General features: G+C 66.0%; 54 protein-coding genes and 2 pseudogenes (2 of these 56 running past the window's edge). 17 read left to right on the top strand and 39 right to left on the bottom strand.

Annotated elements, in window-relative coordinates; translation table 11 throughout:
• The 5 genes in view from TK49_RS11565 to TK49_RS11545 are tightly spaced (at most 2 nt apart) and all read right to left on the bottom strand, a layout consistent with a single transcriptional unit that may run on beyond the window.
• Positions 1–870 carry the 5' portion of an ABC transporter ATP-binding protein gene (locus TK49_RS11565; protein ID WP_045786828.1) on the bottom strand. The gene continues 192 nt to the left of window position 1, outside the view, so only the first 870 of its 1,062 coding nucleotides appear in the window; the start codon lies at positions 868–870; its stop codon lies off the left edge, out of view.
• Positions 867–1,664 (bottom strand): ABC transporter permease, encoded by a 798-nt coding sequence (locus TK49_RS11560; RefSeq protein ID WP_045786827.1) that lies wholly within the window; start codon positions 1,662–1,664, stop codon positions 867–869. The genes TK49_RS11565 and TK49_RS11560 overlap by 4 nt, the downstream gene beginning before the upstream one ends.
• The gene (locus TK49_RS11555; RefSeq protein WP_045786826.1) at positions 1,661–2,512 is read right to left on the bottom strand and encodes an ABC transporter permease; all 852 of its coding nucleotides are present in this window, start codon (positions 2,510–2,512) and stop codon (positions 1,661–1,663) included. Before TK49_RS11555 ends, TK49_RS11560 begins: the two co-directional genes overlap by 4 nt.
• A gap of 2 nt (positions 2,513–2,514) precedes the next feature.
• On the bottom strand, positions 2,515–3,546 hold the full coding sequence (locus TK49_RS11550) for an ABC transporter substrate-binding protein (RefSeq protein ID WP_045786825.1): 1,032 nt from the start codon (positions 3,544–3,546) through the stop codon (positions 2,515–2,517).
• Entirely contained in the window at positions 3,543–4,613 is a 1,071-nt protein-coding gene (locus TK49_RS11545; RefSeq protein WP_045786824.1) for a LacI family DNA-binding transcriptional regulator, read from the bottom strand. Before TK49_RS11545 ends, TK49_RS11550 begins: the two co-directional genes overlap by 4 nt.
• 239 nt (positions 4,614–4,852) lie before the next feature.
• Between TK49_RS11545 and egtB the strand changes: the two genes are divergently transcribed.
• Positions 4,853–6,163, top strand: a complete 1,311-nt coding sequence (egtB, locus tag TK49_RS11540) for an ergothioneine biosynthesis protein EgtB (protein ID WP_045786823.1) — start codon at positions 4,853–4,855, stop codon at positions 6,161–6,163.
• 27 nt (positions 6,164–6,190) lie between these two features.
• Here egtB and TK49_RS11535 read toward each other — a convergent pair whose 3' ends face one another.
• The 6 genes from TK49_RS11535 to mltG all read right to left on the bottom strand — a co-directional run bounded on the left by TK49_RS11535 (position 6,191) and on the right by mltG (position 11,039).
• Positions 6,191–7,015: an ankyrin repeat domain-containing protein gene (locus tag TK49_RS11535; RefSeq protein ID WP_045787857.1), complete on the bottom strand. Its 825-nt coding sequence runs from the start codon at positions 7,013–7,015 to the stop codon at positions 6,191–6,193.
• Positions 7,016–7,040: 25 nt separating this feature from the next.
• Positions 7,041–7,844 carry a TatD family hydrolase gene (locus TK49_RS11530; protein ID WP_045786822.1) on the bottom strand — a complete coding sequence of 268 codons (804 nt, stop codon included), beginning with the start codon at positions 7,842–7,844 and terminating at the stop codon, positions 7,041–7,043.
• A 52-nt stretch (positions 7,845–7,896) separates the two neighbouring features.
• A complete protein-coding gene (locus TK49_RS11525; protein ID WP_180964251.1) occupies positions 7,897–8,265 on the bottom strand; it encodes a PilZ domain-containing protein in 369 nt (122 codons plus the stop codon).
• 69 nt (positions 8,266–8,334) lie between these two features.
• Entirely contained in the window at positions 8,335–9,345 is a 1,011-nt protein-coding gene (locus tag TK49_RS11520) for a DNA polymerase III subunit delta' (RefSeq protein ID WP_045786820.1), read from the bottom strand.
• Between the two features lie 81 nt (positions 9,346–9,426).
• Positions 9,427–10,044, bottom strand: a complete 618-nt coding sequence (gene tmk, locus TK49_RS11515; RefSeq protein WP_045786819.1) for a dTMP kinase — start codon at positions 10,042–10,044, stop codon at positions 9,427–9,429.
• The gene (gene mltG / locus TK49_RS11510) at positions 10,041–11,039 is read right to left on the bottom strand and encodes an endolytic transglycosylase MltG (protein WP_045786818.1); all 999 of its coding nucleotides are present in this window, start codon (positions 11,037–11,039) and stop codon (positions 10,041–10,043) included. Before mltG ends, tmk begins: the two co-directional genes overlap by 4 nt.
• Before the next feature lie 266 nt (positions 11,040–11,305).
• Here mltG and ygfZ point away from each other — a divergent pair, with 266 nt between their 5' ends.
• From ygfZ to TK49_RS11495, 3 genes are all read left to right on the top strand, one after another.
• Positions 11,306–12,346 carry a CAF17-like 4Fe-4S cluster assembly/insertion protein YgfZ gene (gene ygfZ, locus TK49_RS11505; protein WP_045786817.1) on the top strand — a complete coding sequence of 347 codons (1,041 nt, stop codon included), beginning with the start codon at positions 11,306–11,308 and terminating at the stop codon, positions 12,344–12,346.
• 15 nt (positions 12,347–12,361) lie between these two features.
• Positions 12,362–12,652 carry a DUF4936 family protein gene (locus tag TK49_RS11500; RefSeq protein WP_045786816.1) on the top strand — a complete coding sequence of 97 codons (291 nt, stop codon included), beginning with the start codon at positions 12,362–12,364 and terminating at the stop codon, positions 12,650–12,652.
• Positions 12,653–12,770: 118 nt separating this feature from the next.
• Positions 12,771–13,586: an NRDE family protein gene (locus tag TK49_RS11495; protein WP_045786815.1), complete on the top strand. Its 816-nt coding sequence runs from the start codon at positions 12,771–12,773 to the stop codon at positions 13,584–13,586.
• Positions 13,587–13,589: 3 nt separating this feature from the next.
• Here TK49_RS11495 and TK49_RS11490 read toward each other — a convergent pair whose 3' ends face one another.
• Positions 13,590–14,492: a sterol desaturase family protein gene (locus TK49_RS11490; protein ID WP_045786814.1), complete on the bottom strand. Its 903-nt coding sequence runs from the start codon at positions 14,490–14,492 to the stop codon at positions 13,590–13,592.
• A 106-nt stretch (positions 14,493–14,598) separates the two neighbouring features.
• On the opposite strand from TK49_RS11490, the gene TK49_RS11485 reads away from it, so the two are divergent.
• Positions 14,599–15,504, top strand: coding sequence for a LysR family transcriptional regulator (locus TK49_RS11485; RefSeq protein WP_045786813.1), 906 nt, complete (start codon positions 14,599–14,601; stop codon positions 15,502–15,504).
• Here the strand turns inward: TK49_RS11485 and TK49_RS11480 are convergent.
• Both TK49_RS11480 and TK49_RS11475 read right to left on the bottom strand, forming a co-directional pair.
• Positions 15,494–15,946: a GNAT family N-acetyltransferase gene (locus TK49_RS11480; protein ID WP_045786812.1), complete on the bottom strand. Its 453-nt coding sequence runs from the start codon at positions 15,944–15,946 to the stop codon at positions 15,494–15,496. The genes TK49_RS11485 and TK49_RS11480 overlap by 11 nt on opposite strands.
• A gap of 39 nt (positions 15,947–15,985) precedes the next feature.
• Complete coding sequence (locus tag TK49_RS11475; RefSeq protein ID WP_045786811.1) at positions 15,986–16,972, bottom strand: alpha/beta hydrolase; 987 nt, start codon at positions 16,970–16,972, stop codon at positions 15,986–15,988.
• Positions 16,973–17,073: 101 nt separating this feature from the next.
• Between TK49_RS11475 and TK49_RS11470 the strand changes: the two genes are divergently transcribed.
• Positions 17,074–18,222: an iron-containing alcohol dehydrogenase gene (locus TK49_RS11470; RefSeq protein WP_045786810.1), complete on the top strand. Its 1,149-nt coding sequence runs from the start codon at positions 17,074–17,076 to the stop codon at positions 18,220–18,222.
• A gap of 9 nt (positions 18,223–18,231) precedes the next feature.
• On the opposite strand, the gene TK49_RS11465 is transcribed toward TK49_RS11470, so the two are convergent.
• The 12 genes from TK49_RS11465 to TK49_RS11410 form a co-directional block, all read right to left on the bottom strand.
• Complete coding sequence (locus tag TK49_RS11465) at positions 18,232–19,158, bottom strand: alpha/beta fold hydrolase (RefSeq protein ID WP_045786809.1); 927 nt, start codon at positions 19,156–19,158, stop codon at positions 18,232–18,234.
• A gap of 28 nt (positions 19,159–19,186) precedes the next feature.
• Positions 19,187–20,089 (bottom strand): SDR family oxidoreductase, encoded by a 903-nt coding sequence (locus TK49_RS11460; protein WP_045786808.1) that lies wholly within the window; start codon positions 20,087–20,089, stop codon positions 19,187–19,189.
• 52 nt (positions 20,090–20,141) lie between these two features.
• Positions 20,142–21,098 (bottom strand): glutathione S-transferase family protein, encoded by a 957-nt coding sequence (locus tag TK49_RS11455; RefSeq protein WP_045786807.1) that lies wholly within the window; start codon positions 21,096–21,098, stop codon positions 20,142–20,144.
• Positions 21,099–21,128: 30 nt separating this feature from the next.
• A complete protein-coding gene (locus TK49_RS11450; RefSeq protein ID WP_045786806.1) occupies positions 21,129–21,977 on the bottom strand; it encodes a class II aldolase/adducin family protein in 849 nt (282 codons plus the stop codon).
• A 102-nt stretch (positions 21,978–22,079) separates the two neighbouring features.
• A complete protein-coding gene (locus tag TK49_RS11445) occupies positions 22,080–23,090 on the bottom strand; it encodes an NADP-dependent oxidoreductase (RefSeq protein WP_045786805.1) in 1,011 nt (336 codons plus the stop codon).
• Positions 23,091–23,134: 44 nt separating this feature from the next.
• Positions 23,135–24,526 (bottom strand): serine hydrolase domain-containing protein, encoded by a 1,392-nt coding sequence (locus tag TK49_RS11440; RefSeq protein ID WP_045786804.1) that lies wholly within the window; start codon positions 24,524–24,526, stop codon positions 23,135–23,137.
• Positions 24,527–24,616: 90 nt separating this feature from the next.
• Positions 24,617–25,051: a PaaI family thioesterase gene (locus TK49_RS11435; protein WP_045786803.1), complete on the bottom strand. Its 435-nt coding sequence runs from the start codon at positions 25,049–25,051 to the stop codon at positions 24,617–24,619.
• Positions 25,052–25,083: 32 nt separating this feature from the next.
• Positions 25,084–25,866 (bottom strand): SDR family oxidoreductase, encoded by a 783-nt coding sequence (locus TK49_RS11430; RefSeq protein ID WP_045786802.1) that lies wholly within the window; start codon positions 25,864–25,866, stop codon positions 25,084–25,086.
• Positions 25,867–25,899: 33 nt separating this feature from the next.
• Positions 25,900–27,768 carry an acyl-CoA dehydrogenase gene (locus TK49_RS11425; protein ID WP_045786801.1) on the bottom strand — a complete coding sequence of 623 codons (1,869 nt, stop codon included), beginning with the start codon at positions 27,766–27,768 and terminating at the stop codon, positions 25,900–25,902.
• A gap of 203 nt (positions 27,769–27,971) precedes the next feature.
• Positions 27,972–29,150 (bottom strand): acetyl-CoA C-acyltransferase, encoded by a 1,179-nt coding sequence (locus tag TK49_RS11420; protein WP_045786800.1) that lies wholly within the window; start codon positions 29,148–29,150, stop codon positions 27,972–27,974.
• A gap of 57 nt (positions 29,151–29,207) precedes the next feature.
• Complete coding sequence (gene pncA / locus TK49_RS11415; protein WP_045786799.1) at positions 29,208–29,849, bottom strand: bifunctional nicotinamidase/pyrazinamidase; 642 nt, start codon at positions 29,847–29,849, stop codon at positions 29,208–29,210.
• A 33-nt stretch (positions 29,850–29,882) separates the two neighbouring features.
• Positions 29,883–31,964: a 3-hydroxyacyl-CoA dehydrogenase NAD-binding domain-containing protein gene (locus TK49_RS11410; protein ID WP_045786798.1), complete on the bottom strand. Its 2,082-nt coding sequence runs from the start codon at positions 31,962–31,964 to the stop codon at positions 29,883–29,885.
• A 358-nt stretch (positions 31,965–32,322) separates the two neighbouring features.
• On the opposite strand from TK49_RS11410, the gene TK49_RS11405 reads away from it, so the two are divergent.
• Both TK49_RS11405 and TK49_RS11400 read left to right on the top strand, forming a co-directional pair.
• On the top strand, positions 32,323–33,861 hold the full coding sequence (locus TK49_RS11405; protein WP_045786797.1) for an amino acid permease: 1,539 nt from the start codon (positions 32,323–32,325) through the stop codon (positions 33,859–33,861).
• 74 nt (positions 33,862–33,935) lie between these two features.
• Entirely contained in the window at positions 33,936–35,486 is a 1,551-nt protein-coding gene (locus TK49_RS11400) for an amino acid permease (RefSeq protein ID WP_045786796.1), read from the top strand.
• A gap of 78 nt (positions 35,487–35,564) precedes the next feature.
• On the opposite strand, the gene TK49_RS11395 is transcribed toward TK49_RS11400, so the two are convergent.
• From TK49_RS11395 to TK49_RS11370, 6 genes are all read right to left on the bottom strand, one after another.
• Complete coding sequence (locus tag TK49_RS11395; RefSeq protein ID WP_045786795.1) at positions 35,565–37,187, bottom strand: ABC-F family ATPase; 1,623 nt, start codon at positions 37,185–37,187, stop codon at positions 35,565–35,567.
• A 109-nt stretch (positions 37,188–37,296) separates the two neighbouring features.
• The gene (gene ldcA / locus TK49_RS11390; protein ID WP_045786794.1) at positions 37,297–38,223 is read right to left on the bottom strand and encodes a muramoyltetrapeptide carboxypeptidase; all 927 of its coding nucleotides are present in this window, start codon (positions 38,221–38,223) and stop codon (positions 37,297–37,299) included.
• A complete protein-coding gene (tadA, locus tag TK49_RS11385; RefSeq protein WP_045786793.1) occupies positions 38,220–38,768 on the bottom strand; it encodes a tRNA adenosine(34) deaminase TadA in 549 nt (182 codons plus the stop codon). Before tadA ends, ldcA begins: the two co-directional genes overlap by 4 nt.
• Positions 38,769–38,787: 19 nt before the next feature.
• Entirely contained in the window at positions 38,788–39,264 is a 477-nt protein-coding gene (gene queD / locus TK49_RS11380) for a 6-carboxytetrahydropterin synthase QueD (protein WP_009238193.1), read from the bottom strand.
• Positions 39,265–39,342: 78 nt separating this feature from the next.
• Positions 39,343–39,981 carry a 7-carboxy-7-deazaguanine synthase gene (gene queE / locus TK49_RS11375; RefSeq protein WP_027681500.1) on the bottom strand — a complete coding sequence of 213 codons (639 nt, stop codon included), beginning with the start codon at positions 39,979–39,981 and terminating at the stop codon, positions 39,343–39,345.
• Between the two features lie 246 nt (positions 39,982–40,227).
• Positions 40,228–41,445, bottom strand: a complete 1,218-nt coding sequence (locus tag TK49_RS11370; protein ID WP_045786792.1) for an MFS transporter — start codon at positions 41,443–41,445, stop codon at positions 40,228–40,230.
• A gap of 148 nt (positions 41,446–41,593) precedes the next feature.
• Here TK49_RS11370 and TK49_RS11365 point away from each other — a divergent pair, with 148 nt between their 5' ends.
• The 4 genes and pseudogenes from TK49_RS11365 (at position 41,594) to TK49_RS11355 (ending at position 44,787) form a co-directional block, all read left to right on the top strand.
• Positions 41,594–42,511 (top strand): LysR substrate-binding domain-containing protein, encoded by a 918-nt coding sequence (locus tag TK49_RS11365; RefSeq protein ID WP_045786791.1) that lies wholly within the window; start codon positions 41,594–41,596, stop codon positions 42,509–42,511.
• Positions 42,512–42,520: 9 nt separating this feature from the next.
• Positions 42,521–42,712 (top strand): annotated as a pseudogene (locus TK49_RS24160) (DsbA family protein); the annotation flags it as partial.
• Between the two features lie 3 nt (positions 42,713–42,715).
• Positions 42,716–43,543: an isocitrate lyase/PEP mutase family protein gene (locus TK49_RS11360; protein WP_045786790.1), complete on the top strand. Its 828-nt coding sequence runs from the start codon at positions 42,716–42,718 to the stop codon at positions 43,541–43,543.
• A gap of 77 nt (positions 43,544–43,620) precedes the next feature.
• Positions 43,621–44,787 (top strand): MFS transporter, encoded by a 1,167-nt coding sequence (locus TK49_RS11355; protein ID WP_045787856.1) that lies wholly within the window; start codon positions 43,621–43,623, stop codon positions 44,785–44,787.
• Here TK49_RS11355 and TK49_RS11350 read toward each other — a convergent pair.
• Positions 44,780–45,682, bottom strand: a complete 903-nt coding sequence (locus TK49_RS11350) for a LysR family transcriptional regulator (RefSeq protein ID WP_045786789.1) — start codon at positions 45,680–45,682, stop codon at positions 44,780–44,782. The genes TK49_RS11355 and TK49_RS11350 overlap by 8 nt on opposite strands.
• Before the next feature lie 109 nt (positions 45,683–45,791).
• On the opposite strand from TK49_RS11350, the gene TK49_RS11345 reads away from it, so the two are divergent.
• The gene (locus TK49_RS11345; RefSeq protein WP_045786788.1) at positions 45,792–46,673 is read left to right on the top strand and encodes an MBL fold metallo-hydrolase; all 882 of its coding nucleotides are present in this window, start codon (positions 45,792–45,794) and stop codon (positions 46,671–46,673) included.
• A gap of 25 nt (positions 46,674–46,698) precedes the next feature.
• Positions 46,699–47,394: a DsbA family protein gene (locus TK49_RS11340; protein ID WP_045786787.1), complete on the top strand. Its 696-nt coding sequence runs from the start codon at positions 46,699–46,701 to the stop codon at positions 47,392–47,394.
• A gap of 11 nt (positions 47,395–47,405) precedes the next feature.
• Here TK49_RS11340 and thpR read toward each other — a convergent pair whose 3' ends face one another.
• From thpR to pcaH, 3 genes are read right to left on the bottom strand one after another with little or no spacing between them, the layout of a single operon-like run.
• Positions 47,406–48,074, bottom strand: a complete 669-nt coding sequence (gene thpR / locus TK49_RS11335) for an RNA 2',3'-cyclic phosphodiesterase (RefSeq protein WP_082076310.1) — start codon at positions 48,072–48,074, stop codon at positions 47,406–47,408.
• Positions 48,075–48,134: 60 nt separating this feature from the next.
• The gene (gene pcaG, locus TK49_RS11330; RefSeq protein WP_045786785.1) at positions 48,135–48,830 is read right to left on the bottom strand and encodes a protocatechuate 3,4-dioxygenase subunit alpha; all 696 of its coding nucleotides are present in this window, start codon (positions 48,828–48,830) and stop codon (positions 48,135–48,137) included.
• Complete coding sequence (gene pcaH, locus TK49_RS11325) at positions 48,830–49,579, bottom strand: protocatechuate 3,4-dioxygenase subunit beta (protein WP_045786784.1); 750 nt, start codon at positions 49,577–49,579, stop codon at positions 48,830–48,832. Before pcaH ends, pcaG begins: the two co-directional genes overlap by 1 nt.
• A gap of 93 nt (positions 49,580–49,672) precedes the next feature.
• On the opposite strand from pcaH, the gene pcaQ reads away from it, so the two are divergent.
• Positions 49,673–50,617, top strand: coding sequence for a pca operon transcription factor PcaQ (pcaQ, locus tag TK49_RS11320; RefSeq protein ID WP_045786783.1), 945 nt, complete (start codon positions 49,673–49,675; stop codon positions 50,615–50,617).
• Between the two features lie 62 nt (positions 50,618–50,679).
• Here the strand turns inward: pcaQ and TK49_RS11315 are convergent, their stop codons facing one another.
• Positions 50,680–52,068 (bottom strand): L-cystine transporter, encoded by a 1,389-nt coding sequence (locus TK49_RS11315; RefSeq protein WP_045786782.1) that lies wholly within the window; start codon positions 52,066–52,068, stop codon positions 50,680–50,682.
• A 111-nt stretch (positions 52,069–52,179) separates the two neighbouring features.
• On the opposite strand from TK49_RS11315, the pseudogene TK49_RS25275 reads away from it, so the two are divergent.
• Positions 52,180–52,287: pseudogene (locus TK49_RS25275) on the top strand (altronate hydrolase); the annotation flags it as partial.
• Between the two features lie 328 nt (positions 52,288–52,615).
• Here the strand turns inward: TK49_RS25275 and TK49_RS11310 are convergent.
• Positions 52,616–53,494, bottom strand: coding sequence for an SDR family oxidoreductase (locus TK49_RS11310; protein ID WP_045786781.1), 879 nt, complete (start codon positions 53,492–53,494; stop codon positions 52,616–52,618).
• A gap of 83 nt (positions 53,495–53,577) precedes the next feature.
• Between TK49_RS11310 and TK49_RS11305 the strand changes: the two genes are divergently transcribed.
• Positions 53,578–54,480 carry a helix-turn-helix transcriptional regulator gene (locus tag TK49_RS11305; protein WP_045786780.1) on the top strand — a complete coding sequence of 301 codons (903 nt, stop codon included), beginning with the start codon at positions 53,578–53,580 and terminating at the stop codon, positions 54,478–54,480.
• Between the two features lie 229 nt (positions 54,481–54,709).
• On the opposite strand, the gene guaA is transcribed toward TK49_RS11305, so the two are convergent.
• Positions 54,710–55,295: the 3' end of a glutamine-hydrolyzing GMP synthase gene (guaA, locus tag TK49_RS11300; protein ID WP_045786779.1), read on the bottom strand. It continues 1,034 nt past the right edge of the window; 586 of the gene's 1,620 nt are visible here — the last part of the coding sequence; its start codon lies off the right edge, out of view; the stop codon is at positions 54,710–54,712.

Genomic DNA, 55,295 nt, shown 5'->3' with positions numbered 1-55,295 from the left:
TGCCAGCACGGCATCTTCGGGGCGGAAGAAGATGGCATTGCCGTCGCCGGCCGGCACGGGTACGCGACCGCCCGCGCAGACGAATGCGCCATTCTCGCGCGTGCCGTCAAGCCGGTTCATGATGCCGATGAAGTCCGCCACGTGCCGGTTGGCCGGCTGGAAGTAGATTTCACGCGGCGTGCCGATCTGCGCGATGCGGCCGGCTTCCATGACGACGATGCGATCGGCCAGCGCCATCGCTTCTTCCTGATCGTGCGTCACGTAAATCGTCGTGATGCCGAGACCGCGCAGCAGGCGGTCCATCTCGGCGCGCACGGATTCACGCAGCTTGGCGTCGAGCGCCGTGAGCGGTTCGTCGAGCAGCAGCACGCGCGGTTCGGGCGCCAGCGCGCGCGCCAGGGCCACGCGTTGGCGCTGCCCGCCGGAAAGCTGCGCCACACCGCGATCCGCATAGGGCGTGAGGTGCATCATCTCCAGCAGCGTGTTTGCCCGGGCGCTGATCTGCGTGTCGGACAAGCCGTTCTGCCGGCGCTGGATGCGCAGGCCGTATTCCACATTGCCGCGCACGCTCAGGTTGGGGAACAGCGCGTAGTTCTGGAACACCATGCCGACGCGGCGGCGCTCGATCGGGCGTGCGGTGACGTCTTCGTCGCCAAAGTGCACGGTGCCGCCGGCATCCGGCGCCTCCAGCCCCGCAACGATGCGCAGCGTGGTGGTCTTGCCGCAGCCCGAGGGGCCGAGCAGTACGACGGTCTCGCCGGCGGCGATGTCGAGGTCCATCGACTCCAGCACGCGCTGGCCGCCGAAGTGTTTGCCGCAGCCACGCAGCCGGATCGGCACGGGCGCGAGATGTAGAGGTTCGGTACTCATCGGGAAGCCTTTCCGTTATTCACCCGCAGGCCGCCAAAGCGCTGCATCAGCACCAGCAGCGGCACGATCATGACGAAGAAGATCAGCGTGTAGGCGCTGGCGATTTCCAGGCGCATCGACGCATAGGTATCGGCCAGGCCGACCGGCAGGGTCTTGGTTTCGGGCGTGTGCAGCATCCAGGTGAGGTTGAACTCGCCCACCGAGAGCGTCACCACCGTCAGCGCGCCGGCCAGGATGCCGGGCTGCACGTTGGGCAGCACAATCGTGCGAAAACGCTGCCAGAACGACGCGCCCAGGCTGGCGGCGCCCTCTTCCAGCGTCTTCAGGTTCTGGCCTGCCGCCACGGCTGCGACCGAGCGCACCATGAACGGCAGCGTGAATACCACATGCCCGACGACGATGAACCAGAGGCTCTCGCGAAAGCCGCCAAAGCCGCCGTAGGCCACGATCAACCCCAGCGCCGTCGCCAGGCCCGGCAGCGCCACGGGCAGCGTCAGGAATTCTTCGATCAGGCGGCTTGCACGGCTCTGACGCCGCGCCAGTACATAGCCCGCCGGCACGCCGGCCGCGAGCACGATCACCAGCGTGCACAGCGCCACCAGCAGCGACATCCAGATCGACGCGTGATACATGTCCCACACCTGGGCGACCCAATCCAGAGTCCAGCCGCTCTTGAAACCGCGGATGTAGTTGCGCGTCAGGCCCACGGCCATCGACAGCACAACCGGCACGATCAGGAACAGGCACAGCAGCAGCGTGATACCCCACTGGGCAATAGACAAAGCGCGCTTCATGCTGCCGCCCCCGTCGGGCTACCGCTCGCAGTACGCGCAATTGCCAGCACCAGCCACGTCACCACGCCCAGCACCACCGACAGCGCCGCCGCCATCGCAATGCCGGCGTTAAGGGTGAATTCGGTATAGATCGTCATCGGCAAGACGTCGATATCGGTGGCGAGGGTGAAGGCGGTACCGAATGCGCCCATCGACGTGGCAAAGCAGATCGCGCCCGAGGCGATCAGCGCTGGCGCCAGCCCCGGCACCAGCACATCGCGCGTCACCTGCCACGACGATGCGCCCAGCGAGCGCGCCGCTTCTTCCAGTGAACGATCGAGCTTTTCCGCCGCCGCCATCACCGTCAGCACCACGCGCGGGATCGAGAAATACAGGTAGCCCAGAAACAGCCCGCCGATGGAATAGGCGAAGACCCATTTCTCGCCGACGAGCTTGTGCGTGACGTCGCCGAGCAGGCCCTGGCGCCCGGCCAGCAGGATCACCATGAAGCCGACCACCACCCCGGGAAACGCCAGCGGAAACGTCAGCATGGCGGTAATCATCCGCTTGCCCGGCACGTTGTGCCGCACGAGGAACAGCCCGGCGATGGTCGAGAGGATGAGCGTCGCCAGCGTGACTGCCGCCGACAGCACCACCGTCGAAAACAGGCTGCCCAGATAGCGCGACGTGGTGAGCGCCGCTGTGTAGGTGGCAATCACGCCTTCGCTGCCGCTCACACGCAGCAGCGCCGCCATCGGCAGCAGCCAGAACGCGCAGAACAGCGCGACGGCCGGTGCCAGCAACGCCACCCGCCACCGAGCGGGCAACACCGCGTCGTCGGGCAAGGTGGATCGGGTGACGGTGCTCATGCTCAGCGGACCTCGTTCAGGTAGCGCGTGCCAAACGCCTGCTGGCCGGCTGCCATCTTGTTGAAGTCGACCGTCTTGGCGCGAGCGTATTCGCTGGCCGGGAGGAAGCGCGAGGCGGCCTCCTTGCTCATGGCATTGGCGCGCACGGGGCGCAGGTAGGCGTTGGCCCACAGCGTCTGGCCTTCGTCGGACAGCACGAAATCCAGCACCTTCTTGGCGTTGTCGGCGTGCGGCGCACCGGCGGTCAGGCTCATCACGTACGGCACGGCAATGGTGCCTTCCTGCGGAATCACGAATTCCACATTGGCGTGGTCTTTGTACTTGGCGCGGTAGGCGTTGAAGTCGTAGTCGAGCAGGATCGGGATCTCACCGGCCACGACGCGCGCGTAGGCGGTCTGCTTCGGCACGATCGGCGCGTTCTTCTTCAACTGCTTGAACCATTCGATGGCGGGGCTGAAGTCGTCAAGCGTGCCGCCCAGGGCCTGGTTGACCGCCACGGCGCCCACGTAGCCGACGAAGGCGCTGCTCGGGTCCAGGTAGCCGACCATGCCCTTGTATTCGGGCTTGAGCAGGTCTTTCCAGGAGCGCGGCACGGGCTTGCCTTCCAGCGCGTCCTTGTTGACGAAAAAGCCCAGCGTGCCGGAGTGGATCGAGAAGAACGCACCGTCCGGGTCCTTCATGCCGGCCGGAATGTCTTCCCAATGCTTGGGCTTGTAGTTGGCGACCAAGCCCTTTTCCTTGGCCTGATACGCAGACGTGATGCCCAGGTAGGCCACGTCAGCCACGGGGTGCGACTTCTCGGCCAGCATCTGCGCGATGGCCTGGCCGGAGTTCTTGTTGTCGAACGGCACGGTAATGCCGGTCTTGTCCTTGATGGCCTTGATCTGGCTGGCCCAGTCGGCCCATTCGGGCGGGCAGTTGTAGCAGATGGCGACTTGCTGGCCGGCCGGCTGTGCCTGCACTGGCGCAGCCACGGCGAATGCGCCGGCAGCTACGAGGCCGCACACGCGCAGCCATTGAACGAGACGTTTCATCGAGACGCTCCTTGCGTATCAGACGTGAGGGAAGAAACAACGGAGAGAGACGCTTCCGCCGGCGCATGGGCCAGCGTGCCGCCCGCCAGCAGGCGGTGCGGCAACGTAATCGAGGGCACCACCTCGCCGGCGATGCGGCGGGCCAGCGCCGTGGCCGCGTCGGCGCCGATCCGGCGGTGCGGCTGCGCCACGGTGGCCAGCGTCGGCGAAAGCCACTGCCCCATCGCCAGGCCATCAAAGCCCACCACGCTCACGTCTTCAGGCACGCGCAGGCCCATCTCGCGCAGCGAGCGGATGGTGAGCAAGGCAAGGCGGTCGTTGCTGCAGAAAATGGCGGTCGGGCGCGGCGGCGCCAGCAGGCGGGCCAGCTCGGCCGGCAGCATGGCGTCGGCATTGAAATCAATTTCGACGGGCGGCTGCGGTGCAATGCCGGCTGCTTCCAGCGCTTCGCGGTAGCCGTCGTGGCGCAGGGCCGCACGGTCCGACGCCGCCAGCGTGCCCGTCAGCATGCGGATCTGGCGGTGGCCCTGCGCGAGCAACGCGTGAATGGCGTCGCGTGCGGCGGCGCGGTTGTCGACGGTCACGCAGCAGCGGGCGGGAATGCGCGCCTGGCCGACCGTGTCGTTGTAGACCAGCACGTAGGGCACGCCTTCTGCGTCGAGGCGATCGAGGTGCGCGTTGGCGGCGGCATCGGCCACCGTCAGGATCAGGCCATCGACGCGCTGCTCGAGCATGGTTTCGATGGCGCGCGCTTCGCGTTCGCGGTCGTATGCGGTCGTCATCAGCATGACGCGCTGACCCGTGACGGAGGCGGCCTCCTCGATGCCCTGCATGCATTCGGCAAACACCGGGTTGGCGAGCGACGGCAGCACCACGCCCAGCAGGCCCGTGCGCTCGGCGCGCAACTGCCGGCCCAGGGCATTGGGGCGGTATTGCAGCGCATCCATGGCGGCCTGCACACGCGCGAGCGTCGCGGCGCTCACCCGTTCCGGCGAATTGACCGCGCGCGATACGGTGGCAATCGAAATGCCGGCATGCGTTGCCACGTCCTTGATGCTGCTTCCCACGGTGTTGTCCTGCCGGTGTAAACGTTTACATCCTAGGTGCCAGGCATGACCTTTTCATGACAACCGATGCTGCGCTGCAGTGGCCGCCGCAATGCAGCATCGTCGTTGTTGCGCATGGCAAAGTTGCAAAGCTCGCATATGCTTCTTACGAATTCGGACGGGCTCCCTACACCAGCAGGCGCGTCGCGGCATGGTCCGTTTGCTGCTGTGTCGTGCTCGCCGCCTGCCTTGGAGACACCATGCGTGTATCGCCCGTATTCGACGTACCCGCCCACGCCCTGCCCGAATTGCTGCAGTACTACGGCGTAGTCCGGGCGCAATCGCTTGCGCTGGCTGCGCCGCTGTCCGACGCCGATGCCACCGTCCAGTCGATGGACGATGCCAGCCCCGCCAAATGGCACCTCGCCCATACCACGTGGTTTTTCGAGGAGTTCGTGCTCGGCCCCAACGTGCCCGGCTACCGGTCACCCGATCCGCGCTATCGCTACCTGTTCAACTCGTACTATGAGACGGTGGGCGCGCGGCACCCGCGTCCGCGTCGGGGCATGCTGACGCGCCCGACGCTCGATGAAGTGCGGGGCTATCGCGCGCATGTCGATGCGGCCATGCAGCGGCTGCTGGCCGGAGGGGTCTCCGCCGACGTGGGCCGGCTCGTCACGCTCGGCCTGCATCATGAGCAGCAGCATCAGGAGCTGTTGCTGACGGACGTACTTCACCTCTTCGCGCAGAACCCGCTGTGCCCCGCCTATGCCGATACGCCGGTGCCGCGCGTCCATGCGGCGCCGGTGCAGCCCGGCTGGGTCGCGTTCCGGGGCGGAGCCGTGCAGATCGGCAAGACGGACACGGGCGCGGGGTTCATGTTCGATTGCGAGGGCCCGCGCCACACGGTGTGGCTGGAGCCCTACGCGCTCGCCACGCACCCCGTCACCAACCGGGAGTGGCTTGCCTTCATGCAGGACGGCGGATATCGCCAGCCCACGTTGTGGCTGTCCGACGGCTGGGCGTGGGTGCAGCGTGAGGGCATCGAGGCGCCGCTCTACTGGTGCGCCGGCCGCGACGAAGCCGAAGGCTGGCAGCAGATGTCATTGCACGGCCTGCAGCCGGTCGATCTGGACGCGCCCGTCACGCACATCAGCTTCTACGAGGCGGACGCCTACGCCCGCTGGGCCGGCGCACGCCTGCCGACCGAAGCGGAATGGGAGCATGCAGCCGAAGGCCTGCCGGTGCAGGGCAACTTTGCGGGACGAGGCGCTTCATCGGCGCCATTGAGGCCGCTGCCCGACCACGGCATCACCGAGGCGGGCAGCCTGCGCCAGATGTTCGGCGACGTATGGGAATGGACGGCGAGCCCCTACGGCCCCTACCCCGGCTTCGAGCCCGCCGAAGGCGCCGTGGGCGAATACAACGGCAAGTTCATGTGCAGCCAGATGGTGCTGCGCGGCGGGTCTTGCGCGTCGCCCGAGGGGCATCTGCGGGCGACGTATCGCAACTTCTTCTATCCGCACCAGCGGTGGCAGTTCACCGGGGTGCGGCTCGCGCGGCGGGCGTAGCCGGCGTATCGGGCAACCGGCAGGCGCCTAGCGGTTGCTGTCGAACAGCATGTTGGTCGGGGTGCCGATCGTCTCCTGGCTGCCGGGCGCGGCCGCGGCCGGTTTGGCTGCCGGCATCGGCGCGGGCACGTCTGGCACGGCCGATCTGGCAGGCTGAGCGACGGCCGCCGGTGTTGCCGGTGCCGGCGCATGCGGGGGTTTGCCGGCCTGCTCGGCGAGCTTGCGGCGGCGCGATTCGAGCCCCGCGGCAATCTCGTCCTGGTGATACCGCCGGGCAAAGTCGATCACGTCCATCTTCTGCTGGTTGCGCAGCTCCATGTCGGCGCCTTCGTCCAGCAGCAGCTTGACCGTCGTGATGTGGCCGTTCATGGCCGCCATCATCAGCGGCGTCGTGCCGTTGGGGCTTTCCGCGTCAATGTAGGCAGCGTGCTCGATCAGGTATTTGACGATGTCGTCGTGCCCGTTGGTCGCGGCGTAGTGCAGCGCTGTCCAGCCGGTCTTGTTGACCTCGACGTCGTACGTTTCCACCATCAGCTTCACCAGCGGCAGCAGACCCTGGTAGGCCGCCATCATCAGGGCATTCTCGCCGGCGGCGTTCGTGCGCTCGAAGTCGATGTGCTTGGCGCGGATCAGCGCCTCGGCCACTTCGACGTTCCTGTCCTTGAGCGCATCCACGAGCAGCGGCGTGCCGTCGCGCGTGGTCAGATTCGGGTCCACGCCCTGCGCGACATACTTCTGCACCAGCACCGGCCGGTTGTACTCCACCGCGGTGCGCAGGTCGTCCTGCGGCGTGGCGTATGCGGCGCCCGACAGCGCCATCGCCAAGCCGGCGGCCAGTGTGATTTTTCGCATGTTGTGCTTCACGTGATACCGCAACTTATCGCGGTATTTTGTTGAATAGATTGAAGAAATTCTCGGTGGTGGCGCTAGCGATGCGCTCCAGCGGCTCGCCGCGCAGCGTGGCCAGGAACTCACCGACGTGCCGCACGTAGGCCGGCTCGTTGGTCTTGCCGCGGAACGGCACCGGCGCCAGGTACGGCGAATCGGTCTCGATCAGCATGCGGTCCAGCGGCACCTTCCGGGCGGTTTCCTGCAGATCCACCGCATTCTTGAATGTGACGATGCCCGAGAACGAGATGTAGAAGCCCAGGTCCAGCGCTGCCTTGGCCACGTCCCAGCTTTCGGTGAAGCAATGCATGACGCCGCGCGCGGCCTCGGCGCCCTCTTCACGCATGATGGCCAGCGTCTCGTCAGCGGCGGAACGCGTATGGATCACCAGCGGTTTGCCCGTCTGCCTGGCAGCGCGGATGTGCGTGCGGAACCGATCGCGCTGCCACTCCATGTCGGCCACGGTGCGATCGCCCAGCCGGTAGTAGTCGAGCCCCGTCTCGCCGATGCCGACCACGCGCGGGTGATCGGCCAGGGCGAGCAGGCGCTCCAGCGTGGGCTCTTCGATGCGGGTGCCTTCTTCGACGTCCGCTTCGGCATCGGGATGCACGCCCACGGTCGCGTACACGTTCGGCTCCTGCTCGGCGATCTCGAGCACGCTCGGGAAATCTTCCAGCGTGACGGAGATGCACAGCGCGTGCGTGACGCGGTTCTCGCGCATGCGCGTCAGCAGTTCCGGCAAGCGAGCGCGCAGGTCGGGGAAGTTGATATGGCAGTGGGAGTCGACAAACATCGAATAATCAGCGTGTTACGGCACAAAGTCGATGCGCCGTCTCAGAAGAAGGTCAGAGGGTTTGGGTCGGGCGCTGCGAGCCAAGCTGCTTGCCGAGCAGCTCTTCGATCACGCGCCGCAGGTTACGGCACGGCTCGTCCTCGCCGAAATGCACCCCGATGCCCGGCGTCTTGTTGGGCGTGCCCACGGGCGTGATCCAGGCCACCCGGCCGGCCACCTGGTATTTCTGCGGGCGGTCAAGCAGCGATAGCACGAGAAAGACCTCTTCCCCGATGCGGTACGGGCGCTGCGTCGGCACAAAGATGCCGCCGTTCTTCAGGAACGGCATATAGGCCGCGTGCAGGCCGGCTTCGTCTTTGATGGCCAGCGAGACGATGCCCGGGCGGCTGGGGGCCCCCGTGGCGGTGCCTGGCGTCTGCATGCCGGGCGTGATGGGAGTGGCAGGCGTGCGAAGAGGTGCAGTGCTCACAGGGATTCCAGAGGTTCAGGTTCAGGCAGCGGGAAACAGCTGCCGGTAATCCAGCAAAAGACTCTCGATGACGAGCCGCGCCGCCAGCGGATGCTGCTCGGTGCGGCGGCGCTCCGGCAGCGTACGCGCAAAACGCTCCAGGCGCTCCAGCGGGATCGCCTGTGCGCAGCGCTGCAGCGCTTCACGCTCGGCCGGGAAGTACCGCGGGCGCCCCGCCAGCCTCGCCGCCATCAGGTCAAAGACCCAACGGTGCATGGTACTGAGAACGGCAGGGACCGACAATTTCTGCAGGTGGTCCGCCATGGCCAGCGCATCGAGCTTTGCACCGTGGCCCAGCTGTTCCAGCAGGAATTGCAGCAACGGCCGGTCCTCCGACTCCGCAGCGGCCAGCGCGGCCAGCGGTGCGTTGCCGAATTCCGCCAGCAGATTCTGCGCGTGCGGCACGCCCTGCTGCTCCAGCCACTGGCGCGCTGCCTCGGGCTGCGGCGGCTGCAGCGGAAACTGCCGGCAGCGCGACAGGATGGTCGGCAGGATGCGGTCGATGCGATCCGTCACCAGCAGGAAGACGGTGTTCTGCGGCGGCTCTTCCAGCGTCTTGAGCAGCGCATTGGCACCTTCGGTCTGCAGCGCGTCGAGCGGGTACAGCACCACCACGCGCAACCCCGCGCGGTGCGTGCCGACGCCCACCGCATCGATCAGGTTGCGCACCTGTTCCATGCGGATGATCTTGCTGGGCGCCTTTTTCTTGCCGTCGGCGTCTTTCTCCGTCTCGGGCGCGTCTTCCATGGCCTCCGGGCGTACGAGGTGGAAGTCCGGATGGTTGCCCTGGGCGAACCAGTTGCAGGCGGCGCAGGTGCCGCACGGCTGCCCGTCCGCGGCCGGCGTGTCGCACAGCAGGCCTTGCGCGACATGCATGGCGAAATCGCGCTTGCCGGTGCCGGCCTGGCCATTGAGCAGGATGGCGTGCGGCAGTTTGGCCCGCATCGCCTGCAGGCGGGCCCAGTCAGCGGATTGCCAGGGATAAAGCATCATGAATCAATAAGTTACGTCAGATTGTTGATGCGGATTCGCGCCATGAAACCATTGTTTCGGTATCGGAAATTGCGTGCAAAATCAAAGTGTTGCAAGCAGATTCTCCAGGTCTTTCTGGATATCACTGCGGTCGCGGTTGGCGTCCAGCACGACAAAGCGGCCCGGCTCGGCCGCAGCACGGCGCAGGTACTCGGCCCGCGTCCGCAGGAAGAACTGGGCGGACTCAGCCTCGAACTTGTCAGGTGTGCGGGCATCGGCCAGGCGGGCTGCCGCAATCTCCGGGGCCAGGTCGAAGAGGATGGTCCTGGTCGGCTGCAGACCTTGCTGCACCCACTGCTCCAGCGCTTCGAGGCGCTCGATGGCCAGGCCCCTGCCCCCGCCCTGGTAGGCGAAGGTGGCATCGGTGAAGCGGTCGGAGATGACCCAGTCCCCGGCGTCGAGTGCGGGCTGGATGACCTCGGCGATGTGCTCGCGGCGGCTGGCAAACATCAGCAGGGCCTCGGTTTCGAGGTGCATGCGTTCGTGCAGCAGCACTTCGCGCAGGCGTTCGCCCAGCGGCGTGCCGCCCGGCTCCCGCGTGACGACCACCTTCTTGCCCTGCGGCGCCAGCCTGGCCTGCAGTTGCTGCGCGAACCAGGCGATGTGCGTGCTCTTGCCCGCACCGTCGATGCCTTCGAATGTGATGAACTTGCCGCTCATGGTTGGCCGCGCTGGTATTTGTTGACGGCCCGGTTGTGGTCCGTCAGGTTGGTCGAAAACTGGCTGCTGCCGTCGCCGCGCGCCACGAAGTACAGCGCGTCCGACGGTGCCGGGTTCAGCGCGGCCTGCAGCGACGCCATGCCCGGCAGCGCGATCGGCGTGGGCGGCAGGCCGGTCCGCGTGTACGTGTTGTACGGCGTGTCGGTCTGCAGGTCGCGCTTGCGCAAATTGCCGTCAAAGCCGGGGCCGATGCCGTAGATGACCGTCGGGTCGGTCTGCAGCAACATGTTCTTGCGCAGGCGGTTGACGAACACGGCGGCGATCATCGGGCGCTCGAGCTTTTGGCCCGTCTCCTTTTCGATGATGGACGCCATGGTCAGCGCTTCGTACGGCGTCTTGTACGGCAGGTCGAGGGCGCGCTTGGCCCAGGCGTCGTTCAGGCGCTTCTGCATCGCCTGGTAGGCGTGTCGGTACAGCTCCACATCACTGCTGCCCCGCGCGAAGAGATACGTATCGGGAAAGAACAGCCCTTCCGGGTTCGCCTCGGGCGCGCCGATCTTGCGCATCAGGTCCGCGTCCGACAGGCCGGCAGTGTCGTGCTTGAGCGCGGGCTCGGCATCCACCACCGCCCGCATCTGGCGCATGTTCCACCCTTCGATGATGGTGACCACGTAATGGGAGACCTCGCCGCGCGCCATCTTGTCGAGGATCGACATCGGCGTGGCGCCCGTTTCCAGGGCGTAGCCCCCTGCTTTCAGGCTCTTGGCATTGCCGGTGGCACGTGCCAGCAGCGTGAACAGCTGCGGCTGCACGCCCACGCCGGCATTGGCCAGTTGCCTGCTAACCGAGGCCACGCTCGAGTTCGGCTTGATCACCACTTCCAGCGGCGAGGCCGTCAGGCTCACCGGTTGCTGGGCCCACCACACCACGCCGCTTGCCGCCGCGAGCGCAAGCAGGATCGTCAGCAGGATCAGGCGCTTGAAGAAAGAGAACATCGTGTTTGGATCTGCCGCGCGCAAGCCGCCAGCACCGGCGATATGCGCACGCTTGAAATGGATGGACAGGACGCAAACTGTCGCTGGAGCGTGTCATGCACCTGGCTTGCGAAATCCATCAAAAAGCCGTACGGCTGCGTTGCGGCTCGCCACACCCGGCGTTGCCCTGCGACTGTTTGATGCGCTTCGCACGCCTGTCCAGTTGCACAACGCGCGCCAAGACAGCCCAATATAATACCGGGTCACACTCAGGCAGCCCGCACACCATGAATGATGTCTTTCACGATTTCGTCGATACGCTGAGCTTTCCACCGCTCGACGTGCAGTTCGATGCCGCCACGCGCGGCAGCGTGCTGTGTGCACCGACCGACCTCGCCCGCATCGCCGTCGAAGGTGCCGATGCTGCCGAGTTCCTGCACAACCAGCTGACCAACGCGGTGACGGGCCTCGGCCTGAACCAGGCGCGCCTGGCCGGCTACTGCTCGCCCAAGGGTCGGCTGCTCGCCACGCTGCTGATGTGGCGCCAGGCCGAGACGATCGTGCTGCAGACCGACAAGCGCGTCGCGCCGCCGCTGACCAAGCGCCTGTCGATGTTCGTGCTGCGCGCCAAGGCCAAGCTGCGTCCGATGGACGAATTCATCGCCATCGGCGTCGCCGGGCCCGATGCGGCCGATGCGCTGCGCGAAGCCGGCGCCGTGCTCCCCGAGCCCGACGCGGTGTACTCCGTGGCGCAGCAACCGGCAACGGTCGGCCAGCAGGTCGGCGCCGTCATCCGCCTGCCCGACGCCGAGGGCCGCCCGCGCTACCAGTGGATGGTGCACGCCGAGCACTTCCAGCATGCCTGGAATACCCTGTCGTCGCGCCTGTCGCTGATCGGCACGGAAGTCTGGGACTGGCTCAGCCTGCAGGCAGGTGTGCCGCACATCACGCTGCCCACGCAGGAGCAGTTCGTGCCGCAGATGGTGAACCTCGAACTCGTGGGCGGGGTCGACTTCCGCAAGGGGTGCTACCCCGGCCAGGAGGTCGTGGCCCGCAGCCAGTATCGCGGCACGCTGAAGCGGCGGATGCACCGGGCACATGTCAACGCCCCGACCTCCGCCGGCGCCGAGGTCTACAGCGAGGCAGACCCGAACCAGCCGTGCGGCATGGTGGTCAACGCCGCCATGGCGCCGGACGGCGGCACGGACCTGCTGGTCGAGCTGAAGCTGGACGCGGTGGATTCCGTCATCCACCTGGCCACGGCAGATGGCCCTGTGCTGACCCTGCAAAGCCTGCCGTACACCATCCCCACGCCCGAAAACGCCTGACGGCACCGAGCAATCATGGCCGACCATCTGTTCGTCTACTTCCGCGTCGCCGAGCGTGACGCCCAGGCCGCCCTGCCGCGCTGGCAGGCCTGGCTCGACACCGTGGAAGAGGCGACCGGCGTGGCCGGCACGTTGATGCGCCGTCCCGAAGTGCGCGACGGCGTCGTCACATGGATGGAGTGCTACCACGACATCCCACCCGCCTTTGCCGCCACCTTAGCCGGCCTGTGGGAGACCGGCGGCCCGCGCGACATGATCGCCGGTGAGCGCCACGCCGAGCTGTTTGTCGATCTGGAAAACGGCTGACGGCGCTGCGCCGCAATCGACATCGCAAAAATTCGGCAGGCTGCTATGCTTGGCCGAAGCCCGCGCAACACCGGTCGTCACATGGATCGACCGCGTGGCGTTTTCAAAGGAAGCTGTTATGTGTTTGATTCTCACGGCCTGGCACGCCCACCCCGCCTACGCGCTGGTGGTGGCCGCCAACCGGGACGAATTCTATGACCGCCCCGCCGCGCCGCTGGCGTGGTGGAGCGATGCGCCGAACGTGCTCGGCGGGCGCGATCTGGCACAGGTCGTCGGCCACGCAGGCACGTGGATGGGCATGACGCGCGACGGCCGCTTTGCCGCGCTGACCAACTACCGCGCACCCTCCGAGCGCCGCCCGGATGCGCGATCGCGTGGCGAACTGGTCGCCGATTTCCTGACAGCGGACGACGTGTCCATCCCGGCCTATCTCGACAACCTCACGGCCCGCAACCGCGCCTACAACGGCTACAACCTGCTGACCGCCACCCGCGATGAACTCTGGTGGACGAGCAACCGCGCCGAGGCGCCGCGCAAACTGTCGCCGGGCCTCTATGGGCTGTCGAACGCGCTGCTCGATACACCTTGGTTCAAGGTGCGGCACCGCATGGCCGCCTTTGCCGAAGCGCTGGCCGCCGATACGGGCCGGCATGGCAATGCGGTGGATGTCGGCCGGTATCTGGCGCTCTTGTCGGAAACCCGCGAAGCCCCGGCCAGCGCGCTGCCCTCCACGGGCGTGGCGCCGGAATGGGAAAAGCTGCTCTCCGCCGCGTTCATCCGCTCGCCGCGCTACGGCACGCGCGCCAGCACCGTGGTGCGCATTCGTCACGACGGCTGCTTCGACGTGACGGAGCGCCGCTTTGACGCTCAAGGCCAGATTGGCGAGACGCGCTATCTCGGCGTGCTCGACACAGTCACCCACGCCGACACCTGACGCTCAGGCGGCTTCCCGACTTGCGCCCGGGGCCGCGTCCACCTCCATTTCCGTGACCGCCGTACCGCCCGGGCGCAGCGCCGAATGCTCGCGCCGCGAGTGCACCAGCGGATAGAACATCTGGGCTGTCCACCGCTCCGGGCCGAACAGCGCGTCGTCCTGCAGGCCGATTTGCGCCGGGTACTTGCGCGTGATGTGCGCCGTGCCGAACAGCACATCCCAGAAGAACAGCAGGTTGCCGAAGTTGCCCTTGTAATGGCCGATGCCATCGGCGTTGGTCAGCGCGTGGTGCGCCCAGTGCGTGGCCGGCGTGGAAATCGTGCGTTCGACCACCCACATCACCGGACGCAGCGCGCGAATGCGGTACAGCGGTGCATCCCACGGCCACGCGCAATGCGCGCCGATGATGACCGCCAGCTTGACCACCACGTACGCCGCATAGACGGGCCCGAAGCCCAGGTACACCGCCACGCCGCCAATCCACAGGCCCGGCATCATCAGGTAATAGAAGAAGTTGTTGCGGTACGTGATGCGCACGCTCATGTAGGGCGCACTGTGATGTGCGCGGTGCAGCGGCCACAGCAGCGGCGTGTGCGATGCGCGGTGCCACAGATACTGGGTCAGGTCGTCCCCGACCAGCAGCAGGCCCGTCATGGCCCACCACGGCAGGTTCGCCCACGCGTTGTGCTGCGCCGGGATGAGCCACTTGCACAGCGCATTGCTGCCCAGCATTGCGATCGGCTGCGTCACGGCGATGAGGCTCACGAACATCAGCGCCTCGAGCCAGGCATCGTTGGCGGTGGCGCGCCCGCGCACGGTGGCCTGGTAACGCCGCGTGACGAATTCCATGGCGGCAAAGCCGAGGATGCAGGCAGCTATCAGGGCGTGCTCCACCTGGGAACTCATCGCGGCGTCTCCTCACGTTGAATGGTTGTGAAGACGATGCTAGGCGTGGCGCTTCAATGCGTCTAATGCATAATCGACATCTACTCAATGCACGGAACGCAATGCCATGGATCTACGACGCCTGAGCCATGTCGTCGCCTTGGCCGACACGCTGCACTTTGCACGGGCGGCCGAGCAGGTCCACCTCAGTCAGCCGGCCTTCAGCCGCAGCATCCAGGCGGTGGAAGACGATCTCGGCATCCGCCTGTTCGACCGCGAGACCGGCGACGTACGTCCCACGCCCGCGGGCGCCTTCGTCATCAAGCGCGCGCGCCAACTGCTGTTCGAGGCGCGTTGCCTGCAGCGCGATGTTGAGCTCTACCGTGACAGCCATCTGGGCGACACCGCCTTCGGGGTCGGGCCGCTGTTGACGGCCACGCTGATGCCGCAGGCGCTGCGCGAGTTGCGCCAGCAGCATCCGCAGGTGGCGCTGCGCATGGAGGTGGGCAACTGGGCGCAGCTGCTCCACCGACTGCGCAGCGAGAACATCGAGTTCTTTGCCGCGGACGTGCGCGACATGCCGGCAGACGCCGCGCTGGATGTCCAGCCGATCGGCGGCCAGCCGCCGCATCTGTATGCGCGGGCGGGCCATCCGCTGGCCGGGCGCAAGGCGACGCTACGCGAGGTGTGGGAATACGGCGTTGCCGTGCCCAAGCTGCTGAGCCCATCCAAGATGGATCTGGCGAAGCTGCTCGGGCTGCCAGCGGGCCAGCAGGCCACCATCGCCCTGGAATGCGACAACTACGGCGTGCTGAAGACGGTGGCGCTCACCACCGACACCATCCTGGGCGCCACGGATGCCGCCGTGCGCGAAGAGCTGGAGGCCGGCACGCTGGTCCGGCTCACGGTGAAGGGCTGGCTCTCGCAGCCGTCCACCACGGGCATCGTGCGCTTGCGCGGCAGGACGGCATCACCCGCAGCGCAGGCGGCCATCGCAGCCATCGTGCGGGCCGCCGAGGCCATCAACGTGTGAGCACGCGGCGCATGGTCCGGTGCGGGATGCCGGCTTCTTCAAATTCCCCGCCCTCGGCCGTGAAGCCGGCGCGCGCATAGAACGGCATGGCGTGCGTTTGCGCGTTGAGGATCAGCTCCCGATACCCGAGCGACTGTGCCTTCGCGATCAGCGCTTCGAGCACGCGCGCGCCCACGCCCGTACCGCGCGCCTCCTTGCGCACCGCCATGCGGCCGATATGCCCGTCGGGCAGCAGGCGGCCGGTGGCCACGGCGCGCCCGGCGGTATCGCGCGCCAGTGCGTGCCAGCATTGGTCATCCCATTCGTCCCATTCCAGCTCGACGGGCACGCCCTGCTCGATGACGAACACGTCGTAGCGGATGGCGCGGGCTTCTTCGCGCACGGCGTCCCAGCGGTCGACTTCTACGCCGGCCAGCGGGCGGACAGATTCAGGAGCAGTCATGTTCGGGTTTCAATACTTGAACGTTGAAGAGGGGTTCGGCTATTCGGTCTCAGTGCCGAAGGCGCGGCGCAGCGCGCTGGCGGCATCGCGGTGCGCATCTTCCACGGCCGGCACGAAGCGGCCGATCTTGAAGAAGTCGTGGATCATGCCTGCATACAGCTTGAGTTCGACCGGCACCTCGGCCGCGCGCAGCTTGTTGGCGTAGCCGATGCCGGCGTCGCGGATGGGGTCGAAGCCGGCCACGGCAATCCACGCGGGGCACACGCCGGTCACATCGGCGCCGTGGCCGCCGGCGTCGAGCGGGGCGAAGCGCCAGTCGTCGCGGTCGGCGTCGCTGCGCAGGTATTGCGAGAAGAACCAGCGGATCATCTCCTGCGTGAGCAGGTAGCCCTCGGCGAATTCGCGGTGCGAAGGCGTGCTCTCTCGCGCCGTGGTGCCGGGGTAGATCAGCAGCTGCAGCACGGGAGCGAGGCCCCGGTTGCGCGCCTCGATGGCGCACACGGCGGCGAGCGTGCCGCCCGCGCTGTCGCCACCGAAGGCAATGCGCGCCGGGTCTGCGCCGATGCTGGCGGCTTCATCGAAGACCCACTGCATCACGTCGAAGGCGTCCTCGGCGGCGGTGGGGAACTTCCACTCGGGCGCGAGCCGGTAATCGACCGACAGCACCATCGCCCCGGATTTGGCGGCGAGCGACCGGCACAGCTGGTCGTGCGTCTTGATGCTGCCGACCGTGAAGCCGCCACCGTGGAAGTACACGAGCAGCGGCAGCGGGTCGGCCCAGCTTGCCGCGCGGGCAGCGTACGTGCGAATGGGAATCGGGAAACCATCGCGCGCCGTGACCGTCAGGTCGTGCACCGACTCCAACGGAATGGCCGGGATGTCGACAATGGGGCTGCTCTTTTCGTAGGCGATCTTGGCGTCGGCCGGGTCGAGCGCATTGAGCGGCGGACGCTTGGCACGCGCCACGAGATCAAGCAACTGGGCGACGTGCGGGTCGAGATGCGGGTGCGGCGTTGGGTGCTGCATGCAGGGGAACTGAACGATCGTTCTAATATGGCTATCATCGGAGTATCCATCGAACCACGCCCGCGCCACAAGACGGGCACACAGACACCACCGGAGACAGCATGGCCCTCATCTACTACCTCACCCACGTCCACCTCGGCTTTGGCACGATCGACGAACTGAAAAGCGAATGTGCGCGCGTGGGCATCCGCCGCCCGATGGTCGTGACCGACAAGGGCGTGGCCGCCGCCGGGCTGGCGCAGCGGGCCATCGACGCCACGGGCGGGCTGCCCGTCACCGTATTCGACGAGACGCCGTCCAACCCCACCGAAGCGATGGTGATGAAGGCCACCGCGCAATACAAGGACGCCGGCTGCGATGGGCTGATCGCCATTGGCGGCGGTTCGTCGATCGACCTCGCCAAGGGCATCGCGATTGCCGCAACGCACCCGGAGCCGCTCACCACGTACGCCACCATCGAAGGCGGCAGTGGCAAGATCACGGAAGCCGCGGCGCCGCTGATCGCCATTCCCACGACGGCCGGCACCGGCAGCGAAGTGGCGCGCGGCGCAATCATCATCCTGGAAGACGGCCGCAAGCTCGGTTTCCACTCGTGGCACCTGTTGCCCAAGTCGGCGATCTGCGATGCGGAACTGACGCTGGGCCTGCCGCCGATGCTGACCGCCGCCACGGGGATGGACGCCATCGCGCATTGCATCGAGACTTTCCTCGCGCCAGCCTTCAATCCGCCTGCCGACGGCATCGCGCTGGACGGTCTGGAACGGGCGTGGGCGAACATCGAGCGCGCCACGCGTGATGGCGCAGACCGCGATGCGCGGCTGAACATGATGAGCGCGTCGATGCAGGGCGCGATGGCGTTTCAGAAGGGGCTCGGGTGCGTGCATTCGCTGTCGCACCCGCTGGGCGGCGTGAAGGTCGACGGCAAGACGGGGCTGCATCACGGCACGCTCAATGCGGTGGTGTTGCCGGCGGTGCTGCGCTTCAACGAGACGGCAGAGACGGTCGTGCGCGACAACCGCTATGCCCGCATGCGCCGCGTGATGAACCTGCCGGCCGGCGCTGACCTTGCGCAGGCGGTGCATGACCTCACCGCGCGCCTGGGCCTGCCCACGGGCCTGCGCCAGATGGGCGTGCCGGAAGACGCGCTCGAACACGTGGTCGAGGGCGCCCTGCTCGACCACTGCCACAAGACCAACCCGCGCATCGCCACAGCGGACGACTACCGCCGCATGCTGGCCGAATCGATGTAACGGCGTTGTTCAGCCGACGAACGACCGGATCAGCGCGGCAATGCGCTCCGGTTGTTCGTGCACGACCCAGTGCGTGCCGTCGGGAATGCGCTCCAGGCGCATGTCCGGAATGAACCGCTCTAGCCCGTTGAGCAGGCTTTTCGGCAGCGCCATGTCCATCTCGCCCCAGATCACGAGTGTGGGCACCTTGACGACGAACGCCTCGGGCGGCATCTGGTCGATGCGCAGCGGCGCCGTGCCTTCGGTGGGCGGGTGCAGCGGCGAGGCGCGGTAGTAATTCACGCCGCCTGTCAGGCCATGCGAGCCGCCTTCGCCCGGCCGGCTCCAGGCCGCGTGATAGCGCGCCCGCACCTCGGGCGTGAACCATTCGGCCACGGGCTGGCCCATGCCGCTGAAGAAGCCCTCGAGCTTTTCGAAGTCGTTGGCGGCCAGCGCCTCTTCCGAGCCCGGCTTGCGCAGCCAGTTCATATACGCCGACGAAGCCTGCTGTGCCGGATCGCTCAGCAGCGCATTCGCAAACACCCAAGGGTGCGGCGAGTTGATGATGACCAGCCGCTCCACCCGCTCCGGATGCTGGATGGCAAGGTTCCAGCAGATCGCCCCGCCCCAGTCGTGCGCGACCACGATCGCGCGCTCATAGCCCAGCGCCGCGATGAACTGCTCCAGATCCTGCACGAGCATCTTCGGGCGGTACGCATCGACCGCGGCCGGCTTGCTCGACAGGTTGAAGCCGCGCATGTCGGGGGCCACCGCAAAGTGCGTGTCACCAAACGCGGCGAGCTGCGCCTCCCACTCGTACCAGAACTCCGGGAAGCCATGGACAAACAGCATGAGCGGCGCACCGCGCTGGCCGGCGCTGGCGTAATGCAGCCGCGTGCCGTTGGGCAGGTCGGCGAATTGCGATTCGGTGATGGCGGCAGTGGGTGCGGCGGTCATGGCAGTCCCGGAAGTCTTGGAGGTGTGATCACCCGCGCAGGGCATCGACCAGACGCGCACGCACGTCGGGCTTGCCATCGAACGGGTCCGACGGGTTGCGCTGCGAGATGATGTCTTCAAAGCGGCGCTGCACCGGTGCCAGCGCGTGCGGGTGCGAATAGATGTAGAAGCCCGCGTTGCGGATGGCGTCGAAGGTCATCTTGCCGACCTGCTCGGCCGTCACCTTGCCGGAACTGACAGCCTTCTCCGACATGGCGCGCGAGACGAGCTGCGACTTGGTCGGCGGCGCCGTATTGGCGAGATCCTGCGGGCGGTTGCGGTCCGACTGCGTGATGCCGGTCGGCACGAAATACGGGCACAGCACCGAGCAATGAATCTGCTCGGTCACCAGGCTCAGATCCTGGTACAGCGATTCGGACAGCGCCACCACCGCATGCTTGGACACGTTGTAGATGCCCATGGCCGGCGCATTCAGCAGCCCCGCCATCGACGCCGTATTGACGATATGGCCCTCGTACGACGGATCCTTCCTGGCGGCTTCGAGCATGAGCGGCGTGAAGATGCGCACGCCGTGGATCACGCCATGCAGGTTCACACCAAGCACCCAGTCCCAGTCGCGCTCGGTGTTCTCCCAGATCAGACCGCCCGCGCCCACGCCCGCGTTGTTGAACAGCAGGTTCACCTTGCCGAACGTCTTCATGGCCGCATCGGCCAGCGCCTGCACGTCTTCCACCTTCGACACGTCGACGCGCAGCCCGATCACTTCCACGCCCTGCGCCGTGAACTCGGCCACGGCGGCATCCAGCGCATCCTGCTGGATATCGGCCAGCACCAGCTTCATGCCCAACCCGGCCGCGTTCTTGGCGAACTCCTTGCCGAAACCCGACGCACCGCCCGTGATGACGGCCACACCGCCTGCGAATTGCTTCATACGTGTCTCTCTCGTGTTGTTGTCATGAAATGCGATGGCGTTGGCAACGCCGTCAGTCTGCCGTCTCGACCTTGCGCACGGCGTAACCCACGCGCGGGAAATGCACCACCACCTGCCCGACACGCGCATCTTCACGCAGCACGCCCACGGCGTCGCGCGTGGAGACGATCAGCTCGCCTTCGACCGGGTCCACGCCGTAATCGACAGCGGCCACCGTCACGCGTGTGCCCTTGGGCAGGCCGTAGCGGTCGTCGAAGGCCGCCTTCGTGTCCGTCAATGCGCGCGGCGTGGCGGCCTTTGCAATATCGAGCGCTTCGGCGGGCGTCATCGGCTGCGCCTGCGAATGGCCCAGCGCCGCGACCCGGTGCATCCATGCCACCACGTCGGGATGGGCATCCAGAATGCCCGCCAGCGCCGCCGCGCGGCGAATGAACCACAGGCAGTGGTAGACGGAGAAATCGGCCACGGTCGGCTGCTCTCCGAACAGGAAGATGTGCTCGCCGGTCGCGAGCTGGCGCTCGAGCTGCGCCAGGAAGACGTGCAGGGTCGACGTCGCTTCCGGCAGCGGCGTGCGCAGGCCTGTGCCGCCGGCGCGCATCGCCTTGCGGTCTTCCACGAACGCCTTGACGAATGCCTCGGGCACGCCGCCGAACAGGCTCTGGAAACCGGCCGGCTGCGTGACGTAGGTGGCCGTCGCCCAGAACAGCGTCGTGTCCGCCCATTGCGCCATGGCGAACACGGCCGCCGCATGCTCCGACGGCACCAGCTTCGGCAGCGGGTGGATCGATTCGAGCACCTGCGCGATCAGCGCCGTATCGCAGTAGATATCCGCGCCGATCTGCAGGAACGGCGTGCGCCGGTAGCCGCCCGTGAGCGGCATCACGTCGGGCTTGGGCAGGATGGAGGGCACCGTGACGGACTTCCACGGCTGGTCCTTGTAGCCGAGGATCAGCCGCACCTTCTCCGAAAACGGCGAGGTGGCGTAGTGATGCAGGATCAGATCCGTCATGGGCATTCCTGGTGGTTTCGTGGGCGCCGATCAATCGAGCAGATCGGGTTGCTCTTTGACGATGCGCGCATAGAGCGGCTGGAACTGGAACCACCCCGCCTGCGCCGAGCCCACGATGGAATACGCCTGGCGCGCAGCCGCATCGGAAATCGTGCGCGGTGCCTCGCCCGTGCGCGCGGCAGCGGCTTCGGCCAGCAGCTGCACCTGGCACGAGCGCTCCATCGTGATGAACCACCACGCCGCCTCGTCGACGGTCTTGCCGACTGTCAGCAGGCCGTGGTTCTGCAGGATCGCGGCCTTGTTGTCGCCGAGCGCCTCGGCAATGCGCTGACCTTCGTCCAGCTCGACTACCACGCCGCCGAAATCGTCGTACACGGCGTGGTCTTCGTAGAACGCGCAGACGTCCTGCGTGAGCGGATCGAGCTTGCGCCCGAGTGTCGACCACGCGCGACCGTATGTGCTGTGGGAATGCGCCGCGGCCACCGCGTCGGGCCGTGCCTGGTGCACGCGGGAGTGGATCGCAAACGCTGCGGCATTGACCGGGTAATCGCCTTCGACCACGTTGCCGTGGTGATCGCAGCGGATCAGGTTCGACACCTTGACCTGGCTGAAGTGCACGCCGAACGGGTTCACCCAGAAGCTGTCCTGGTGCTCGGGGTCGCGCGCGGTGATGTGGCCGGCCACACCTTCATCGAAACCGAATCTGGAGAACAACCGGAACGCTGCAGCCAGCCGCTGCTTGCGGTGCAGGCGCTCTTCTTCAACGGTGGCGAATTGCGGCGGACGCGGCAGGTTGCGATAGCGGGCGGCGGCCTCGGGGCTGAGGCTGGCGCTCATGCTGTCGGGCCGCTTGGCGTGTGCGGTTTCAGGTGCATTCATGGTGTCTCCTTCACGCAGTCATTGTGGGCGGGGCCATTCTGTGGCGGCCCCTGCCCGGCGGACTGTCAATGGCTTGACAGTCCGTGCAGCCACATCAAAACGTCAGACCAGCTTGACGAGCTGCTTGCCGAAGTTCTTGCCCTTGAGCAGGCCCATGAAGGCCTCCGGCGCGCTCGCCAGGCCCTGCGCCACGCTCTCGCGGAACTTGAGCTTGCCCTGTGCCACGTAGCCGCCGAGTTCGCGCAGTGCTTCCGGCCACACGTCCATGTGTTCGGAGACGATGAAGCCTTCGATCGTCAGGCGCGACACCAGGATCAGCTGCGGGTTCTGCATCGGCAGCGGCTGGCCGTCGTAGCCGGCGATCATGCCGCACATGGCGATGCGCCCGAACGGGTTCATGCGCGAGAGCACGGCGTCGAGGATCGTGCCGCCGACGTTCTCGAAGTACGCGTCGATGCCGTCCGGCGTGGCCTCCTTGAGCATCCTGTAGAGCTCTTTCGGGTCCTTGGCGGCCTTGTAGTCGATACAGGCGTCAAAGCCGAGTTCGTTGACCACGTAGTCGCACTTGTCCTTGCCGCCGGCAAAACCCACGGCGCGGCAACCCTTGAGCTTGGCCAGCTGGCCGACCACGCTGCCCACGGCGCCCGAAGCGGCGCTCACCGCCACGGTCTGGCCAGGCTTCGGGTGCATGATCTTGTTCAGGCCGTACCACGCCGTCACACCGGGCATGCCCACCGCGCCCAGGTATGCCGACAGCGGAATGTGACGCGTGTCGACCTTCTGGATGCCGCGGCCATCGGAGATGCCGACCTCCTGCCAGCCGAACATGCCGACCACGCTGTCGCCGACGGCAAACGACGGGTTCCTGGACGCCTCCACCTCGCCCACCGTGCCGCCGATCATCACTTCATCGAGCGGCTGCGGCTGCGCATACGACTTGCTGTCGTTCATGCGACCGCGCATGTACGGGTCGAGCGACAGGAAATGGTTGCGCACCAGCACCTGGCCGTCCTGCAGTTCCGGCAGATCCACCGTCTCCAGGCGGAAGTTCTCGGGCGTCACGGCCCCCTGGGGGCGCGAAGCCAGAACGATGCGCTGATAGGTCTTCGACATGAAAAACGCTCCTGAATATCGGATATCGGTGTTGGGTCGGGGTGTTACTTGTGTTGCATGAAGTACTCGGCCAGCGCCGCAAATGCCCGATGCGTGACCGGATCATTGGCCGCATTGGCAGCGACCGGGTGCGAGGCATAGCGCACGATCGTCATCTGGGCCACCGGATCAATATAGATGCGCTGGCCGTGGATGCCGCGCGCTTCGAACGTGTGGTGATCATTGCTCGAAACCCACCACATGTTGCGGTACGAATAGCCGGGCAGCGTCGTGTAGCCTGCCTTCGCAAACTTGGCCGGGTCGCCGCCGCGGCGGATGTCGTCGATCACGCTTTTGGGCAGGATCTGCCTGCCGTTGAAGCGGCCGTCGTTGCGAATCATCTCGCCAAAGCGCGCCAGGTCGCGCAGCGTGGTGTTCAGGCCACCGCCGCCCGATTCCGTACCGATGCTGTCGACCGAGAAGTACGCATCGTCCTGTGCGCCCATCGGCTGCCAGATGCGCTCGGACAGCAGCGCCGCCAGCGATTTGTTCGACGCACGGCGCACGATCCACGCCAGCGTTTCGGCGTTGACGGTCTTGTACGCGAATTCCGCGTCGTGCTCGCCTTCCTTGCGCAGCGTCGTGAGGTAGTCGTAGAAGTTGTCGGGGCCCTTGTAGCCCGGCGGGCGCGGCAGCATGCCGCCGGCGCGGGCGTAGGCCCAGACATCGGCGTTCGGGTCGGCATAGTTCTCGGAGTAACGCACGCCCACGGTCATGTCCATGACCTGGCGCACGGTGGCGTCGCCATAAGCGGTGTCCTTCAACTCCGGCACGTACTGCGTCACCGGCGCAGCCGGATCGAGCTTGCCGTCCGCCACGAGCATGGCGGCCAGCGTGCCAACAAACGATTTTGTGACCGACATGGCGATGTGCGGCGTATGCGCATCGAGCGCGCCAAAGTAACGCTCGTAGACCACCTTGCCCTTGTGCATGACGAGGATGCCGTCGGTGTAGGTCAGCTTGAGCGCCTCGGCAAACGTGCGGCGCGTGCCGTTCGGATCGGTAAACAGCACGCCGCTGATGTCGCGCTCGGCGCGCGGCAGCTTGCTGACGGGGCCGTCACCGCGCCAGACCGCGCGCGTCGGCACGAACTCGCGCACGTGGCTGTAGCCGTAGCGCGTGCGCGGGAACATGTTGCCCGCCAGGTCAAAGCGGATGATGCGATCGGGCGGCGGCGGGAAGCCCTGCATCCAGCCCATCTTGTTCGGGTCGGATTCGTCGGCCGTCAGCGGCTTCTGCGCCGGCGGGTTCGGTGCAGGGGGCGCTTGCACGGTGGCCGGCGCATCGGCCGCCGGGGCCGGATGGGAAGCGCATCCTTCGAGGGTCATGGTCAGTCCGGTGGCGCAAAGCAGCGTGATGGCAAGGGCGGACACGGCCCGCCGCGCAGGTTGTTGCATCGTCATCTCCTAGATGGTTCTTCTTATGAGCCGAACCGGATTCGGCCTGCCACCCGGCATGGCTGTACTGCGGACTTCATTGCAGGCAGATCAGCCGTCCGCGCCCGGCTCAGGCGTGCGCGGCGGCGGCATCCGCTTGACGAACTTGAACGTGCCTGAGCCGCGTGCCACCAGCTTGCCGTCGCCATCGCGCACCTCGCCTTCGCAGAAGGCCATGGTGGTCGACTGGTGCACGCAGCGCGCGCTCGCCGTGAGCGTGCCGCGTCCGGGCTGCATGAACGCCGTCTTCATCTCGATCGTCACCACGCCGCGGCCGTGTGCGTCTGCCGAGCGGCCCGCCATGGCCATCGCCACGTCGAGCATCGTCATGGTCACGCCGCCGTGGGCCATTTCCCAACTGTTCATGTGCTGGGCTTCAAGGGCGAGTTCGACGATGCCCTCGCCGCCCTCGGCCTTCAGGCAGCGCATGCCGAGAAGCTTCAGGAAGGGAATGTCGATCGGAAAACCGTTGTTGTCTGCGCTCATGCTGCGTTCAAGAGAGTGGAAAGCAGCCGAAATTAGACCACGCTCACGCCGCCGTCGACGGCCAGGATCTGGCCCGTGATGTGCTTCGAAGCGTCTGACGCGAAGAGCGCCGCCACCCCCTTGAGGTCTTCGTCATCGCCAATGCGACGCAGCGGCGTGCGCGCGGCGAGCGTGTCGACGCCCAGCTTTTCCAGCGAACCGCGCGTCATCTTCGAAGGGAAGAAGCCCGGCGCGATGGCATTGACAGTGATGTTGTACTCGCCCCATTCGCCCGCCAGCGCACGGGTGAAGTTGACCACCGCGCCCTTGCTGGTGTTGTAGGCGATCGTGTCGAGCGTGCCCGGCGCATTGCTCTTCAGACCGGCGATCGACGCCACGTTGATGATCTTGCCGTACTTGCGCGGGATCATCGATCGCTTGCCGATCTGCTGCGAGAGCAGGAACAGGCCGCGGATGTTCAGATTCATCACCTTGTCCCACGCCTCCACCGGGTGGTCTTCGGCCGGTGCGCCCCACGTGGCGCCAGCGTTGTTGACGAGGATGTCGACGTGGCCGAGCTTGGCAAGCGCCCCGTCGGCCAGGCGCTGGATGTCGGCTTCGACGGCGCCATCGGCGGCAATCCAGTCGGCCTCGATGCCGAGCGACTTCAGGTGCGCCTGCGCTTCCTTCAGCTCATCGGCCTTGCGGGCCGACAAGACGATGCGTGCGCCCTGCTCGCCCAACGCTTCGGCAATCTGCAGGCCAAGCCCGCGCGAGCCGCCCGTGACCAGCGCGGTCTTGCCCGAGAGATCGAACAGCGATTTCAGCGTACCCATGGTGTCTCCTGTCTCGTTGTTGTTTGCGATGGCCTAGAACCAGGCGTCCTGCATATCCAGCGTGGTCGTGTCGAGCGAGCCCAGCAGCGCGATCTGCGGGTCGATCTTCGGCAGTTCCCACTGGAAGAAGTAGCGTGCGGCCTGCAGCTTGCCGCGGTAGAAGTCAGCGTCCTCGCCATGGGCATCCGGCAAGGCCCTGGCGGCGGACAGCGCCTGCTCCAGCCAGATCCACGCGATGACGACGTGGCCGAACGCTTCCAGATACACCGATGCGTTGGCCAGCGTGACGCGCGGATCGCCGGCGGCCCACAGCGTCTGGGTGACCTTGGCGAGCTTCTGCGCAGCCATGCCGAGTGCACGGCCGTGGCCGACCAGCGTTTCGTCGTCGGTTTCCAGCGCGCGCCCGACGGTGGCCTGCACGCGCTCGCCAAGGGCCGTGAACGCGGCGCCGTCGTGCATGACGACCTTGCGGCCGAGCAGGTCCAGGCCCTGGATGCCGTGCGTGCCTTCGTGGATCGGGTTCAGGCGATTGTCGCGGTAGAACTGCTCGACGTTGTATTCGCGCGTGTAGCCGTAGCCGCCGTGCACCTGGATCGCCAGGCTGTTGGCCTCCAGGCACCACTGCGACGGCCAGCTCTTCGCGATCGGGGTGAGGATGCCCAGCAGCAGGCCAAGCTTGGCGCGCCTGGCGGCATCCGTCTCGCCGCGCTCTTCGTCGACCAGCTTGGCGCAATACAGGTTCAGGCCGAGCGCGCCTTCCACGTACGCCTTCTGCGCGAGCAGCATGCGGCGGACATCGGCGTGGTCGATGATGCGGATCTGCGGGGACGCGGGATCCTTGCCCGACGGCCCCACCGGACGCCCCTGCGGGCGGTTGCGCGCGTAGTCCAGTGCGTGCAGGTAGCCCGTGTAGCCGAGCATCGTCGCGCCCATGCCGACGCCGATGCGCGCCTCGTTCATCATGTGGAACATGCAGGCGAGCCCCTTGTGCGGCTCGCCGACGAGGTAGCCGACGGCACCGGCGCGCGGCTGGCCGTCAGCACCCTTCGGACGGAACTGCGTGCCTTCGCCAAAGTTCAGCAGACAGTTGGTCGTGCCGCGATAGCCCATCTTGTGATTCAGGCCGGCGAGCACCACGTCGTTGCGCTCGCCGAGCGAGCCGTCTTCGTTGACGAGGAACTTCGGCACGATGAACAGCGAAATGCCCTTCACGCCGGGAATCAGCTTGCCGTCCGGGCCAGGGATCTTTGCCAGCACGAGGTGGATGATGTTCTCCGACAGCTCATGCTCGCCGGCGGAGATCCACATCTTGTTGCCGGTCAGGCGGTACTGGGGGCCGAGCCGCGATTCGCCTTCGTACTCCGCGCGCGTGACGATGTCCGACAGCGACGACCCGGCCTGCGGCTCCGACAGGCACATCGTGCCGTAGAAGCGGCCTTCCATCTCGGGCTGCACGAACGTTTCGATCTGCTCCGGCGTGCCGTGCGCGAGCAGCAGGTTCGCATTGCCGATGGTGAGGAACGGATACGAGCTGGTGCCGACGTTGGCGGCCTTGAAGAAGCCGAAACCGGCTTTCTCGACCACGGTGGGCAGTTGCATGCCGCCGAGCTGGAAATCCTGCCCCGCGGCCATCAGGCCGGCCTTGTTGAAAGCGTCCAGCGCGGCCTTCACCTCGGGGATGATGTGGACCCGGGTGCCGTCGAAATGCGGTTCCTGCTGATCGTTCTTCTTGTTATGCGGGGCGAAAAGGTCGGTGGCGATGCGCTCGCAGGTGTCGAGGGCGGCATCGAACGTTTCGCGGGAATGGTCGGCATAACGCGGAATGCGTGTGAGCGATTCGACGTTGAGCCATTCGTAGAGCAGGAAGCTGAGGTCGCGGCGGGATAGCAGTTTCGAGGACATGATGTTGGTGGTGCATCCTGTGTTTCGTGCCCTGCCCGGGCGAGGGCTTTGGGTCAACCCCTTGTTTCGTGCCGTGCCGGGCCCGACTCACCCTCTTCGTCTTGCCAAAGAAAGCAAGCAAAGAAAGGCGCGCGCGAGATGGCGATCAGGCCAGCGCTGCCAGAAACAAAACAGGCTCCCGTTTTGAGCGGGAGCCTGTCTGTTCAGAGCACCTCGAACAGGCCGGCTGCGCCTTGGCCGCCGCCGATGCACATCGTCACGACCACGTACTTGACGCCGCGGCGCTTGCCTTCGATCAGCGCGTGGCCGACCAGGCGTGCACCCGACACGCCGTACGGGTGGCCCACGGCGATGGCGCCGCCGTTGACGTTCAGGCGGTCCATCGGGATGCCAAGCTTGTCTGCGCAGTACAGCACCTGCACGGCGAACGCTTCGTTCAGTTCCCACAGGCCGATGTCTTCCACCTTCAGACCCGCCTTCTTCAGCAGCTTGGGCACGGCAAAGACGGGGCCGATGCCCATTTCGTCCGGCTCGCAGCCGGCCACGGCAAAGCCGCGGAACACGCCCAGCGGCTGCAGGCCCTTGGCGGCTGCCACCTTGCCGTTCATCACCACCGCGGCCGATGCGCCGTCGGAGAACTGGCTGGCGTTGCCGGCCGAGATCACGCCGCCGGGCATGGCGGTGCGGATCTTCGTCACCCCTTCGAGCGTCGTGTCCGGACGAATGCCTTCATCAGCCGAGATCGTGACTTCGCGCGTCATGATCTGCCCGGTCTTGGCATCGGCCACGCCCATGACGGTCGTCATCGGGACGATCTCGTCGTTGAACTTGCCGGCGGCCGCAGCGGCGGCGGCGCGTTGCTGGCTCTGCACGCCGTATTCGTCCTGGCGCTCCTTGCTGATGTTGTAGCGCTTGGCGACGTTCTCGGCGGTCTGCAGCATGCTCCAGTAGATTTCAGGCTTGTGCTTGTTCAGCCAGCCTTCCTGCAGCATGTGGCGGTTCATCTCCTGCTGCACGCACGAGATGGACTCCACCCCGCCGGCCACGAAGATGTCGCCCTCATCGGCGATCACGCGCTGCGCGGCCATCGCGATGGTCTGCAGGCCCGACGAGCAGAAGCGATTGACGGTCGCACCCGGCACGGTCACGGGGCAGCCGGCGCGCAGGGCGATCTGGCGCGCGATGTTGGCGCCCGTCGCGCCTTCCGGGTTCGCGCAGCCCATCAGGACGTCTTCCACCTCGCCCGGCTCGATCTTGGCGCGGGCGATGGCGTGCTGCACTGCGTGGCCGCCGAGCGTGGCGCCGTGCGTCATGTTGAAGGCGCCCTTCCAGCTCTTGGCCAGGCCCGTACGTGCGGTGGAAACGATGACTGCTTCGGTCATGGTGTTGCTCCTCGTATCTGGTGGGGGCGCAGCTTCGGCTGCGCCCGTGGTATTCCGTTATCCGTTCAAGATCGCGTGCGACTGCAACCGCGCGATGCCCGCATCCGTCATGCGCTGCCACGCCTGCGCCAGCGAACCGTTGAGGTCGATCGCGCGGCAGGCATCTTCGATGACGGCGACTTCCAGCCCCGCAGCACGCGCATCCAGTGCCGACCATGCCACGCAGAAATCCGTGGCGAGCCCGACGCAGAACACGCGCTGGACCCCAAGCTCGCGCAGGTAGCCCAGCAGGCCGGTCGGCGTCTTCCGATCCGCTTCAAAGAATGCCGAGTAGCTGTCGATGTGCGGGTGATAGCCCTTGCGGACGATCAACTGCGCATGCGGCACGTCCAGCCCCTCAGCGAGCGCGGCGCCCGTGCTGTGCTGCACACAGTGCACGGGCCACAGCACCTGCTGGCCGTACGGCAGGTCGATCGTGCCGAACGGCTGCGTGCCCGCATGGTTGGCCGAGAACGACACGTGCTCGCGCGGGTGCCAGTCCTGCGTCAGCACCGTGCGCGCAGCGGGCCCGAAGGCCTTGGCGAGCCGGTTGACGACCGGGATGACCTGGTCGCCGTCCGGCACGGCCAGCGCACCGCCGGGCAGAAAGTCGTTCTGCACGTCGATGATCAGCAGGCAGTCGGTGGGCGTGAGTTGCATGGCGGCGATCGCGTCGATGAATTGGCCGCTTATTCAGCCATTGAAGGCCTTGCCCTCGTCGGCCAGCTTCTGCAGCAGCGGGGCGACCTGCCATGCTTCGCCGTGGTAGCCCTTGCTGTAGCGCCGCATGGCTTGCACGACGTTGTACAACCCGACGGTGTCTGCGTAGAGCATCGGGCCGCCACGGAACAGCGGGAAGCCGTAGCCGGTCAGGTACACCATGTCGATATCGGAAGCCTTGGAGGCAATGCCCTCTTCCAGGATCTTCGCGCCTTCGTTGACCAGCGCGAACACCAGGCGCTCCACGATTTCCTCGTCCGAAATCTTGCGGCGCGTGATGCCCAGATCCTTCGAGTGCTGGACGATCATGTCATTGACCTGCTGGTTCGGATACGGCTTGCGGTCACCTGCCTTGTAGTCGTACCAGCCGCCGCCCGTCTTCTGGCCGAAGCGGCCCATCTCGCACAGCAGATCGGCCGTCTTCGAATAGACGATGTCCGGCTTGTCCACGGCGCGGCGCTTGCGGATGGCCCAGCCGATGTCGTTGCCGGCCAGGTCGCCCATGCGGAACGGGCCCATGGCAAAGCCGAATTTTTCGATCGCCTTGTCGACCTGCTCGGGCAGCGCGCCTTCGTCCAGCAGGTAGCCGGCCTGGCGGCTGTATTGCTCGATCATGCGGTTGCCGATGAAGCCGTCGCACACGCCCGAGACGACCGCCGTCTTCTTGATGACCTTGGCCAGCTTCATGACCGTGGCCAGCACGTCCTTGGCCGTTTCCTTGCCGCGCACGACTTCCAGCAGCTTCATCACGTTGGCCGGGCTGAAGAAGTGCATGCCGACCACGTCCTGCGGACGCTTGGTGAAGCTGGCGATCTTGTCGACGTCCAGCGTGGAGGTGTTCGACGCCAGGATCGCGCCCTGCTTGACGACTTCGTCGAGCTTCTTGAACACGACCTCCTTGACGCCCATTTCTTCAAAGACGGCCTCGATGACGAGGTCGGCGTCCTTGATGTCGTCGTAGGACAGCGTCGGCTTGAGCAGGGCCATGCGCTGCTCGACCTTCTCTTGCGTGAGCTTGCCCTTCTTGGCGCTGTTCTCGTAGTTCTTGCGGATGGTCGCGACGCCGCGGTCCAGCGCTTCCTGCTTGGTTTCCAGGATCGTCACCGGAATGCCGGCGTTCAGGAAGTTCATCGAGATGCCGCCGCCCATCGTGCCGGCGCCGATCACGGCCACCTTCTCGACCTTGCGCACTGGCGTGTCTTCCGGCACGTCGGGGATCTTGCTCGCAGCGCGCTCGCCGAAGAACGCATGGCGCAGCGCGCGCGATTCAGGCGTGTTCACCAGCTCGATGAACAACTCGCGCTCGAACTTGATGCCGTCGTCGAAGCGTTTTTCGACGGCGGCCTGCACGGCGTCCACGCACTTGCCCGGCGCGGGGAAGTTCTTTGCGACGGCTGCGACCGTGTTGCGCGCGAATTGCAGGAAGCCTTGCGGATTGTCGTGCTCGACCTTGCGATCGCGCAGCTTGGGCAGCTTGCCCTCGGCCGCGGCCTTCAGCGCGAAATCGATGGCGCCGGCCATCAGGTCGCCTTCGATCATCTGGTCGAACAGGCCGCTCTTGGCGAGCTTTTCCGACGGGATGGCGTTGCCGGACACGATCATGTTCAGCGCCGGCTCCAGGCCGATGGCGCGCGGCAGACGTTGCGTGCCGCCTGCGCCCGGCAGGATGCCCAGCTTCACTTCGGGCAGCGCGATCTGCGCGCCGGGTGCGGCCACGCGGAAGTGGCAGCCCATCGCCAGTTCCAGTCCACCGCCCATCGCCACCGAGTGGATGGCCGCGACAACCGGCTTGGTGCTTGACTCGACCGCCTTGATGACAGCGTGCAGCGTCGGCTCCTGGGTTGCCTTGGGGGTGTTGAACTCGCGGATGTCGGCGCCGCCCGAGAAGGCCTTGCCAGCGCCGGTGATCACGATGGCCTTGACGCTCGGGTCGTCGCCCGCCTTGACCATACCTTCAACGATGCCCAGCCGCGTGGAATGGCCAAGGCCGTTGACGGGCGGGTTGCTGAGCGTGATGACGGCAACGCCGTCCTGGACCTTGTACTCCGCAGTCATGCTGGTTCCTTTGGTGATGCGAGGGCCGGCAGATCAGGCGCACCGTGCCTCGCGGTTGAACTGTCTCTCGAATGTCGTTTTTTTAACGCGCGGTAAGGCCGCGACTCGACACAGAATACACAAAATAGCACGGTCGTTCAATTTTTATTTTTGCGCTGCACGGCGCCGTCTGGAGGGCGATGCGGCACGCCTCGGCGGGTTCAAACCGTGTACTGCAGCACGGATTTTTTGCCCGCTACGTGACGGTTTTGATAGAGTCGCGCATTTCGTTCGCCAGGTGCCCATCAGGCACGGGGACGTCTCGTCACATTTCGTCGATTTGATTCGCGATCCGAGCAAAATCGACCACTCTGTATCCATGTCAGAACACGCTACCCCGTCCTCAGAGACGCCGGGCTTGCGCCGCACATTGCGCGCGCGCCATCTCACCATGATCGCCATCGGCGGGTCGATCGGCACCGGGCTCTTCGTGGCCTCGGGCGCGTCGGTCTCGCAGGCCGGCCCCGGAGGCGCCCTCGCCGCCTACATCCTGATCGGGGCGATGGTCTATTTCCTGATGACCAGCCTAGGCGAGCTTGCCGCCTATATGCCGGTTTCGGGGTCGTTTGCCACCTACGGTGCGCTGTACGTGGACGAAGGCTTCGGCTTCGCGCTCGGCTGGAACTATTGGTACAACTGGGCCGTGACGATTGCCGTGGAGCTGGCGGCCGCGCAGCTCGTCATGCATTACTGGTTTCCCGATGTGCCGGGCGTGCTGTGGAGCGCCGTGTTCCTCGCCGTCATGTTCCTGCTCAACGCCATCTCGGTGCGCGGCTTTGGCGAGGCGGAATACTGGTTCGCGCTCATCAAGGTCGTCACGGTCATCTTCTTCATCGGCATTGGCCTGGCGATGATCTTCGGGATCATGAAGGGCGGTCCGCAATCGGGCCTGCAGAATCTGACGATCGGTGATGCGCCGTTTGTGGGCGGACTGCCGGCGATGATCGGCGTGGCGATGATCGCGGGGTTCTCGTTTCAGGGGACGGAGCTGATCGGCGTGGCGGCTGGCGAATCGGCCGACCCGGCACGCACCATTCCGCGTGCGGTCAAGCAGGTGTTCTGGCGCATCCTGCTGTTTTATGTACTGGCCATCTTCATCATCGGCGTGCTGGTGCCGTACACCGATCCGAATCTGCTGTCGACGGAAGTCACCAACATTGGCGTGAGCCCGTTCACGCTGGTGTTCAAGCATGCCGGCCTGGCGTTTGCGGCGGGGTTGATGAATGCGGTGATCCTGACGGCCGTGCTGTCGGCGGGCAACTCGGGCATGTATGCATCCACGCGGATGCTCTACAACCTGGCGACGGAAGGCCGGGCGCCGCGCATCTTTGCGCAGCTCTCCCGGAACGGTGTGCCGCGCAATGCACTGCTGGCCACAACGGCCGTGGGCGCGCTGTGCTTCCTGAGCTCGCTGTACGGCGACAAGACGGTCTACCTGTGGTTGCTCAACACGTCCGGCATGACCGGCTTTGTGGCGTGGCTCGGCATTGCCGTCAGCCACTACCGCTTTCGCAAGGGGCTGGTGGCGCAGGGGCATGATTCGTCGCAACTGCCGTATCGCTCCAAATTCTTCCCGTACGGACCGCTGTTCGCGTTTGCGCTGTGCCTGGTCATCACGCTGGGCCAGAACTATCAGGCGTTCACCAGCGGCACGATCGACTGGCCGGCGGTGATCGCCACCTATATCGGCATCCCGATCTTCTTTGCGATCTGGTTCGGTTACCGGCTCGTGCGCGGCGGCGGCATCGTGCGCTACCAGGACATGCACTTCCCGCGCCCGCCCGTCACGCGCGACCCGCTGGCCGGCCAGGATGCCGGCCCCGAACTTCCGACCGTCTCCACCCGCGCGCCGCAATAACCCTGCCCGCCTGCCGATCGCTTTGCGCCGGCGGGCGTTTTGATTGTTGGACGCCCGACCACGGCTTCACTGTCATGCATACACCCATCACCCCCACCGGGCTCGAGGCTCAATCCCAACTGCGCCGCCGCCTGCGCTCGCGCCACATCATGATGATCGCCCTGAGCGGCGCCATCGGCACGGGCCTGTTCGTCGCGTCCGGCGCGTCGATTGCGCAGGCCGGCCCGGGCGGCGCCCTGCTCACCTACACGCTCATCGGCGTCATGGTCTATTGCCTGATGACGAGCCTCGGCGAGCTGGCGGTGCATCTGCCGGTGTCCGGCTCGTTTGTGACCTACAGCCGGCTGTATGTGGAAGAAGGCTTTGGCTTTGCGCTCGGGTGGAACTACTGGTTCTCATTGGCCGTGACGGTGGCGGTTGAGCTGGCGGCGGCCCAGCTGGTGATGAAGTACTGGTTTCCGGGGGTGTCGGGCATCGTGTGGAGCGCAGCGTTCCTGCTGCTCATGTTCATGCTCAACGCCTTCTCGGTGCGCGGCTTTGGTGAAGCGGAATACTGGTTCTCGATGGTGAAGGTAGTGACCATTGTCGTGTTCCTGCTGATCGGGCTGGCCATGGTCTTCGGCATCATGCACGGCGGGCCGGCTTCCGGCTGGCACAACTTCACCGTCGGCGACGCGCCGTTCGTGGGCGGCGTACCGGCCATGGTGGGCGTGGCGATGATCGCCGGGTTCTCGTTCCAGGGCGTGGAGACCGTGGGCGTGGCGGCCGGCGAGGCGGAGAACCCTTCGCGCACGATCCCGCGCGCGATCCGCCAGACGTTCTGGCGCATCCCGCTGTTCTATGTGCTGGCGATTCTCATCATCGGCGTGCTGCTGCCGTACACCGATCCGAACCTGCTGCGCAATGAAGCCACCGACATCGGTGTGAGCCCGTTCACGCTGGTGTTCCAGCATGCCGGCCTCGCGTTTGCCGCCGGGATGATGAACGCGGTGGTGCTGACTGCGCTGCTGTCGTCGGGCACCTCGAGCCTTTATGTATCGACGCGGATCCTCTACGACCTCGCGCTCGAAGGCCAGGCGCCGCGCTGGTTTGCGAAGGTGTCGGGCAACGGCGTGCCGCATCGGGCGCTGGTCGTCACGTCGGCCGTGGGCGCGCTGTGCTTCTTCAGTTCACTGTTTGGCGACCAGGTCGTCTACCTGTGGCTGCTGAACACGTCTGCGGTCACGTGCTTCATCGCCTGGTTCGGCATCGCCCTGGCGCACTACCGCTTCCGCAAGGGTTTCGTGAGCCAGGGCCATTCGGCGAGGCAGCTGGCCTATCGGTCGCCGTTCTTTCCGTTCGGGCCGATCATGGTGGCGATCCTTTGCGTGGTGATCATCCTCGGGCAGAACACCAAGGCGCTGCTTGCGCCGGTGGAGAACCTTGGCGCGTTCCTGTCGACGTATTGCGGTGTGTTCGTATTCGTGGCGATCTGGCTCGTATACCGCTGGAAGTTCAAGACGCGGTTTGTGCCGTATGCGCAGATGCAGTTCAGCACTGCGCACCTGGCGGCCGAGGCGGCGGATGCGCCTGCAGGGGCTCAGGGGGATGCGCGGCCCTCTTCGGCCGTCTCCGGCAAGGCCTGAGCGCCACGGTGCGCAAGACACCGTGAACAAAAAAAGGCGGCACATTGGCCGCCTATCTTCTTGCCCGCCGACTGAGAATCAGACTTCCACGCCCTGGCTCTGCAGGTACTCGTCGTACGTGCCAAGGTAGTCGGTCAGCGTGCCGTCGGTACGCACTTCGATGATGCGTGTTGCCAGCCCGCTGACGAATTCGCGGTCATGCGATACGAAGATCAGCGTGCCTTCGAACTTGTCGAGCGCGATCTGCAGCGATTCGATCGACTCCATGTCCATGTGGTTGGTCGGCTCGTCGAGCGCCAGCACGTTGTGGCGGCCCAGCATCAGCTTGCCCCAGATCATGCGGCCCTTCTCGCCGCCCGAGAGCACCTTGACGCTCTTCTTGATGTCGTCGGCCGAGAACAGCAGACGTCCGAGCGTGCCGCGCAGCGACTGGTCGTCATCGCCGGCCTGCGTCCACTGGCTCATCCAGTCCATCAGGTCGCGGTCTTCGGGGAATTCTTCGTAGGTGTCCTGCGGCATGTAGCCGACGTTGGCGTGCTCGGCCCACTTGACGGTACCGCCGTCCAACTCGATGCCGCGCTGCACGCCGGTCTTGACGGCGCCGTTGAGCAGGCAACGCAGCAGCGTCGTCTTGCCCGCGCCGTTCTCGCCGATGATGGCGATCTTTTCGCCGGCGCGCACGGCCATGGTCAGGCCGTCGAAGATCGTGCGGTCGTACCGCTTGCGTGCGTTCTCGGTTTCCACGGCCAGGTTGTGCAGCTTCTTCTCGAACTCGAAGCGGATGAACGGGTTCTGGCGCGACGACGGCTTGATGTCTTCCACCTTGATCTTGTCGATCTGCTTGAGGCGCGACGTGGCCTGGCGTGCCTTGGACTTGTTGGCCGAGAAGCGGCGCACGAAGTCCTGCAGGTCGGCAATGCGCTCCTTGGCGCGGGCGTTGGCCGCCATCTGGCGTTCGCGCGCCTGCATGGAGGCTTCCATGTAGTCGTCGTAGTTGCCCGGGTAGACCTTCAGCGTGCCGTAGTCCATGTCGGCCATGTGCGTGCAGACCGAGTTCAGGAAGTGGCGATCGTGGGAAATGATGATCATGGTGGAATTGCGCTCGTTGAGCACCGATTCCAGCCAGCGGATCGTGTTGATGTCGAGGTTGTTGGTCGGTTCGTCCAGCAGCAGGACATCGGGGTTCGAAAACAGCGCCTGCGCCAGCAGCACGCGCAGCTTCCAGCCCGGGGCGACCGCGCTCATCGGGCCGTTGTGCTGGTCGGTCGGGATGCCGACGCCCAGCAGCAGTTCGCCGGCGCGGGCTTCGGCCGTGTACCCGTCGTATTCGGCGTACTTCGCCTCCAGTTCGGCGGCCTTCATGTAGTCTTCGTCGGTCGCTTCCGGGTTGGCGTAGATGGCGTCGCGCTCCTGCGCGGCGGCCCACATCTCGGTGTGGCCCATCATCACCACGTCCAGCACGCGCATGTCTTCGTAGGCGAACTGGTCCTGGCGCAGCTTGCCCAGGCGGACGCCCGGTTCCAGCATCACGGTGCCCGAGCTCGGCTCCAGATCGCCACCCAGGATCTTCATGAAGGTCGACTTGCCACAGCCGTTGGCGCCGATCAGGCCATAGCGATTGCCCTCGCCAAACTTGACCGAGATGTTCTCGAACAAGGGCTTGGGCCCGAACTGCATGGTGATGTTGGCGGTGGAAAGCACGTGAAGACCTTGATTGGAAAGCGGTGAGCCGGCGCCGCGCACACATTGCGGACACCGTTTGGGAAACCGGAGATTTTACCACCCGCCGGTGATGCGGATGGCCGTGTGGTCAGGCCCTGAGCGTCGGATAGCCCGACAGGTGCAGCGTAAAGCCCGTGGCGTGCACGTCGAGCGTCGCCTGCGCGCCAATCGGCAGCGTCGCCTTGGTCGGGCAATGTCCGAACGGCAAGCCCGTCAGCACCGGAATCGACAGATGCTCGGCCAGGTAAGCCCGCATGGCGTCGAAGTCGTAGCCGGCATCATACGGCGTGGTGCGATAGCCGGAGAAATCGCCCAGCACCAGCGCCTGCTGGGTATCGAGCACGCCAGCCTGCTGCAGCTGCAGCAGCATGCGCTCGATGCGGTACGGGTGCTCGTTGATGTCCTCAACGAAGAGAATGCCGTCACGGATGTCGGGCAGATACGGCGTACCGACCAGGCTGGACAGCATCGCCAGGTTGCCGCCCCACAGCGTGCCGGCATAGCGCCCCGGATGCGCGCATTCCTTTGGCTGCGGCACATCCACGCGCAGCGTGTACGTCGGGCTGCGCAGGACGCCCCAGAAGTGCTCGAGCATGAACGGATCAACCGTTTCCAGCCCGAAATCGGAGCACACGTGCGGGCCGGCAAACGTCACGCCGCCCGTGGCCGCCAGGTACGCGAGCGAAAACGCCGTGAAATCGCTGTGCCCAACGATGATCGCGTCGGTGGCCTGCGCGCGGCGGCCGATGTCGATGAAATCGATGCGGTCCAGCAGCCGCGTGAGGCCGTAGCCGCCGCGGATAGCCATGGCGATTTCCTGGCCGCTGCCGGCGCCGATCTGGTGCAGGTCGGCCAGACGCGCAAGTTCGCCGCCGGCAAAGCGCTGATGGCGGCGATGCAGGCATTCACGGTTGACGATCGTGCAGCCCTGGCCTTCAAGAAACGCCACGCCGCGCTCGGCGACGGCCGCATCGTTCGGGTAGCCGGAAGGCGCAATCAGGCGAACGGTAGTCATGTCGTGGGGTCGTTTGGCTCAATGGAGGCCAGTCGCGCAGCCTTTTGGCTCGCGCGGCGCTCGGCAAAGAAGGCGCGCAGCATGTCGCCGCATTCCTGCGCGAGCACGCTGCCGGTGATGGCGGTCTGGTGGTTCAGCCGCGTCTCGGCAAACAGGTCGAGGATGCTGCCCGCGGCGCCCGTCTTGGGGTCCGGCGCGCCGTAGACGACGCGCGCCACACGGGCATGCAGCATGGCGCCGGCGCACATCACGCACGGCTCCAGCGTCACGAAGACTTCGCAGTCGGGCAGGCGGTAGTTGCCCAGCTTCTCGGCGGCCTGGCGCAGGGCGCGCATCTCGGCATGCGCCGATGGGTCATGCGTGCCGATCGGCGCGTTGTAGCCAACGCCGACGATCTCGTTGCCGCGCACGACCACTGCGCCCACCGGCACCTCGCCCTGCCCCCATGCGAACTTGGCCTGCACGAGCGCCTGCTGCATCCAGTAACCGTCGCGCTCGTGGGCGGACATGTCGGCGGGCGGGGTCAGGACGTGCGGTGTGGTCATGCGATCCGGCGCTGTCGAATCAATCCTGCTCGTGCGGGCGCGCGAGCTTCACGTCGGCCCAGCAGTTCGGGGTTTCGTACAGCACGAGCTTGGACAGGCGCAGATGGTGCCCGAACGTGTTGCGGAACACCGGCTCGAGAATGTCGAAGGCCACCTGCGCGAGGTTCTCGACGGTGGGCACGTCATTCAGCACGACGGTCTTATGACCGCCTTCCATGTCGTTCAGGAATTCAACGAGCTTGGTGTCGCCGCGATAGACGAGGAAAGCGTGATCCCACAGGTCGACGAGATGCTTGTTGGCGAGCTGCTTGACGTCGCCGAAGTCGAGGATCATGCCGTCGTCGGCGGCTTTGTCGTTGTGCAGAACTTCGCCGGTCAGCGTGAGTTCGAGCTGATAGCGATGGCCGTGCAGGTTGCGGCACTGGCCGGCATGGCCCGGGATGCGGTGGCCGGCGTCGAATTCGAGCCGGCGCGTAATGGAAACGGTCTTGGTCATGGAGCAAGGTGGCGGCAGCGGGCGCCGCGAAACGGCTGGAACCGGCAGAAAACCGGGGACAAAGTGCTGCGGCCCGCCTTAGCGGATGCCCAGCATCTTATGGGTTTGCAGCGACAGGCGCCAGCGCGGCCGGCGCTGGCACAGCTCAACGGCAGCCGCCGTATTTTGCCGGGCGAGCGGGCCGTCCATGGCCTGCAGGAAGAAATGCTGGAAATCCAGCCGTTCGTATGCGTCGAGGTCTTGCCCGTCTTGCGGGATCACCACCTTCAGCTCGTCGCCGCGCGTGACGACAAGTTCAGAGCCCATCTTGGGGCTCACGCACACCCAATCGATGCCCTCCGGCACGGCGATGGTGCCGTTGGTCTCGATGGCGATTTCGAAGCCGCGTGCGTGCAGCGCGTCGATCAGCGGCGTGTCGAGTTGCAGCAGCGGCTCGCCGCCGGTGCAGATGACGAGCGGCTTGCCGCCCGTGGCGCTGGCCGGCCATTCGGCGGCAACGGTATCGGCGAGTGCGTCGGCGGTGGCGTATTTGCCGCCTTGCGTGCCGTCCGTGCCGACGAAGTCGGTGTCACAGAACTGGCAGACGGCGGTGGCGCGATCGGCTTCGCGCCCACTCCAGAGATTGCAGCCGGCAAAGCGGCAGAAGACAGCTGCGCGGCCGGTGTTGGCACCCTCGCCTTGCAGCGTGTAGAAGATTTCCTTGACGGCGTAAGTCATGTCTGAACGGTGGCATTCACAGGAGAACGACGCAAAAGCGACGTAATTCCCGCGCAAACCGTACCAGTGCCCACTAGTGATTAACCCAATATTGTTTCACAAATCGGGATCGTGCGTCGCCCTACCCGCAGAAGGACGCCAACGTCACAAAAGAAAATGCACCTTCCGGCGTCAGCCACGCCGCAAAGACGAGGGCAGCGCCGGCCGCCGCCAGCGCCCACGCCGCCCATCGATTGAGCCGATCCTTCATGCCGGTAGCGCCATCGGCGTGCGCGCGAGTTGGCGATCGTCGATCGGCCAGTGCAGCAGCGCGGCCACCACGCCGAGCACCATCGCGCCAAACCAGATTGCATCGTAGGAATGCAGGCGGTCGTACACCACGCCGCCCAGCCACACGCCCAGGAACGCGCCGATCTGGTGACCGAGGAACACGAAGCCGAACAGCGTGCCGATGTAGCGCACGCCAAACACCTGCGACAGCAGCCCGTTCGTGAGCGGCACCGTGCCGAGCCACAGCAGGCCCATCACGATGGCAAACGCATACAGCGTTGCCGGCGACAGCGGCAGCAGGATGAACAGCGCAATCGCCCCCGTGCGGATCAGGTACAGCGACGAGAGCAGATACTTGCGCCGGAACAGCCCGCCCAGCGCGCCGCAGTAATACGTGCCGACGATGTTGGCGGCGGCAATCAGCGCCAGCGCGACCATGCCGTGGCGGCCGGTGAGCCCCTTGTCGAGCAGGTACGCCGGCATGTGCGCACCGATAAAGGCGAGCTGGAATCCGCACGTGAGGAACCCGAGGTTCAGGAGCCAGAAACCGCGGTGGGCGAAGGCCTCGCGGATGGCTGCGCCCATGCTTTGATGCGCCTCCTGCACGGCGGCACTCGATGCCTTTTCGCGCAGCGGCGCGGCCAGCGGCAAGAAGATTGCCATGACCACCGCCATGACGACCAGCGCCGTCACCCAGCCGACCGTGCTCAGCAAGCCCTGCGCCGTCGGCACCATCACGAACTGGCCGACACCGCCCACCGCGCCCGCCACGCCCAGCGCCCAGCTGCGCCGCTCGGGCGGCGTCAACCGGCTGATCGCGCCATACACCACGCCGAACGACGTGCCTGAGAGCCCCAGCCCGATCAGCCCGCCGGCCGAGAGCGTGAAGCCCAGCGGCGTGCCCGCATGTGCCATCAGCAGCAAACCGAGCGCATAGACGACGATGCCGGCCACCACCACCTTGGCGGCCCCGTAGCGGTCGGCCAGCATGCCCGCAAAAGGCTGTGCCGCGCCCCAAATGAGGTTTTGCAACGCGATCGCAAGGCCGAAGGTTTCGCGTGTCCAGCCATGGCCCATCGTGACGGGCACGAGGAAGAGCCCTTGCACGTGCCGAATGCCCAGCGCCACGCCGATCACCGCGCCGCCGGCCAATACCGGCAACCAGGGCGATTGCGTGAGAGATTTCGAGGTCATGAGCGTTTTTCTCCGATGTGACTGACATTCCGGCTTCGCAAGCGTGGGGAGCGTGCATGAGACTGGAATGTCGCCCGATGGCTTATTAAACTTCGCCCTATCCGGCTTCTCAATTGATCTTTGAGAACGCCTTGCATGAGGAAAACGCATGTCGACTCCCCTGGTTCGATTGGCCTCCCTGGACTTGCTGCGCGGCTTCGTGGCGGTAGGCCGGCGCATGAGCATCACGCTCGCGGCCGATGATCTGTGCCTGACGCAATCGGCGGTGAGCCGGCAGGTGTCGGCATTGGAAGAGGCGCTCGGTGTGAAGCTGCTGGTGCGCGGGCACCGCTCGATTGCGTTCACGCCCGAGGGCGAACGCCTGTTCCGCAGCGCCGACAGCGCCGTGCAGCAGTTGCAGGACGCCATCGGCGCCATTCGCGTGGCGGCCGAACGTCGGCCGGTCACGATCACCGCCAGCATCGGTGTCACCGGGCTGTGGCTGCTGCCGCGCCTCGCCCGCTTCCAGCAGCAATACCCCGACATCGACGTGCGCGTGGCCACCAACAACCGCCTCGTCGACCTGAAGAACGAAGGCATTGAACTTGCCATCCGGTATTGCCCACCGAGCGATGCGCCGCCCGGTGCCATCCGGCTGTTTGGGGAGACCGTGGCGCCGGTCGCGCATCCGTCGCTGGGGCTGCACTCGCTGGATTCCGCCGAGGCGCTTGCCGGCCAAACGCTGCTCGACTTTGACGACCGCGACCTGCGCCGCCCCTGGCTCCAATGGACCGACTGGCTGGCCGCCGCCGGCTGGAGCCACGCCAAGCCGCGCACCGTGCTGCGCTTCAACCAGCACGACCAGATCATCCATGCGGCGATGGCCGGCCAGGGCATCGCGCTCGGCCGCCTGGAGCTGATCGCGCCGCTGCTGGCGGACGGCCGCCTGGTCACCGTACCGACCATCGCCCCGGGGGTGCGCAATACGCATGCGTACTGGTTGATCCAATCCGAGCCGAACCCGCGCCGCGACGTGCGGGATGTGGCTGCCTGGATCTGTTCGGAAGCGGCCACGCACGCTGCATGAAAGGCGCTTGAGGCGAGCACTGACAACGCTCGTTTTACCGCCCTGCGCGAGCAAACGCACGCCGCGCAGATTCGTGGCATCTTTGGCGCTCCCATGTTCTTTGTCGGCGACGCGGTGTTCTGGGGCAATGACCGCCTGGACGATGCGCTCGCCCGTGCCGCAGCAGTGCAGTCCAACCTTCATCCACTTCACACCGGATAGCCCATGCCGACCCAGATCGAAAAAGCCCACGCCTTCCGCGCGCTGCACGAACGCAGCGGCACCTTTGTGATTCCCAACCCGTGGGACCCGGGCTCCGCCCGGCTGCTGGCATCGCTGGGCTTCGAAGCATTGACCAGCACCAGCGCCGGCTTCGCGTTCTCGCGCGGGTTGCCCGACTATGGCGTCGGCCGCGACACCATCCTCGCGCACGTGGCCGATCTGGCAGCCGCCACGGATGTGCCCATGGCTGCCGACCTGGAAAACGGCTTTGGCGATGCGCCGGAAGCCGTCGCCGAGACCATCCGCCTGGCGGGCGCCACGGGCATCGTCGGCGGCTCGATTGAAGACGCGACGGGTCGCGCAGATGCGCCCATCTACTCGCTGGAGGCTTCGGTCGACCGCGTGCGCGCTGCGGTGGAGGCTGCGCGCGCGTTGCCGTTTCCGTTCACGCTCACCGCGCGCGCCGAGAACCACCTGCACGGTCGCAACGACCTGGCCGACACGATCCGCCGCCTGCAGGCCTTCCAGGACGCCGGCGCCGACGTGCTCTACGCCCCCGGCCTGAAAACGCGCGACGAGATCGCCACCGTGCTGCGCGAGATCGATCGGCCGCTCAACGTGCTGATGGGCTTCGCCGACGGCAACCTCAGCGTGGCCGAGTTGACGGAACTGGGCGTCAAGCGCATCAGCGTGGGCGCGACACTCGCACGCGTTGCCATGGGTGCCTTCCTGCGGGCGGCGGAAGAGCTGCGCACCGCCGGCACATTCGCCTTCGCGCGCGACGCTGCCAGTGGGGCCAAGCTCAACAGCCTCTTCGCGCCGTTCGCCTGACGCTCGCCCCACAGCGAACGCGACCCACCTTGGCGCGCCCTCCCACCGACACCAAACCGCCCGGCGGCCTGCGGCAGATGCCCGCCGGCATCTGGGTGCTCGGCTGCGTCAGCCTGCTGATGGACATTGCCTCCGAGATGATCCACAGCCTGCTGCCGCTGTTCATGGTGTCGGCGCTGGGCGCCAGTGCGTTGTCGGTCGGGCTGATCGAAGGCCTGGGCGAGTCGACTGCGCTCATCGTCAAGATCTTCTCCGGCACGCTGAGCGACTACCTTGGCAAGCGCAAGGGCCTGGCGGTCTTCGGCTATGCGCTGGGCGCGCTGTCCAAACCGTTGTTCGCCATTGCGCCCACCGCGGGCATCGTGCTGACGGCGCGCCTGCTGGACCGCGTCGGCAAGGGCATCCGCGGGGCGCCGCGCGATGCGCTGGTCGCCGACATTGCCCCGCCTGCACTGCGCGGCGCGGCCTTTGGGCTGCGGCAGTCGCTCGATACCGTGGGCGCGTTTCTGGGGCCGCTGCTGGCGGTGGGGCTGATGCTGCTGTGGGCGGATGATTTTCGCGCCGTGTTCTGGGTGGCCGTGGTGCCGGGACTGCTCTCTGTTGCGCTGCTGATGTTCGGCCTGCGGGAGCCCGAAACCCACAACGGGGCCCGCCGCACCAACCCGATCCGCCGCGACAGCCTGCAGCGACTGAACAGCGCGTACTGGTGGGTGGTGATGATCGGCGCGGTCTTCACGCTCGCGCGGTTTTCCGAAGCGTTCCTGGTGCTGCGGGCACAGCAAGGCGGCATTCCGCTGGCGCTGGTGCCGCTGGTCATGGTGGCGATGAACGTCGTCTATGCGCTGGCGGCGTATCCATTCGGCAAGCTCTCTGACCGCATGAGCCACACGAAGCTGCTCGCGCTTGGGCTGGTGGTTCTGATTGCGGCCGATGTGGTGCTCGGCCTGTCCGCTCACTGGAGCGTGGTCATCGCAGGCGTGGCGCTGTGGGGCGTGCACATGGGCATCACGCAGGGCTTGCTGGCAACCATGGTCGCCGACACCGCACCGGCCGACTTGCGCGGCACCGCTTACGGCATGTTCAACCTCGTAAGCGGGCTGGCGATGTTGGCTGCGAGCGTTCTGGCGGGCTTGTTGTGGGACAAGCTCGGCGCAGCCGCGACATTCCACGCGGGGGCGGTGTTCTGCCTGCTGGCGTTGGGCCTGTTGGCGATGCGAAGGAAGTCTTCCGGCCCAATCACGTGACGTTCGGCTGCGCCCTGAACCAGTCCACCAGAAAATCGAGCATCGCCCGCAGCGCCGCCGGCATCTGCCTGCGCGAGCTGTACACGCCGTGAATGCCCAGCGCCTGCGGCACGTGGTCGGGCAACAAACGCACGAGTTGCCCGCTGGCGATCAGCGGCGCGGCAGCAAACACCGGCTGCAACGCAATCCCCGCGCCCTCCCGCGCCGCTGCCAGCAGGACCATCGATTCATTCGCACTCAGATTGCCGCCCACCGGCACGTCTGATGGCGCGCCCGTCTTCGCCTCGGTGAACTTCCACAGGCTCTTGCCGAAGTACGAATACGTCAGGCAGTTGTGAACGGCCAGGTCTTGCACGCGGCGCGGTGTACCGTGCGCGGCCAGGTAAGACGGCGCCGCCACCACGACGGATTCGCACATGCCCAGCGGCCGCGCAATCAGGTTCGGATCCAGATCGTTGGTGATGCGCACGGCCAGGTCGATGCGTTCTTCCACGAGGTTGATGGTGCGGTTGTCGACCACCAGATCGACGGCCGTTTGCGGATAGCGCCGCAGGTAGGCCGTCACCGCCGCGCTCAACGTCTGCTGCGCCAGGGACTGCGCGCAGGCAATGCGCAGGAGCCCGCGCGGCGTATCGGCTTCGGGGCCATCCGCCACGGCCATCTGCGATGCGATTTCCAGCATCTGGCGGCAGCGCGCAAGCGTGGCCTCGCCGGCGGGTGTCAGGCCGATGCGGCGCGTGGTCCGGTGCAGCAGCCGCGCGCCGGACCACGCCTCCATCTGCGCCAGGTAACGCGTGACCATCGCGCGCGACATGTCGAGCGCTTCGGCGGCGGCGCTCAGGCTGCCGCGCTCGACAATCGCCACAAACACTTCGGCCGACGTGATGCGATCCATATTTGATCGATTGGAGAAACAAATATGCGCATCTTAGGGGGTTTTTCGATCGGATCAAGCAACCTACAGTGGCGACATTGCACGCATTTCATCCGACTGGAGAACCCCGATGTCCCTGCTCCGCACCCTGCTTGCCGCCGGCCTCGTCAGCGCCGGCCTTGCTGCTCACGCTGCTCCGCCTGCCCCCTTGCATCTCGAGGTCTACAACCCCGGCGCCAAGGGCATCTTCCCGGTGTCGTCGGAAATCATCAGCGGTGCGCACGAGGCGATCCTGATCGACGCGCAATTCCAGCGCAGCGATGCAGAGGCGCTCGTGCAGAAACTCAAGGCCAGCGGCAAGACGCTCACCACGGTCTACATCAGCCAGAGCGATCCGGATTACTACTTCGGCCTCGACGTCATCCGCGCTGCCTTCCCGAACGCGAAAATCGTGGCAACACCGCAAACCGTGGCCGCCATCAAGGCATCAATGAACGGCAAGCTCGCGTACTGGGGCCCGATCCTCAAGGACAACGCGCCCAAGACGCTCGTGCTGCCCGACGTGCTGAACGCCGACCACCTCACGCTGGAAGGCCGCACCATCGAGATCAAGGGCCTGAACGGCCCCGACGCGGCACGCACGTATCTGTGGATCCCATCGATCAAGACCGTGGCCGGCGGCGTGGTGGTCAACAGCGGCGACCACGTTTGGGTGGCCGACACGCAGACGCGCGAATCGCGCCTGGGCTGGTTGCAGACGCTGGACAACATCACAGCGCTCAAGCCGACGACCGTGGTGCCCGGTCACTTCACGGGTGCAATGCCAACGGGGCTGGACGCGGTACGCTTTACCGCGGATTACCTGAAGACCTTTGAGGTACAGGCCGCCAAGGCCAACAACTCGGCGGAGCTGATCAAGGCGATGAAGGCGGCCTATCCGACGCTGGCCGGCGAGGCATCGCTGGAGCTGAGCGCCAAGGTCATCAAGGGCGAAATGAAGTGGCCGCAGTAAGCCGGCCTGCCACCGAGGAAACAACATGACGACGTTGCATTACATCTACGACCCGCTGTGTGGCTGGTGCTACGGCGCCGCGCCGCTGGTGGAAGCAGCGCGCACGGTGCCCGGCCTCACGATCGCCTTCCACGGCGGCGGCATGCTTGCCGGCCCGAACCGCCGTACGGTCACGCCCCAATGGCGCGACTACGTGATGCCGCACGACCACCGCATTGCCGAGTTGACCGGCCAGCCCTTCGGCGAGCCCTACTTCGAAAGCCTGTTGCGCGACACCAGCGCCGTAATGGATTCGGAGCCGCCCATTACCGCCGTGCTTGCAGCCCAGGCGCTCGGCGGCCGCGGGCTGGACATGATCCATCGCATCCAGCGCGCGCATTACGAACAAGGCCGTCGCATTGCCGATGTGCCAGTACTGCGCGAGCTTGCGGCGGAGATCGGCCTATCGCCCGAAGCATTCGATGCGGAATACGCGCGGCAAGCCGGTGCGCTCACGCAGCAGCACATCGCGCAAAGCCGACAATGGCTCGATCGAGTGGGCGGTCAGGGGTTTCCGACGTTTGCGCTCGAAGATGCCGATGGCCAACTGGGCATCATCGACGTTGGCCCGTGGCTCGGCAAACCGGAACACTGGGCTCAGGCGCTGACGCAGCACATCGGCGCGCCTGCCCCAATGAACCAAGCCGATGGCCCTGTCTGCGGGCCGGACGGCTGCGCGTAACGACAAGGCGCTCAGCCTTTGAGCGCCCAGCGGCCAAGTTCGTCGTAGCGCGTTTTGCCTAGCCAGCTATGGATGAGAACGAACTCGCGCACGGTCCACGTGATGGGCTCGACCGCTTTCGGCGCAAAGCCGCCGCGGTCATACAACAGCGTGATGTGCGGCTTGAAATGCCCGCGCGGCACCGGCACCGCGGCATGCTGGAGTGCCTCGCCCAGCGCCGCCTGAAACGCCATCAAGCCGCCCACGCCTTCGTCGCCCAGCAGCACGAACGGCCGATGGTCGCGCCGGCCATGAAAGCTCACCACCTGGTTGAACGTGGCGTCGAATGCCGGCAACGCGAGGCCGGCCGCTGCTGCACGCACACGCGCCACGACGTCGTCAGGCGGCAGATGAACGAAATCGCCAAGGTGATGCAGCGTGACATGCAGGCGCTCCGCACGCAGCGCCTTGCCCTTGAAACCCACGACGGGCCGTAATTGCTGGATCAGCCGCGCGATGCGCTCGGCGGTATCCACGTCAGGCTTGATCGCCAGAAACAGGCGATGCGCGGGCAATTGCGGAGTGGCTTCGAATCCGGGAAGAGTGAGCTGGGTCACGGCAGGGTCGTCAAACGCCGGGCTGGCGATCCACCCATTATCGACGCCCGCATGACGTCCCGCTGAAAGTCGTGTTGCTCGCATCAAAAACAACGCCCGGCGGTGTGAACCTGCCGGCGTGGTCTTTTGGATGTGATGCGGCGATCAGATATCGAAGAACACGGTCTCCGCGCCGCCATCCGGCGTGTCTTGCAGGCGCACGTCGAAGGTGTAGACCACCTCGCCGTTGCGCTCGCTGCGCTGGGCAATCAGCGTCTTGCGGCGCACTTCCCACTCGATGCCGTTCAGCACCGGGTCCGTGTCGTTGGCCGCGACCTCATCGCTGAAGTACACGCGTGTGTGCAGGCCGAGGTTGATGCCGCGGGCAAACAGGATCATGCAGATGTGCGGTGCCTGCGTGGTTCCGCTGCGGCCGGCCACGGCGCCCGGCTTGATCGTGTCGAAGCGATAGACGCCCGTATCGAAATCGGCGCCGGCGCGGCCCCAGCCGCGGAATGCGGGGTCGACAGGTTTGTCTTGCCGATCGGCCGGATGGGCGTACTTGCCGTCCGCGTTGGCTTGCCAGATCTCGATCAGCACGTCGCGCACGAGCGAGCCCGAGCCATCGTAGACGCGGCCTTCCAGCGCGATGCGTTCGCCGCGTGTGGCGGGCGTGGTTAGGACGCTGCCGAATTCCTTGTCGTAGATGTCGAAGCCGGCCTGGCGCGGTGCAAGACCGATGTGCACGTACGGGCCGCCCGTCTGCGAAGCGGTCTCGTTGAAATGCGCGAACGGCGGCGTTGTGGTCATGGCCGTTGCCTGGGCACGTTCGAGCGATTCACGCAGTGTGGTCGTGGTCATCACTTGGCTCCTTGCAGGGCGGGCACGGCGTTTTCGAAATGCGTGGCACGGCGGCCGCGCAGCGTGATGTCGAAGCGGTAGCAGCGGCTGTCGAGCGGCACGTGGTTCGCCGTGTCGTGCAGCGCGATCAGACCGCGCACCTGCTCTTCGCTCGGGATGGTCTTGATGATCGGGCACTGCGCGATCATCGGGTCGCCCTCGAAGTACATCTGCGTGATCAGGCGCTGGGCCCAGCCATCGCCCGAGAGCGAGTAATGGATGTGCGAAGGGCGCCAGTCGTTGATGCGATTGCGCCACGGATACGGTCCGGGCTTGATGGTGCGATAGACGTAGTAGCCGTTGGCATCCGTCAGCATGCGGCCGCAGCCGCCAAAGTTCGGGTCGATCGGCGCGATGTACTGGTCTTTCTTGTGGCGGTAGCGGCCGCCGGCGTTGGCCTGCCACACCTCCACCAGCGCGTTCGGCACGGGGCGGCCGAACTCGTCGCGCACATAGCCGTGGACGATGATGCGCTCGCCGATCGGCAGGCCTTCCTTGGCGTAGTTGAGGATCAGGTCGTTGTCGAGCGGGCCCAGGTCGTCGGCATGGAACACCGGTGCGGTGGTTTCCGACAGGGTATTCAGGGTGGAGATGAGCGCGTTGCGCGGCGAGCGCAGCACGCTGGTCTTGTAGCCGGGGGTCAGTGCGGGCGGATGCTGCGCGGTGTCGCGCTGGGCGAATTCGCCGGTGCCGGAAAGCGGCAGGGTCATGGGGCGTCTCCTTATGAAATCGTGCAGAGACTGTATCGCCGACAAAAAGTGAAGTAAATTGACTTATTATCGGAAAATCGATAACCCCAAGTTATGGAAAGCGCCTTCTCAGCGGATTTGCCGTCCCGCATCCGGTTTCGCCATCTGAGCTGCTTTGTCGCCATCGCGCAGGAGCGCAACCTGCGGCGCGCCGCCGAGCGGTTGCATCTGAGCCAGCCGGCGGTGTCGAAAACGCTCGGTGAGCTGGAGGCGCTGGCCGGTGTGCAGCTTGTGGAGCGCGGCCGGCAAGGCGCGCGGCTCACCGCGGCCGGCGAGCAATTCCTGCGGCATGCGGTGGGCGTAACGCAAGCGCTGGAATCGGCCACCGCCGCGCTGATGGGATCGACGGACGCTTCCGCGCCGGTGGTACATGTGGGCGCCCTGCCGACGGTGGCCAGCAGCCTGCTGCCCCAGGCGATTGCCCATTTGCACGCGCAGCGCCCGCATGCCGGCGTGCGGTTGCGCACCGGCACCAATGTCGAGCTGCTGACCGCGCTCAAGGCCGGCGAGCTCGATTTCATCGTCGGCCGCATGGCCGAGCCCGACCGCATGCAGGGGCTGTCGTTCGAGTTGCTGTATGCCGAGCCGCTGGCGCTGGTCGTGCGGCCCGGGCATCCGCTGCTGACGCAGGCAGGCGCGTCGGCCTCGCTGCAGGCGGTGCTGGATTACCCGCTGGTGATCGCCACGCCGGGCACGGTGCCGCGTCATCACACCGAAGCGCTGTTCCAGACGCACGGGCTGCGCTTGCCGGCGGGCGTGACGGAAACGCTTTCGGTGTCCGTCGCACGGTTGCTGGCGTGCCGATCCGATGCGGTGTGGATCACGCCCGAGCGCGCAGCGGCCGACGACCTGGCGCATGGTCAACTCGCCCGTCTGGACATCGTCACGTCGGGCACCCAGGAGCCCGTCGGCCTGCTGCGCAGAAGCGCCGCCACGCCCAGCGAACTGGCCAGCGCGTTCATGGAACTGCTGACGGAGCTGGCGCAGACGCCCGGCTGAGCCGCCCTGCGCTCAAAAAAATGCCGACCCCATGGCCGGCATTTTTCGTTTCGACGCGCAGATCAGCGGTGTGCCATCTCCACGTCATCAGCAGCATCGAAGACACTGCGATCGGTCTGCCCCAGCAACTGGCTGGTGATCGTCCCGGCGGTCATCGAGCCGTTGACGTTGAGCGCGGTACGGCCCATGTCGATCAGCGGTTCGATGGAGATCAGCAGTGCCACGAGCGTCACCGGCAAGCCCATCGCCGGCAGCACGATCAACGCTGCAAATGTGGCGCCGCCGCCCACACCCGCCACGCCGACCGAGCTGAGCGTGACCACCGCCACGAGCGTTGCAATCCATACAGGATCGAACGGGTTGATGCCCACGGTGGGCGCCACCATCACTGCCAGCATGGCGGGATACAGGCCTGCGCAGCCGTTCTGGCCAATGGTCGTGCCAAACGATGCGGCGAAGCTGGCGATCGACTCCGGCACGCCGATGCGCCGGGTCTGCGCCTCGATGCTCAGCGGAATGGTGGCTGCACTCGACCGGCTCGTGAACGCGAACGACAGCGCCGGCCAGACCTTGCGGAAGAAGCGAAGCGGATTGATGCCGTTGAGCGTGAGCAGCACGGCATGCACGCCGAACATGATCGCCAGGCCCAGGTAAGACGCCACGACGAAACCGCCGAGCTTGATGATGTCCTGCACGTTGGACACGGCCACCACGTTCGTCATCAGCGCCAGCACGCCGTAAGGGGTCAGGCGAATGACGAGCCGCACGAGCTTCATCACCCAGGCCTGCGCGGTGTCGATGGCGGTCAGCACGCGCTCGCCCTTCACCGCATCATCCTTGAGCAGGTTCAACGCAGCCACGCCGAGGAACGCCGCAAAGATCACCACGCCGATGATGGACGTCGGCTTGGCACCGGTCAGCTCGGCAAACGGGTTCTTCGGAATGAAGGACTGCACCAGCTGCGGCACCGACAGGTCGGCCACCTTGCCGACATAGTTGTCCTGGATGGCGGTCAGCCGGGCGGTTTCCTGCGCGCCCTGCACCAGCCCTTGCGCCGTCAGGCCAAACAGGTGGGTGACGAACACGCCGACCAGCGCCGAGATCAGCGTCGTGAGCAGCAGCGTACCGATCGTCAGCACACTGATCTTGCCCAGCGACGCCGTGCTGTTGAGCCTGGCGACCGAGTTCAGCACTGACACCAGCACGAGCGGCATGACGATCATCTGCAGCAGCTGGATATAGCCGCCGCCAACGATGCCGAACCACGAGATCGACTGCTTGAGCGTCGCGCTGTCGTCGCCATAGATCAGGTGCAGCGCCAGTCCGAACACGATGCCCAGCACCATGCCCAGCAGCACACGCTTGGCCAGACTCCAGCTCGCGTTCACACGGCCGAGGGCGATCAGGATGACGACGAACGTCGCGAGATTGAGTAAGAGCGGAAGGTTCATGTTGCTTGTGGGTCGCACGCAGCGATCAAAAATCGAGCGGGCATCTTACGCCAGTTGCACAAAGGTTGCCGAGGCACGAAACGCATCGCAGCTGCGGCTCCACCTGGCGCAGAGGCGCTGTTCCAACTGGTGTTGGCCACGGCCTCCGGCACGCGCATCAAGAGCGGACTGGATGGTTTGGGCGCCAACCAGTTCGTGCCCTGGCAGCTTGGCGCGGTGATGCAAGACGTGTACCCGGCACCCCGCCGGGCGACGCGGCCCGCAGCATCAAGAGCAACCCAGCGCCGATCCCAACCGCGCCAATGCAGCGCGCCACGCGCTGTCCAGCTTGCGGCCATCACGCGGGCCGCTGAAGGCGCGACTCGGCGGGGCGGCGTAATGGCGCGCCTTTCCCGCCAATGAAAGAAGCCCGCGGTCATGCGGGCTTTTTCGTTTGAGTGGCGCGTTGCGCTCCCTCTCACTCAGTCATTCATAGCGACGACGTCATCTCTTTGCCTGCGTTCTTCAGTGCCGTGAGGCCAATGCCCACTCGCTTAGCCGCGATTGATCACGAGACATCAGCCCTTTCAAGATCGGCGATCAGCCCTGGCCCGGTCGGGTTCCAGCCGAGCGCCTTCCGCGTCTTTTCGCTTGACGCCACCAGGTCGCGGCCAGCAAATCGCGCCAACCAACCGAAATGCGCAGGCGCCTCTTCCGCGGAGACGGATTTGACAGGCACGTTCAGGCCGCGGCCGATCGCTTCGGCAATATCTCGCATCAGCACGCCTTCTTCGGCCACTGCATGATATTTCGCACCGGCTTCGTTCTTTTCCAGCACCAGTCTGTAAAGACGCGCGACATCCGAGATGTGCGCCGCTGCCCAGCGGTTGCGCCCTTCTTCCACATACGCGGACACGCCCTTCTCGCGCGCCATGGCAACCGCGTAGGTCAGCAGCCCTTGCCGCATCGTGTTGTGAACCTGGGGAAGCCTGACGATCGCGGCGCGCACGCCCTTCAGTGATCGCGCCGTCTGCTCGGAGACGCGGGGAAACGGGAAATCGGGCGGCACGTCGTCGTCCTCGGTCGCAATCCGGCCCGGCGCGGCTAATCCCGCCGTGCCCGCCGTCGCGATGAGTAGTTTGTCCGAACCTGCGAGGACGGAACCCAACGCTTCGATCGCCCGGCGATCGATTTCGCAGGACCGCGCAAAGTTCTCCCAGTCGTGGACAAAGCCCAGGTGAATAACGGCGTCGGCGGCGGCTGCGCCTGCCCGCAGGCTGTCGAGATCTTCGAGCGAACCGCGATGGACGTCTGCTCCAATGGCCGCCAGGGATTCCTCCCCTTCATCCGAACGCGCCATGCCGAGAACCTGATGTCCGGCGGCGATCAGCTCCTTGACGGTCGGCATGCCAACAAATCCGGTCGCGCCGGTGACGAAAACACGCATGATCTGGTCTCCAGGTTTTTTCCTGGGAGACAAATCTAGGCGCCGCGACTATCCTGGTAAAGTAGTGACGTTATCATATTAAAATGGCTACCGGGATCGACCGACAACAGCCCAACGAAAACCTCCTCGGGACGTATCTGCGGGACCGGCGCATGAAGCTCGACCCCGCGGCGCTCGGATTTCCTCCGGGGCGCCGGCGCACGCCGGGCCTTCGCCGCGAGGAAGTGGCACAGCGCGCGAATATCAGTACGACCTGGTATACGTGGCTCGAACAAGGTCGCGGCGGCGCGCCTTCGGCCGATGTGCTGGACCGGATCTCGCAGGCGCTGATGCTGACGGACGTCGAGCGCGAACACCTCTTCCTGCTCGGCCTTGGGCGACCGCCCGTGGCGCGCTACCAGGAGAAAGACGGTGTCACGCCGCGTCTGCAGCGCGTCCTCGACGCGTTGGATCCGAGCCCTGCCCTCATTCGTACGGCGACCTGGAACGTCCTCGCGTGGAATCGGGCGGCCACCGTGATGCTGGGCGACTATGGCGCGCTGCCGCCGCACCAGCGCAATGTGCTGCGCACGATCTTCCTTGACCCGCGTGCCCGTGCCGTGCAGTACGACTGGGAGAGCGTCGCGCGCCACGTCATCGGTGCCTTCCGCGTGGATGCCGCACGCGCGGGCGCGGCAACGGAGGTGGAACCTCTCGTCGACGAGTTGTCCCGGCTCAGTCCGGAGTTCAGGGCGATGTGGCGTGACAACGTTGTCCGCGAGGTCCACGGCGAGGCCATCAAGCGCATCCGCCATCCGGTGCTGGGGCCGCTCGCTTTTGAATACTCGACCTTCTCGGTCGACGGCCGGACGGATCTCAGCATGTGCGTCTACAACCCCGCGACGCCAGCGGATGCGGAAAAAATCGCATCGCAGATCGGCTTGGCGTCAACGCTCCCGGCGGCTGTCGATGAAGGGCGCCGCAGCGGAAGCCGACTGGCCCGGTAACCCGGGCTGAGATTGCAGAAAAGAGGTCTTGCGCAGAGACCTTTACCGTCGAAGATGGATTTGCAAGACAGTGAGCCGGACGACCTTCATCCGGCTCTCGATGCTTACCGCGAGCGCTACCGCCGGGCTATCCTGCTGGCCGGCGATAGCGGCTGACGGCAGTCGTGACGCAACGTCGCTCGAATCGACACGTCACGACAGTTTCGCGACAGTCCACGACGGACTCGTTTCACTCCCACTCGATCGTCGCAGGCGGCTTGCCCGACACGTCATACACGACCCGGTTCAGCCCGCGCACTTCATTGATGATGCGGTTCGACACCCGGCCCAGCAACGCGTACGGCAGGTGCGCCCAGTGGGCGGTCATGAAGTCGGTCGTCTGCACGGCGCGCAGCGCGGTCACATAGTCGTACGTGCGGCCATCGCCCATCACGCCGACGGACTTGACGGGCAGGAACACCGCAAACGCCTGGCTCGTCAGGTCGTACCAGCTCTTGCCGACATCGCCCTCGCCGCACAGGCCCGCTGCGGCGTCTTGCGCCGTCGCCTTGGTGCCGCGCAGTTCTTCGATGAAGATCGCATCGGCACGGCGCAGCAGGTCGGCGTATTCGCGCTTGACCTCGCCCAGGATCCGCACGCCCAGGCCCGGGCCCGGGAACGGATGGCGATACACCATTTCGTGCGGCAGGCCGAGCGCCACGCCCAGCTCGCGCACCTCGTCCTTGAACAGGTCGCGCAGCGGTTCGAGCAGCTTCAGACCCAGCGTTTCCGGCAGGCCGCCCACGTTGTGGTGGCTCTTGATGGTCGTGGCCTTC

It is taken from the genome of Ralstonia mannitolilytica (genome assembly GCF_000954135.1).
Taxonomy (GTDB): domain Bacteria; phylum Pseudomonadota; class Gammaproteobacteria; order Burkholderiales; family Burkholderiaceae; genus Ralstonia; species Ralstonia mannitolilytica.
This window is presented reverse-complemented; position numbering and strand designations above follow the sequence as displayed.

What these genes read in the sequence shown, in the direction of transcription:
- TK49_RS11410 (WP_045786798.1), bottom strand. Translation starts at nt 31,964, where the DNA reads ATGACTGCGGAGTACAAGGTCCAGGACGGCGTTGCCGTCATCACGCTC.
- pcaH (WP_045786784.1), bottom strand. Translation starts at nt 49,579, where the DNA reads ATGACCCTGCCGCTTTCCGGCACCGGCGAATTCGCCCAGCGCGACACC.
- TK49_RS11425 (WP_045786801.1), bottom strand. Translation starts at nt 27,768, where the DNA reads ATGTCCTCGAAACTGCTATCCCGCCGCGACCTCAGCTTCCTGCTCTAC.
- TK49_RS11435 (WP_045786803.1), bottom strand. Translation starts at nt 25,051, where the DNA reads ATGAGCGCAGACAACAACGGTTTTCCGATCGACATTCCCTTCCTGAAG.
- TK49_RS11475 (WP_045786811.1), bottom strand. Translation starts at nt 16,972, where the DNA reads ATGCAGCACCCAACGCCGCACCCGCATCTCGACCCGCACGTCGCCCAG.
- TK49_RS11450 (WP_045786806.1), bottom strand. Translation starts at nt 21,977, where the DNA reads ATGAATGCACCTGAAACCGCACACGCCAAGCGGCCCGACAGCATGAGC.
- pcaG (WP_045786785.1), bottom strand. Translation starts at nt 48,830, where the DNA reads ATGACCACGACCACACTGCGTGAATCGCTCGAACGTGCCCAGGCAACG.
- tadA (WP_045786793.1), bottom strand. Translation starts at nt 38,768, where the DNA reads ATGACCACACCGCACGTCCTGACCCCGCCCGCCGACATGTCCGCCCAC.
- TK49_RS11530 (WP_045786822.1), bottom strand. Translation starts at nt 7,844, where the DNA reads ATGTTTGTCGACTCCCACTGCCATATCAACTTCCCCGACCTGCGCGCT.
- TK49_RS11485 (WP_045786813.1), top strand. Translation starts at nt 14,599, where the DNA reads ATGGATCTACGACGCCTGAGCCATGTCGTCGCCTTGGCCGACACGCTG.
- ygfZ (WP_045786817.1), top strand. Translation starts at nt 11,306, where the DNA reads ATGAATGATGTCTTTCACGATTTCGTCGATACGCTGAGCTTTCCACCG.
- TK49_RS11560 (WP_045786827.1), bottom strand. Translation starts at nt 1,664, where the DNA reads ATGAAGCGCGCTTTGTCTATTGCCCAGTGGGGTATCACGCTGCTGCTG.
- TK49_RS11365 (WP_045786791.1), top strand. Translation starts at nt 41,594, where the DNA reads ATGTCGACTCCCCTGGTTCGATTGGCCTCCCTGGACTTGCTGCGCGGC.
- mltG (WP_045786818.1), bottom strand. Translation starts at nt 11,039, where the DNA reads ATGTTCTCTTTCTTCAAGCGCCTGATCCTGCTGACGATCCTGCTTGCG.
- TK49_RS11490 (WP_045786814.1), bottom strand. Translation starts at nt 14,492, where the DNA reads ATGAGTTCCCAGGTGGAGCACGCCCTGATAGCTGCCTGCATCCTCGGC.
- TK49_RS11550 (WP_045786825.1), bottom strand. Translation starts at nt 3,546, where the DNA reads ATGAAACGTCTCGTTCAATGGCTGCGCGTGTGCGGCCTCGTAGCTGCC.
- TK49_RS11370 (WP_045786792.1), bottom strand. Translation starts at nt 41,445, where the DNA reads ATGACCTCGAAATCTCTCACGCAATCGCCCTGGTTGCCGGTATTGGCC.
- TK49_RS11445 (WP_045786805.1), bottom strand. Translation starts at nt 23,090, where the DNA reads ATGTCGAAGACCTATCAGCGCATCGTTCTGGCTTCGCGCCCCCAGGGG.
- tmk (WP_045786819.1), bottom strand. Translation starts at nt 10,044, where the DNA reads ATGAGCGGCAAGTTCATCACATTCGAAGGCATCGACGGTGCGGGCAAG.
- TK49_RS11520 (WP_045786820.1), bottom strand. Translation starts at nt 9,345, where the DNA reads ATGATGCTTTATCCCTGGCAATCCGCTGACTGGGCCCGCCTGCAGGCG.
- pcaQ (WP_045786783.1), top strand. Translation starts at nt 49,673, where the DNA reads ATGGAAAGCGCCTTCTCAGCGGATTTGCCGTCCCGCATCCGGTTTCGC.
- TK49_RS11350 (WP_045786789.1), bottom strand. Translation starts at nt 45,682, where the DNA reads ATGGATCGCATCACGTCGGCCGAAGTGTTTGTGGCGATTGTCGAGCGC.
- TK49_RS11360 (WP_045786790.1), top strand. Translation starts at nt 42,716, where the DNA reads ATGCCGACCCAGATCGAAAAAGCCCACGCCTTCCGCGCGCTGCACGAA.
- TK49_RS11420 (WP_045786800.1), bottom strand. Translation starts at nt 29,150, where the DNA reads ATGACCGAAGCAGTCATCGTTTCCACCGCACGTACGGGCCTGGCCAAG.
- queE (WP_027681500.1), bottom strand. Translation starts at nt 39,981, where the DNA reads ATGACTTACGCCGTCAAGGAAATCTTCTACACGCTGCAAGGCGAGGGT.
- pncA (WP_045786799.1), bottom strand. Translation starts at nt 29,849, where the DNA reads ATGCAACTCACGCCCACCGACTGCCTGCTGATCATCGACGTGCAGAAC.
- TK49_RS11480 (WP_045786812.1), bottom strand. Translation starts at nt 15,946, where the DNA reads ATGACTGCTCCTGAATCTGTCCGCCCGCTGGCCGGCGTAGAAGTCGAC.
- TK49_RS11455 (WP_045786807.1), bottom strand. Translation starts at nt 21,098, where the DNA reads ATGACGGATCTGATCCTGCATCACTACGCCACCTCGCCGTTTTCGGAG.
- TK49_RS11355 (WP_045787856.1), top strand. Translation starts at nt 43,621, where the DNA reads ATGCCCGCCGGCATCTGGGTGCTCGGCTGCGTCAGCCTGCTGATGGAC.
- ldcA (WP_045786794.1), bottom strand. Translation starts at nt 38,223, where the DNA reads ATGACTACCGTTCGCCTGATTGCGCCTTCCGGCTACCCGAACGATGCG.
- TK49_RS11305 (WP_045786780.1), top strand. Translation starts at nt 53,578, where the DNA reads ATGGCTACCGGGATCGACCGACAACAGCCCAACGAAAACCTCCTCGGG.
- thpR (WP_082076310.1), bottom strand. Translation starts at nt 48,074, where the DNA reads ATGCGAGCAACACGACTTTCAGCGGGACGTCATGCGGGCGTCGATAAT.
- TK49_RS11400 (WP_045786796.1), top strand. Translation starts at nt 33,936, where the DNA reads ATGCATACACCCATCACCCCCACCGGGCTCGAGGCTCAATCCCAACTG.
- TK49_RS11465 (WP_045786809.1), bottom strand. Translation starts at nt 19,158, where the DNA reads ATGACCGCCGCACCCACTGCCGCCATCACCGAATCGCAATTCGCCGAC.
- TK49_RS11310 (WP_045786781.1), bottom strand. Translation starts at nt 53,494, where the DNA reads ATGCGTGTTTTCGTCACCGGCGCGACCGGATTTGTTGGCATGCCGACC.
- egtB (WP_045786823.1), top strand. Translation starts at nt 4,853, where the DNA reads ATGCGTGTATCGCCCGTATTCGACGTACCCGCCCACGCCCTGCCCGAA.
- TK49_RS11460 (WP_045786808.1), bottom strand. Translation starts at nt 20,089, where the DNA reads ATGAAGCAATTCGCAGGCGGTGTGGCCGTCATCACGGGCGGTGCGTCG.
- TK49_RS11440 (WP_045786804.1), bottom strand. Translation starts at nt 24,526, where the DNA reads ATGCAACAACCTGCGCGGCGGGCCGTGTCCGCCCTTGCCATCACGCTG.
- TK49_RS11495 (WP_045786815.1), top strand. Translation starts at nt 12,771, where the DNA reads ATGTGTTTGATTCTCACGGCCTGGCACGCCCACCCCGCCTACGCGCTG.
- TK49_RS11345 (WP_045786788.1), top strand. Translation starts at nt 45,792, where the DNA reads ATGTCCCTGCTCCGCACCCTGCTTGCCGCCGGCCTCGTCAGCGCCGGC.
- TK49_RS11535 (WP_045787857.1), bottom strand. Translation starts at nt 7,015, where the DNA reads ATGCGAAAAATCACACTGGCCGCCGGCTTGGCGATGGCGCTGTCGGGC.
- TK49_RS11315 (WP_045786782.1), bottom strand. Translation starts at nt 52,068, where the DNA reads ATGAACCTTCCGCTCTTACTCAATCTCGCGACGTTCGTCGTCATCCTG.
- TK49_RS11525 (WP_180964251.1), bottom strand. Translation starts at nt 8,265, where the DNA reads ATGCAGACGCCAGGCACCGCCACGGGGGCCCCCAGCCGCCCGGGCATC.
- TK49_RS11405 (WP_045786797.1), top strand. Translation starts at nt 32,323, where the DNA reads ATGTCAGAACACGCTACCCCGTCCTCAGAGACGCCGGGCTTGCGCCGC.
- TK49_RS11340 (WP_045786787.1), top strand. Translation starts at nt 46,699, where the DNA reads ATGACGACGTTGCATTACATCTACGACCCGCTGTGTGGCTGGTGCTAC.
- TK49_RS11500 (WP_045786816.1), top strand. Translation starts at nt 12,362, where the DNA reads ATGGCCGACCATCTGTTCGTCTACTTCCGCGTCGCCGAGCGTGACGCC.
- TK49_RS11555 (WP_045786826.1), bottom strand. Translation starts at nt 2,512, where the DNA reads ATGAGCACCGTCACCCGATCCACCTTGCCCGACGACGCGGTGTTGCCC.
- queD (WP_009238193.1), bottom strand. Translation starts at nt 39,264, where the DNA reads ATGACCAAGACCGTTTCCATTACGCGCCGGCTCGAATTCGACGCCGGC.
- TK49_RS11430 (WP_045786802.1), bottom strand. Translation starts at nt 25,866, where the DNA reads ATGGGTACGCTGAAATCGCTGTTCGATCTCTCGGGCAAGACCGCGCTG.
- TK49_RS11470 (WP_045786810.1), top strand. Translation starts at nt 17,074, where the DNA reads ATGGCCCTCATCTACTACCTCACCCACGTCCACCTCGGCTTTGGCACG.